This is a genomic window from Senegalia sp. (in: firmicutes) (assembly GCF_052088025.1).
Lineage (GTDB): Bacteria > Bacillota > Clostridia > Tissierellales > SIT17 > Anaeromonas.
The window spans coordinates 1-57671 of record NZ_JBQCYD010000013.1; the positions used below are offsets into that span (position 1 = coordinate 1).

The window sequence follows — 57671 nt, forward strand, 5'->3', positions numbered from 1 at the left end:
TCGTTTCTTTTCTTTTACTTAGAAATTATCTCTTGACATATTACCAGATTGCTTTGATTTTAATTATAAATAAAAACTAAAACTATTCATTTACTCTTTTATTCATAATCAACATACTTAATCCTGTAAATACAGTAATAACAATAAAATAAACAGTAAATCCCCCCATAATGAATCTATGATAGACATCTCTTTCAAATATAATTGTAGATATTGACATAATTATTAATACTATTAGAATTATATATAACATAGGAAGTATGTATTTTTTATTATATTCCTTTATATAATCCTCATCTATTTTATGAAAATTTGCCATATATTTTTTTGCTTTGTGTGAATATAGATGAAGCTTTGTTAAGTTATTTCTCACTTGTTTAATCATAAAAATAATCATTATTTCAATTGATATAAGCACTAGGTTAAATAACATATAAAAATCCCCCTCAAAAACAATTATATATAAATAATATCTGAATTACCAGTAATTTGGAATTAAAATATAAAAAACTAGAACAGCTTTAACCATTCTAGTTTTACTCCTATTTATCTTTAATTTTCAAAAAACTATCTTTATATATTAACAGCATAGATATAAAAAATAATAATACACCTGTTAGGCTGACGAAGAAGAAATCTCTAATTATATTATACGTTACACCATTAGTTCCTAATATAATAATGTGCGATACCATATATGATAAGGATAGAACCATTATTGGTATAGTTATTTTATTTATCTTATGATTTCTTCTATATATTAATGAAAAAATCATAAATATAATAAAAACAATCCCTGCTATGGTGAGATAATAATTCATAGCTAATCTTGGAAGAGTGACTGTATTTTCTTCAAAAGATTTACCGTAAATAAGTTTATCTATATTCCCATCTTGATTTACATAGTATACTGCATCAACATTGTTTTCTTCTATCTTTATTACAGCATTCTTTACTTCTCCTTCATCTAATATATTGCTTAAATAAGTTCTCCAACTAACAATATCATATTGAGTTTCTCCTCCATATTCAAACTTCCTAATTTCATAATTAGATACCTCTTCACTAAATCCTATAAATAATTTCCCATCATCTTCTTCTATAGATTGAATAGCCTTGGGATAAATTATAGGTATGGGTTTTGTTAGCTTTTCAAAAGTTACAAACAAAATTAAAGAAACAATAAGTGCTGCTAAAATCCCTATATAAATATTTCTTTTTTTAAGTTTTCTTTTTATTTTTTTTAAGGGAATTAATTCTATATCCTTTTTAGCTTCATATCCTACACCATTTGCTCTTAATTCTTCATATTCATCCCTACATTTTTTACAATTTTCTATGTGTTCATCTACAAGTTTTACTGTATCTTCACTTGCTAAATCTTCTGCTACTAATGGTAGTAAATCCTCTATTACATCACAAGTTAATTTCATGATTTATCCTCCAATTCTTTTAGAATTTTCTTTCTTGCCCTGTGGAAAGTGACACAAGCCCAATTATCAGTTTTTCCAAATATATTCCCTATTTCCTTAAAACTTAAACCAGAATCAACTCTCAATCTAAAAACTTGTTCATAGGGCTCTTTAAGTGAAGAATTAATTATATTATTTATTTCTATGAATTCTTCTTTTAATACTATCTCTTTTTCAAAGAAATTGCCTCCTTTTTTTTCTATAATATCATCTAAATCTTTAGCATTATCCAGTTTTTTGTTTTTTCTTAAATATGAAAAATATTCATTTTTTGCAATTTGACATAACCATATTCTAAGCTTGGCATCTCCTCTAAATTTATCTATTGCTTTAATTGCTTTTAAGAAAGTTTCAGAAGTTATATCTTCTGCTATATATTTATCTTTAGATAAACTTAATATATAATAATATACATCTTTAAAATAAATTTGGTATATCTTTTCAAATTCTTCACTTGTCACTTTTTCACCTCCTTATATATAAGACGGATAAATCATTAAAATCTTACAATGTTTTTTAAAATGTAATAGTAAAAAACTAGAATAGTTTTACCCATTCTAGTTTCCTACTTCTTCTTATCCTTCACTTTTTTAAGTCTAAAAAAATCTTCTCTTTCTTTTTCTTCTAATGTTTCTTCTATATATTTTATTTGTTTTTTATATTTTGGTATTTGTATTTTATCTAGGGCGTTGGCTCTTTTTTGGGTTCTTTGTATTTCTGTTGCTAGTTTAAATACTGAGTTTTCTATTTCTGCTAATCTATATATTAGATATTTTATATTTTGAAAATCTACTACTGCTGTATCCAGTGCTGGGTTTGATCTGAATATTCCATATTGAGCTTTAAAATCTTTTTTATCGTATTTAACTTGTGGAATCTCTACTCCCATTACACTACGAAGGAGTATTTCAAAATCATCTTCTTTATTTATAGAAAGTGCAATCTCTTCTACACTATTTACACCCATTGTTACATTTGCATCTTGAAGTGCCTGGTATGAATCACTAAATGTAGTTCTGATTTGTCCTTGAACTTCTTTGGCTTCATCTATTAAATTCATCATCTCGCCTATTAATATGGTTCTCTTTTTATCTAATAAATCATAGCCTTTTTTAGCTAAATTCTCTGATTTTTGGGATTTCATTAAATTGCTTTTTGTTGGAACAATTTTTTTAGCCATATTATTCCTTCCTTTTGTAATGCGCGTACTTATCTATTAACTTTGGATCTATTCTATCTAATTCATTTTCAGGTAATATAGCAAGTATCTCCCAAGCTAAATTTAGTGTTTCTTCTATAGATCTATTTTCATCATGTCCTTGTTTTAAAAATCTACCTTCAAATTCTCGTCCAAATTTCATATATTTTTTATCACTATCAGATAGGTCATCTTCTCCTATGATTTGTGCAAGTTCTCTGATCTCTACAACTTGCGAGTATGAAGAAAATAGTTGATTTGAAACATCTGGATGATCTTCTCTAGTATAACCTTCACCTATACCATCTTTCATAAGTCTTGAAAGTGATGATAATATATCTACTGGAGGATATATATCTTTTGTATCTAAATCCCTAGCTAAAACTATTTGTCCTTCAGTGATATATCCTGTTAAGTCAGGGATAGGATGAGTTATATCATCATTTGGCATAGTTAGTATTGGTAAAAATGTAATAGAACCATCTCTATCTTCAAGCATTCCTGCCCTTTCATAAAGGGAAGCTAAATCAGAATAGAGATATCCTGGATATCCTTTTCTACTTGGAACTTCCTCTCTTGCTGATGAAATCTGTCTAAGTCCTTCACTATAGCTTGTTATATCTGTCATTATGACTAGTATTTCCATATTTTCTTCAAATGCTAAATATTCTGCTGCAGTAAGTGCACATCTTGGTGTTGTAGTTCTTTCTGCTATGGGATCATCTGCATAATTTATATACATTACTACATTATCAAGTACTCCTGATTCTTCAAAGCTTCTTATAAAGAAGTTTGCATCATCATGCTTTGAGCCAATGCTTGCAAAAACTATAGCAAATTCCTTGTCACTCTCAGAGCTTATCTTAGCTTGTTTCACTATTTGCGCTGCAAGTTCATTGTGACTTAGTCCATTGCCTGAAAATATAGGTAGTTTTTGTCCTCTTATAAGTGTGGTTAGGCAATCTATGGAAGATATACCTGTTTGTATGAAGTTTCTTGGATACTGTCTTGCTACTGGATTTATTGGTCTACCATTTATATTGTGGCTTTTACCTGTATAAATATCTCCTCCACCATCTATAGGACGCCCTAATCCATTAAACACTCTTCCCATTATATCTTTTGATAGTTTTAGAGTAAAAGGTTTACCTGTAAATTTAATTTTTGTATCTTCTGTACTCATTCCTGATGTTGTTTCAAATACTTGAGCTATAATATTTTCTTCTTCTATCTTTATAACTTTTCCAGTTTTATATTCATTATCTCCAGTTTCTATATTTATAAGTTCACCATATCCTACACCTTCTATGGCTTCTAAGGATATGAGTGGTCCATCTATAGTTTTGAGTCCTATATAAGATTTTTTCATTATTAAATCACATCCTCATTGCCATCATCTTTGTATTTTGAAATTAAATTAGTATAGTAGGATTTAATTTTTTCTTCTAAGTCATCTATTTTTTCTAGTTGATCGTTAGGAATATTGTATTTCATCTTTGTTACTTCACTAAATAAATCATCATTTTTTACTTGCGATATTGCAATACCTTCTTTTATAGCCTTGTTACTCATACTATATAAATACTCTATTACTTCAAGCATCTTGTATTGTTTTTTAAGTGGCACGTAAGTATCTTCTTTATGAAATGCATTTTGTTGCAAGAATCCATTTCTTATAACCTTAGCTATTTCTAAAACTAATCTTTGATCATCAGGTAGCACATCTTCTCCTACTAGTGAAACTATATCCTTTAATTTATCTTCTTCTTGTAATAAACTAAGCATTCTGTTTCTAAGTTTAAATACATCTTCATCTACATTTTCTCTGTACCATTCATCTAATACTTTTATATATCCACTATAACTTTCAAGCCAGTTTACAGCAGGATAATGCCTTGAATATGCAAGATCCTTATCTAATGCTAAAAATACATTGACAAATCTCTTAGTGTTTTCAGTTACAGGCTCAGAAAAATCTCCACCTGCAGGTGAAACAGCGCCTATTATAGTTACAGAACCTTCTTTGTTATTTAATGTATCTACATATCCGCCTCTTTCATAGAATTCTGCAAGTCTTGTTGGAAGATAAGCTGGATATCCTTCTTCTGCTGGCATCTCTTCAAGTCTTCCAGATATTTCACGAAGTGCTTCTGCCCAACGGGATGTAGAATCTGCCATTATTGCAACGTGATATCCCATATCTCTAAAATATTCTGCCATTGTAATACCTGTATAAATACTTGCTTCTCTTGCTGCAACAGGCATATTTGAAGTATTTGCTATAAGTATTGTTCTTTGCATTATAGGTTTTCCACTTTTTGGATCAATTAATTGTGGAAAGTCCTCTAATACTTCAGTCATTTCATTTCCTCTTTCTCCACAACCTACATATACTATGATATCTGCATCAGACCATTTGGCAAGTTGATGTTGAGTCATTGTTTTTCCTGTACCAAATCCACCTGGTATTGCTGCTGTACCACCTTTTGCTATGGGAAAAAATATATCTATTACTCTTTGACCTGTAACAAGTGGCATTTCTATTTGTCTTCTTTTCATTACTGGACGTGAATTCCTAACTGGCCAGTATTGATACATCTTTATATCATGTTCAATTCCTTTTTGATCTTTTAATACAAGTAAAGTTTCTTCTATATTGTATTTTCCACTCTTTTTTACATCTATTACTTGACCATTTATTTTGGGAGGTATCATTACTTTATGAGTTACAAGGGAAGTTTCCTCTACCTCTGCAAATATCTCTCCCGCCTTTAATACCTGTCCCTTTTCTACTAATATTTTAACATCCCACAGCTTTTCTTCATCAATAGATAAAAGACCTATTCCTTCAGGTATGAAGTTTTTTTCAATTTCATTTATTTTTTTAAGAGGCCTTTGAATACCATCAAACATATTTCCAATCATTCCAGGGCCTAGTTTTAGTGACAAGGGTCTCCCTGTAGGATATATCTTTTCATCCAGTGTTAAGCCTTCTGTTTCCTCATATATTTGAACGGTTCCAATATTGCCATCTAAAGATATTACTTCGCCAATTAATTTCTTCTTTCCCACTGTAACCATTTCTCTCATCTTGAAATTGCTCATGAATTTACCTTTTATAACAGGACCATTTATCTGAGTTATTATACCTTCTTTACCTTCCATTTTCTTCACCTACTTTATCAACTGTCTCATAAAACATATTTCCTATATATCCTTTGTTTTCATTCAGCTTTTCTAAAAGGCTAATATCTAAACTTATTTTATTGTTTTTATCTACTAATATTGCTCCACCGATTATAAGCTCCTCTGATTCAATTATACTTATATTTTCTTCTTTAAAGCCATTTTCTTTGACAATATCTTTAATATAATCTTTATTGTTTTTTATATCTGATTTTGAAACTTGAATTTCTAAAGTGTTTTTATTCTTTAATTCACACAAGCCTTTTTCAAGACTTTTTTTAAGATAATCCTTATAATCACTACTATTTGCGAATTCTTCTAATTGATTTTTTATATCTTCAATAATATTAGTAAAAAGTTGATTTTTTTTGAGCATTATATCTCTTCTAACTTGACTTATTTTTTGAGATATTTTTTTTGAGCTTTTTTCTTTTATTATATCTATCTTTTTTTCTGCATATTGTCTGTTTTGTCTTTCTATTTTTTCCCTATGTTTATCCATTTGTTCTTTATTATGCGCTTCTATTTTTTTCATTTTTTCATCTTGTATTTCTTTTATATCTTCAAAAACATGCTTTGAAAAAAGATTTAATTTTTCTTCAATGGTTATCAAACTTTCACCACCCTAAATTTTTATTCCTATAGATTCATTTATATATTTGCTTATGAAATTTTCCTTACTTGAATATCCATATCTATCGGGTATAGTAACTATAAGATGATTGTTTTCTTCTATTCTTATTTCCATCACCTTATCCATTACTTTTTCTTGTATCTTTTCCGTTATTATTATAATTCCTATGTTTTCATTCTTTATTGCTAAATTTAGCTCCTTTAATATTTCATCTTTTTCATTTACTATTACTCCATCAATCCCTGCAAGTCTCATTGCAAGAAATGTATCTCTATTATCACTTATTAAAAATGATTTCATCTTTATCACCTATACAAAGAGTATAAATATAGATACAATCAATCCATATATTGCAACGCCTTCTGCAAGTCCAACAAATATAAGTGTTTTACCAAGTATTGATGGATCTTCAGATACTGCTCCAAGTGCGGATGAACCTACAGCTCCAACTGCATATCCAGCACCAATTGCTGCAAGTCCTGTTGAAAGTGCTGCACCGATATACTGTAATCCTCCATTAGCAGCTTCTGCTCCCTCTGCAGCAGCTCTTACTGCATCTGGCACTAATATTACAAGTGAAGCTAACAAAAGTGGTACAAATGTAAACAAATTAACCTTCAAAGCTTTACTTAATTTGAATTTTGCTTCCTGTCCCTCTTTACCTATAAGATATACACCTGTTCCAATGGTCGCAAGTACTAAAAGCGTTGTCATAGCTAATATTAAAATAATCATCATTACCTCTCCTTTTTATTGGTTCTCTTTTTCTATTTTAAAAGGTCTGTAAATTCTGCCTTCTCCTCTATAAAACTTACTAAATAATTCGTAATATTCAAGCCTAAGTGCTTGTATTCCAACTATCAATCCTTCTAGGGCTATTATCACTATATTTCCAACAGTCAAAACCACTATGCTAAAGAATACATTATCAATTAACTCAGATATGACCTGAAATGCCATGAATAATCCTACATGCGTAAGTGCAAATGCTCCAATTCTTATAAATGAAAGTGTACTACTAATCATACTAAGTAATGTTTCAATTATTTCAAATGAGCTTTCTATGTAGTATGACGATACATCTTCACTATACAAGGGTCTTTTTGAAAATATAAGATTGGTTAATGGCTCTCTTACAATCATTATAGCAATAAATAAAAGTAAAATTAACATGCCTAAAAATAAGGGTATAGCTGGTAGCTTTATGATATTTTGTGCTATAAGATACAATATCAATGCATAAAATAATGCTCCCACTATTCCATTTTTACCAAACAATGCATCCTTATATTCCCTTAATTTGATCCCATTTATTATGTTAAATGTAAAAGAGATATATGTTAAAATTATACCAGCTAATACAGAAGATATTAAAATAGTTTGAATATTTTCAAATGGACTAATCAGTATGGCGGGAAGAATTTCCTCAAATCCAAACACACTACCATAAAGCACACCAAAGATCATTGAGCTTATTCCAACCCTAGAAATAAGTTTAGCAAATTTACTTCCATTCTTACGTGCTAAAAACATTCCTCCTAAAAATATTACAAGTCCCTGACCTACATCTCCAAACATAGCTCCAAAAAACAGCATATATGTTATTGCTAAAAGTGATGTTGGATCTATCTCATTATATGAAGGAGTTGCATACATCTCTATAAGGTATTCAAATGGAGATAATAGCCAATTATTCTTTAGTTTTGTAGGTGGATTTAAGACGGTTGTTAAATCTTCCTGATTTTCATAGTGAATTGTTAGATCTTTAATATCTTTAATCTTATCTTCAAATTCATTTATACAATTTGTAGGAATCCATGCTGATAAATAAAATAAATGCCTTGTTGCAACCATCAATTTCTTAAGTTCATTTACTCTCTCTTGAATTTTAAATATAGTATAGCATTTTTCTATTCTTTCTTTGTTGTCTGCTTTAAGTTTATCTAATTCATTTTTTATCTTTTGTAGTTCTTTATGTCTCTCTTTTTTATCTTCTTCTAACTTTTTGATTATATCTATTGGTTTACCTTTAAAGCCTTTTTTTATTTCTAATTTTTTAAAATTTAAAGACCTCAAAATTCTTTCTGTTTCAATCCCTAAATCAACTGGATATATTACTAAATATACTTCATCTCGATTTACAGTTCCTTCATGTATTACAATTGCTGGTATGTTTTCGTAATTTCTTTTTACTTTTATTCTATTTTCTTTGGTCAATGAACCAAAATAATAATTAAACTTTTCCATATTATCTAGATCTTCTATGTTTATATCTATATTTTCAATCAGTTTAAATCTTTCTATAGATTTCTCTGCTTCATATATTTCTTCTTGTAACTGATTTTGTTTTTTAACTATCGGTGAAAATTCTTTATATAAAGCATTTATGCTTTCTTCCATTTTTTCTAGCTTAATATCTTGCTTTAAATATTCTTTCTTTATCTTGAATTTATGATTATATGCATTTTCTATAATCTTCATTTTCTCTAAAGATTCCCTATAACTTTCGCTTAGTTCTAAAGGGTGAACACTAGCCATCCCAGCTAGACTATCTACATTTCTCTCTGTTACATCTAGATTAAATCTACTTTGTTTTATTTCGTTTAAGGCACTTACAACATCTAAATTTCCTGAAAGAATGATTTTCCTTGCTACATTATCTACATCCTTTATTGAACCTACAAGGTTTAACATAGACATTTTCTCTATAGCCATTTATTTCACCTCCTTGTGAATTTTTCTTATAATATATTTATTTATTTCATCTTTATCCAAATCATATCTCACACCTTCAGTAATAGATATAATATCCCTTATTTCATATTCTAAAAGATGTATGTAACTTATTGAAACCATTAAATCCATATTGCCTTCATGAAAATAATTTAAAAATCTACCATACATATATGATTCAAGTTTTATTTCCATATATAAATCTATATTCTTCTTATCTTTAAATAAAAAATCATATGGGGTTTTTGCAATCAAATCTATGAATTCATCTTCTGTTTTAGCATAGGTAAGTTTTTTGATTAAATCATAGTTAATCCTTTTTCCACCCTTTATTGCATAGTTAACAAGTTCTTCAGAAGAAAGATTAAAAAACTTACTTCCTCTATAAATCCATTCTATATTTAAGAGATCTATATTTATACCTAGTATATCTTCTAATTCTTCTCTATCAGATTTTTTTAAAGCTTGTACTTGTTCATATAGTTTTTTAAAATAAAGCCTATCTAAATTCATTTCAAAATAAAACATCAATCTATCTTTTTCTTCTTCTAAGTAAGGATAGAGAATATCATAATATATTGTTCCCTTTAAATTCCCTACTAGTTCCTTTGTAGTTTTAGATTTCATTAAGCTTTCATGATCTATGGTGCTATAAGGTCCTTTATAAAGAATCAGATCTTTTATAGAATCTAGATCTTCACCTCTTGAAATAGTTCTCAAATAAAGTTTTAGATCTTCTATTTCAAATTTATTAAATAAGGTTTTGATTATTTTTCTGTAATCACCTATAAAAAAATGAATTAATTTTTCATGTTGTTTTATCATATATTTTTTTAAATATAGTTCTAATTCATCCCTATATATGTCTTTTGTATCTATACCTTTAAAAGCTTTCTTATAACCTGTATTAGTTTTTAGATATTCTATGATTTCAGATACACTATTTTTTTCTATTAAATTTATATAGTCATCTAAATTAAGCATCTTGCGTTTTAAGGCTCTAACTTTAGTGTTTATAGCAGCAAATTTTGTGACACTACCCAAATTATATTCACTCCTTATATAAAGGCTATAATTGTAATATTTTACTTATAGATTCTTTAATCATCTCATTCTTTTTATTCATATATATTTTTTCAATGCCTTTAATTGTGCTTTCTTTTTTCAATTCTAATTCTATTATTTTTTGCTTTGTTTCTTTTTTTATTTCTTGTTTTTGTTCTTGTATTCTTTCATCAGCTTTTTCTTGTTCTTTTCTTTCAATATCTTCAAAATATTTCCTAAGATTTCTTTGCTTATCTTCTATAAGTTCTTTGGAGTTTTTTTCTAAATCTATAGCTTCTTTATCAATGTCAATTATTTTCTTTATAATTTCCTCCATTTTTTCACCTCTAATCCTTTTAGATGTCCTAACTATTATTATATTCCTTTAAAATCTTAAGTCAACTATATAGTAGTGAAATAGCTAAACAAAGTTAAAAAGACTCAAAATAACTTAAGCCTTTTTAACTATAATATAAATTGAATCTTCATATTCCATTTCAGTATAATAATCTACATCTACAACCTTAAACTTTTTACTAAATAATTCTAAAAGTTCACCTTTTTCATAATACACAAATTTCAAACCTTCTACTATTTCTTCTGAATTACCTTTCCAAAAACTATGCAGTGCCAGTCCACCCTCATTTAATATATTGTATTGTCTATTTATAGATTCTTTTAATTCCTCTTTATCTAAATGAATGAGTACCTTGTTTGAATAAATCCCATCAAATTTTTTATCTGTCTTTAATGTTTTAGCATCTAATAATAAAAGTTCTATATCTTTATTTTCTTCACTATATAAATCTAAAAAAGCTTTTGATTTATCAGAACCTACTACTTTATAGCATTTTTTTAATTCATCCAAATCTTTTCCAGGACCCATTCCAAGTTCTAAGACAAAAGAATCCTTTTTTAAATGTTTTTTAAATATATTTACAAGATAAGTTCCATCTATTCCTTCTGCCATTTTTATATATTCTTTAGCATTTCTAATACTATCAAAATAATCCATAACATCGCTCCATTCCTTAGCATATCATATAAATCAATTTATTATTAATTTATACCCAAAAAACTCAGGAAACTTCCTGAGTTTTTTAGATTATTTATTTCTTTGATTTTAAAGTATTTTGAGATTTAGCATATGCATTTGATAATTGATTACTTGGTGCATCATAAGGATTTTCCCATCCCTTTTTTACAGCAAGTTCTGTAATAGCAGAATGTCCTGTGACTATTTGATTTAAACTAGCTCCATACATTGGCTCTGAGTTCTGGAGTAGCACAAGTAAGCGTAGCATTAAGATATGCATCTGCAGCACCTTTTCCACCAGCTAACATATTGTTAATTATTACTTCATCATTAATATCTGTACCATTTTTAACCATATTATTTAATATAGAACTCATATTATTTTACCTCCTGAGTGGACGCAATATTATTTTCATTTATAAATTGTTGAATACCTTGTATTCTACCTTCCATGGCAAGTATTGAAGAATCTGCTACTTTTTGTAGATCTTGATCACCAATTAAATTTTTAACTGCCTTAGACATTGCTAAACCATCTTTTTCTAATTTTAATAATCCAGTTAAAGATAATAGTTCTGAATCAGCTAATTTCCTCATGTTTTTACCTCCATTTTTTTTGGATTCCTAATTATTGTGTGTAATAATTAAGAATTATAACCATGAAATTTTAGCCATTTTAATATCTTTATTTTTTTGCTCCATCTATTTCTTCAGCCAAATCATTTAAATATATCCATCTTTCCATCTTATCTTCTAATTTCTTATCCAATATTTTCTTTTCATTTAAAAGTTCTTCAAGTAAGACATAATCTGATTTAGTTTCATTTACTTTTTTCTCAATTTCTTCTATTTGCTTTTCTAGACTTGCTATAATTTCATCTATTTCTTCATATTCTTTCTTTTCATTATAAGAAAATTTTAATTTAGTGTTTTTAGGCTTTTGACTTTCTAGATTAGATTTTTTTTCTTTATTTTCTTTTTCAAATAAAGTGTTTACCTTTTGATCATTTTCTTTTTTAAATGCACTATAATTTCCTGTATGTTCTATTATTTCACAATTACCCCTAAATTCAAATAATTTTTCTGCCATCTTATCCAAGAAATATCTATCATGTGATACTGAAATTACAGCTCCTTTAAAGTTTTCTAAATAATCCTCTAATATTCTTAAGGTTTCTATATCCAAATCATTAGTAGGTTCATCTAAAAGCAGTACATTAGGTGTTTCCATAAGTACCCTTAAAAGGTGCAATCTCCTTTTTTCTCCTCCAGATAGTTTAGATATATAAGACCATTGTAAATCTTTTGGAAATAGGAAGTTCTCCATCATTTGAGACGCAGTTATTTTATCTCCATTAGCAGTTTCTATATATTCTGCACCCTTTTTTATATATTCAATAGCGCGAAGAGATTCATCTATATGATATGTTTCTTGTGAAAACATACCTATTTTCACAGTTTCCCCCACTTCTACATTACCACTATCTGCATTCTTTATACCAGCTATTATATTTAAGAGAGTAGATTTACCTATACCGTTTGGACCTATGATTCCCAATCTATCATCTCTTAAAACTGTATAAGAAAAGTTTTGTATTAATTTGTTATCACCATAAGACTTGGATATATTATCTAATACTATTATCTTTTTACCAAGCCTTCTTGTTCCAACTGATATATCTATATTTTCTTTGTTCAAATCAATTTCACTTTCTTTTAAATTCTCAAATCTTTGAATCCTAGCTTTTTGTTTGGTAGTCCTAGCTTTTGCCCCTGTCCTCATCCATTTTAGTTCATTGTTATATAATCTCTTTCTTTTTCCTTCTTCCTTTTCTAATAGTTCTTCTCTTTCTATTTTCTTTTCTAAAAAATAATTGTAATTTCCCATATATTCATAAATATTAGTATTATCTAGCTCTATTATCTTATTTGTTATTCTATCTAAAAAGTACCTATCATGGGTTATCATGAGTAATGCACCTTTTCTGCTTTTTAAATACTCTTCTAAATAATCTATTGATTCATTATCTAGATGGTTTGTAGGTTCATCTAATATAAGTAAATCACATGGCTTGATTAGAGCACTGGCAAGGGCTATTCTTTTTCTTTGTCCTCCTGATAAATTATCCACCTTTCTAGTAAAATCACTTATACCAAGTTTAGTTAGCATCTCCTTTGCTTCAGCTTCGAGATTCCATGCATTTTGCATATCCATTTTAGCAGATAATTTTATTATTCTTTCATTTTTAGTATTCTTATCTTCTATAGCTTCATTATATTCTCTTATAGTTTTCATGATTTCATTGTTACCATAAAAAACTTGCTCTAATATAGTAGCATTTTCTTTAAAATGTGGATTTTGACTCAAATATTCTATTTTCAGATCATTTCTTTTTATGATCCTTCCACTATCAGGAACAACATTTTCTGTAATTATTTTAAGTAAGGTTGATTTTCCTGTTCCGTTTATGCCAATTAGACCTATTTTGTCTTCTTCATTTATACCAAAAGTTATATTATTAAATAATTCCTTTTCAGAGTACCTTTTAGATATATTTTCTATAGTTAATAAATTCAATTTCTTCACCTCTTAATTGTTTCTATATATATTATATCATCTAAATCCTAAAAACCAAAAAGTCTAAACAAGGTTAAGAATGGAACATAAAATATATTATTTAAAAACACATCTAATATTACAAAAAACACAGGATATGCTAAAAAGGATAAGTCACTTCCTTTGATTTTACCCTCTCTATAAAATACAAAAGTAGCAATAGTAGTAAGGATATTTGTTATGATTGGTCCAATTATTCTATATATATTGCTATAGAAGAATGCTGGATAATATACTTCATTACCTTTTGTGAAATATACAAATCTAAATGCTATAATATTTGTAATAATATAAATTCCTATCATTCCTAAAATTTTAACCTTATCCTTACTATCTCCACTATTAAAATAAGTAAAAAAGAATATAGCCAGAGGAACTACCATAAAGAAAAGTAATATAAGTCCCCTTATAACTGTATACATTATAGAAATAAGTGGTATAACTACTACCTTTGAAAGAACTGACATATAATCTTCTTTTATTACACTTTCTCTATCAATCATATCCTTAGCATCACTAAAAATCCTTAAATCATATTCATTTGATACTATTTCACTAAATACTATATATTTATTATTATTTATTTCAGATACTGCAATTTTACTTGAGTATTTATCAGTAGTTGAGATGAAAGTATTATCAACTATTTCTCCATCTTCATTTAATCTAATATCAAAAATATCGTTTTTTTCAGAAGAAAAATTATTATTACCATTTTCTCCAGAACCTAATATATGGATATTATTATCTTCTACATATGTTTCTATATCTGAATCTAAATTTTCAATATTATACTCTCTTAAATCATAATCATTCTTTTTAATCTTATTGGTTAGCTTATCAATTTGAATGTTTTTTATCTCATTTATTCTAATACCTTTCTGATTGATTCTTAGAATATATGAAATACTTAACTTACCATCTAAATTATCAATATTTATATCTTTTATACTATAACCTGAATATTTATTTACATCTTCTAAAACTATTTTTTCACCATTATTTTTTAAAGGATAAAATGTAATTAATTCGCTTTCAACACCTTGATTTTCTATTGCAATTATATATTCACCTTTTTCATCAGCAGTATAATATGCACTTTTTATATTTTCAGTATTATCTTTTTCATATATGTTTTCTATTTTTTCATTTTCTATTTTTGACACACTTATCTTTTCATCATTGCTTATAGTAATATATATATATCTTCACCTTGTTCTTCTACCGTTAGATAGTTTACATCATCTATTATTTTAATAGGTTCGATAAATTTATTTGAGTCAAATTTAGATAAATATACGTTTTTTTCATAGAGATAAATATAATTATTCTTTACCAAATATGATTGATTTACCTTTTCAAATTCAAAGTTTGAAATCTCATTGCTGCCAGTCTCATCTATACTACCATCTTTGTTTATTATATTGAATTTTAAGATGTTTTTTGATTCTACATTTAAATTAAGTAATTTTTCATCTAAAGATGATAATTTAAAATCTCTATCCTTTGTTTTACCAAGCTTAAAGTCTTGACTCCAATCATCTGTAAAGCTAAGATTTCGAATGTTTAAAAGATTGAAAAAATGGATAGACAGCATTACCACAACTAATACTAATATAATTATAATTGTTCTAAAATATACTTTGTTTTTCATTTTATCCCCCGATTTCTTTGATTTTTAATTATCATTTAATTTTATCACATTTTGATTTTAAAATATATCAGAATATTGTGAAGAAAATAAAATAATTTGCTTTTAAAATTTATATTTATCTTAAATTATTGATATTCTTTAAAAAATATATAAAGTTATCAAATAATGTGATATACTTAAGCTTAATGCAAAACTATATGTAGAGGATGATAATTAAATTGATACAAGTAACTAATGTAAGTTTAAGATATGGGGATCAAAAACTTTTTAATGATGTAAATTTAAAGTTTAACCCTGGAAATTGTTATGGAATTATAGGTGCTAATGGAGCTGGTAAATCTACTTTTTTAAAGATTTTATCAGGTGAAATAGAAGCTAATACTGGAGATGTAGGCATTCCAAAAGATGCTAGAATGAGTGTTTTAAAGCAAGATCATAATATATATGACGATTATTCTGTTCTAGAAACAGTTATAATGGGTAATTCTAGACTTTATGAAATAATGAAAGAAAAAGATGCTATATATATGAAAGAAGATTTTTCAGATGCAGATGGTATAAAAGCATCAGAACTAGAAGGAGAATTTGCTGAATTGAATGGTTGGGAAGCAGAAGCTGAAGCTTCATCACTACTTCAAGGACTAGGAATACCAACTGACATGCATGAGAGGAAAATGAATGAGCTAACAGGTTCAGAAAAAGTAAAGGTCATTTTATCACAAGCATTATTTGGTAAACCAGAAATTTTGATACTAGATGAGCCTACTAACAACTTAGATATTAAATCTATAAATTGGTTAGAAGATTTTTTAATAGATTTTGAAGGTACAGTTTTAGTTGTATCTCATGATAGGCATTTCTTGAATACCGTATGTACTCATATATGCGATATAGATTTTGGTAAAATTAAATTATTTGTAGGTAATTATGATTTTTGGTATGAATCTAGCCAATTAGCCCAAAGCATGATGAAAGATCAAAATAAGAAAAAAGAAGAAAAAGTAAAAGAGTTACAAGCATTTATTACTCGATTTAGTGCCAATGCATCTAAATCTAAACAAGCTACTTCTCGTAAAAAATTACTTGAAAAAATAACTATAGATGATATAGCTCCTTCTAATAGAAAATATCCTTTTGTTGGATTTAAACCTGAAAGAGAAGTTGGAAATGATATCTTGATGGTAGAAGATTTAAATAAAACTATTGATGGTGAAGTTATATTAAAAGATGTGAACTTCACTGTAAATAAAGGAGATAAGATAGCTTTTGTTGGAGATGAAATTTCTATAACCACATTGTTTAAGATATTGATGGAAGAAGATGAAGCTGATAGTGGAAGCTTTAAATGGGGAGTAACTATAACAAAATCATATTTTCCAAATGATAATTCAGAGTTCTTCAATGATGTAGATTTGAACTTAGTTGATTGGATGAGACAATTTTCTGAAGATCAATCAGAAAGCTATTTAAGAGGCTTTTTAGGAAGAATGCTTTTCTCAGGTGAAGAAGCCCTAAAGAAGGCTAAGGTACTTTCAGGTGGAGAAAAAGTGAGATGCATGCTATCTAAGATGATGCTTAGTAGTGCCAATGTATTGATACTTGATCAACCTACCAACCATTTAGACCTTGAATCAATCACAGCAGTAAATAATGGTTTAAGAGATTATAAATCAAATATATTATTCACATCACATGACCACCAATTTATCGATACAGTAGCAAATAGAATAATAAAAGTAACTAAAGAAGGCATTATTGATAAAATGATGACTTATGATGAATTTTTGAAAAAAATAGGATAAACAAAAGGGATATATTCAGCTGAATATATCCCTTTTATTATTACTATAAAAGCTTATGCATTTTTTAATTTCTCTGCTACTTCTTTTGCAAAATATGTTATTATGATGTCTGCTCCTGCTCTTTTTATAGCAAGTAGAGACTCCATTATTACTTTTTCATCCATTAAACCATTTTCTATAGCCATCTTAAGCATTGCATATTCCCCACTTACATTATATGCAGCTATTGGAATATTGTAATTTTCATCTACTCTTCTGATTACATCAAGATATGCTAGAGCAGGTTTAACCATTATTACATCGGCACCCTCTTTGATATCAAGTTCTGCTTCTCTAAGTGATTCATTTGGATTTGCAAAATCCATTTGATAGCTACTTCTATCTCCAAATTTAGGTGCTGAATCTGCAGCATCTCTAAATGGTCCATAGTATGATGAAGCGTATTTTACACTATAGCTCATTATAGGAATTTCTGTATATCCTTCCCTATCAAGTGTATTTCTCATGTTTTCTACCCTTCCATCCATCATATCTGATGGAGCTACCATATCAGCACCTGCTTTTGCATGACTTATTGCTACTTTTGAAAGTTTTTCAAGAGTCTTATCATTTTCTACCTCTCCACAATCACTTAATAAACCACAATGTCCATGATCTGTATACTGGCATAAGCATATATCTGTGATTATATATACATCTTCAACCTCTTTTTTTACCTCTCTTATTGCTCTTTGAACTATACCATTATCATCATAAGCACTAGATCCAACACTATCTTTTGAATTAGGTAATCCAAAAAGTAATATATAATGAATACCTAAATCAGTTAATTCCTTTACTTCCTCAATTAATTTATCTACTGAGAAATGATAGCTATTAGGTAGTGACGGTATTGGTTTTTTTACATTTTCTCCTTCAACTACAAATAATGGATACACTAAATCATTTATATCTAATTTAGTTTCTCTTACCAAATCTCTTACTAATGCACTTTTTCTAAGTCTTCTTGATCTGTTTTTTAAAGTCATTTTTACACTCTCCATTTTTTATCTTATATTTTTTTATTTTATATCTTTAATAATAGTATCTATCATTCCATCTATTGTATATTCACTTGCTTCTTTATAAACATCAAAACCAAATTCATTTATTGTAGATGTTGTAATAGGACCTATTGATATAATTTTTACATCATTTAATAGTTTTTTATTTATATCATCTATAATCTTAAAAAAGTTTTCTACTGTAGAAGAAGAAGTAAATGTAATATAATCTATTTCTTTGTTATTTAATTTCTCAATTAAATTTTCCTTTTCACTATCATCTGCTACCGTAGTATATGTATGAACTTCACACACATTTGATATCTTATTTAATTGTTCTACTATAATTTTTCTTCCCTTTTCTGAGCGAGGTAGAAGTATGTTATCATCTTTTGTCACTTTATTTTTTAATAGTTCATATAATTCTTCAAGCAAATAGGTTTCAGGGGTCAAATCCGCTCTTATTCCATATTCACTTAATTTTCTTGTAGTAGATTTACCTATTGAAACTATTTTAGCTTTACCAATCCACCTAGCATCGTAACCCATATCATACAATTCATCAAAGAATATCTCTACAGCATTATTACTTGTAAATATTATATAGTTATATTTTTCTATATCTTTTATTTCATTTTTTAATTTTTCATTTTTTAGATTTTTTATTTTAATAGTAGGAAATTCTACTGGATTTGCTCCATATTCCTTTAACTTTTTTATCATAGAATCATTTTGTTTTCGTGGTCTGGTTACAACAATATCCTTATCAATAAGTATCTTTTTCTCAAAGAAATTTAGTTTTTCTCTTAAATCAACCACATCTCCTATTACTATAAGACTTGGTGGCTTCATATTTTTTTCTATTGAATACTCATATATTCTATCAAGTCTTTCTGTAATTACCTTTTGACTTGCTGTAGTTGCCCAGTTTATTATGGCAACTGGCGTCGATGGATCCTTTCCTTTTTCCATTAATCCCTTTGTTATTTTTTCTAAATTTTTCATTCCCATCAAAAATACTAAGGTGCCATTTAATTTAGCTATAGATTCAAAATCAAATGCTTTTTCATCATCACTAAAATGTCCTGTAAATACATGGAATGAAGTAGAAATATTTCTAGCAGTTATTGGAATTCCTGCATAAGTAAGGCCTCCTATTGCAGAGGTTATTCCTGGAATTACTTCAAACTCTACTTGATTCTTGTGTAGTTCTTCACCTTCTTCACTACCTCTACCAAATACATAAGGGTCTCCACCTTTTAACCTTACTACTACTTTTCCTTCCTTTGCTTTATCTACAAGGACTTTATTTATTTCATCTTGTTTCATAGTATGTTTATTTGGCTTTTTACCTGCATATATCAGTTCACATGAAGCTTTAACATTTTTTAAAAGATCGTCATTTATGAGCCTATCATATACAACTACATCAGCCTCTTTTAATTTTTCCATTCCCTTTACCGTAATAAGACCTACATCTCCTGGTCCTGCTCCTATAAGATAAACTTTATCTTTAGTCATTTTAAGCTCCTTTAGTACAGATTGTGCAAGTTCTAAACCTAATTTTTCAGCCTCGTCAACTCTTCCTTTTTTCGACTTCCTTACTAATTTTTTCCCATCTTCATCTCCAAATAAGGCATCAAGTCTTATTTGATCACCATCTATACTTGCATATGCTCCTATTGGACTATGGCAGCCTCCATTTACACCCTTTAAAAATGCTCTTTCTGCTTCCACTTGTATGCAGGTTTGTTCACATGCAATAGAGCTTATCATTTCTAATGTTACTTCATCATCTTCCCTTATTTCTATAGCAAGTGCTCCTTGACTGGGAGAAGGTAATACTATGTTTTGCGGTAAATACATTGATATCTTTTCTTGTAAGCCTAATCTATGTATGCCTGCTGCTGCTAGTATTACTCCATGTAAATTTTCACTTTCAATTTTAGCTATTCTAGTTTCTATATTTCCCCTAATAGGAACTATTTCTAAATCATTCCTATATTCTAATAATTGATATTTTCTTCTTTTACTACCTGTCCCAATTTTAGCGCCCTTTGGCAAAGAGTCTAAATCCCTATATCCTTCTTTAAGTATGAGAACATCTCTTGGATCTTCTCTTTCAGGTATAGCTGTAAATTTAAGACCACTTGGTAGTGCTGAAGGCATATCTTTCATACTATGAATTGCAATATCAATTTTTTCATCTAACAATGCATTCTCAAGTTCCTTTACAAATAAACCTTTATCATTTATCTTTTGTAGAGGCATATCTTTAAATTTATCACCTTTAGTTTGAATTATTTGTATTTCAAATTGCACATTAGGATTTTTTTCTTTTAGTCTTTCAACTACCCACTTAGATTGAGTAAGGGCTAGTTTACTACCTCTGGATCCTATCTTTATTTTCATAGAGCTTTTTTCTCTCCTTTAAATCATCAATACTTAAATTTATTATTTGCTTTAATATTTCCTTTTTTTTATTTTCATCATCACATTTTTCTTTCACTAACTCTCTTATATCACCTAATAGATTTAATCTTAAAATATATTCTTCATTATATTTTCCTTCTATTTCAAGGCATATCTTTTTTGCAAGAGATGGACTTTTACCATTTGTTGAAATAGATATTGTAAGATCTCCTCTTTTTATAGATGAAGGAACTATAAAGTCAGAATACATATCACTTATGTTATTAAATAATATATTTTCATCCTTACAATCATTAGATATCTTTTGATTTAAGACCTTATCATCAGTTGCAGCTATTACTAAAAATGAATTTAAAATATATGTCTTTTTATATTTATCTTTAATAATACTTATTTTATCTTTATATTTATAAATCTCTTCATTTATATTAGGTGCTATAAGAGTTATATTTGCATCATAGTCCACTAGTTTTTTTAACTTTCTATATGCAATATTTCCCCCACCTATTATTGCTATTTTTTTATTCTTTATATTTAACATAATAGGATAAAAGTCACTATTCATTTTTACTCAACGCTTTCTGCACGCTCAAGTAATATATCAGCTAAAGCTGGAACAGTTCCAAGTGGGCTAGATACTTTGAAATTAACATCTTCATATTTTTCATCTAATCCTTTTATTATCTCAGGTATATCTTCTTTTATATGAATTCCTTTATATAGGAAATATGGCACTACTATTATATCTTTTATATTTTCATTCACCATTTCTTCAACTACTTGAGGTATGAATGGCTCAGATATCTCCATAAAAGCACCTCTTACTATATATTCATCAGTTCTTTCTCTTACTATATCTACCATCTCCATAAAACCTTTTTTTGCATCTTTTGTTCTACTGCCATGCCCTATAATTAACAATCCCTTTTTCATTAGATCACCTTTTCCTATTTATTTTTGCATAAAAAAATCCCACAACTAAGGTAGGATTAAATATACTAATATATTATACTCGTAATCCCTTCCCACCGAAGTTTAACTTTTCATAAAATCAGGCAGGTCTCCTGGCTTCCATCATCCTACTTTCTCTCCTTCCCATTCTAAAATGAATAGTGGATGTGAGATTTCGTTATGGTTACAGTAGCGGGGGCTGCAGAGGAATCTAACCTCTTTCCCTATTAATCATAAATCATGAACCTAATTTTAATATTCGATTTTTATTGTTAAGTTTATAATATCACTTGTTGGAGGGGATGTAAATATTAATTTAAATTAAAGAATCTAACTTAAAATAATTCATGAATCAAGTAATTAAACAATCACTAACATTTTAAAAGAAACAGGACCTTAATTTACAATTAAAAGTAAGTTATTTTCATAGTTAATCGAATTTACTCATCTCTTCAATTATAGGAATTTTCTTCCTTAGAGCTTCAAAACTACATCTACTATACTCGACTCTTTTAATTACTTTTATTTTATTTACGCATCTTCTACTAAACCGTTACTATAATCATATATAATTGAGTCTTTAAATCCTTCAACCTCCCTACAAATTTCATTAATAAACCTATTGATACCTAAAATGTTAAATAATTTTTCTCCTTAAATCCACTTATCTAATTTATCTAGCTTTTTATTAAATAAAATTTATTTAATGTATTTAATCAAGTCATATATCTTAGAAATGTCTACTTTAGAAGTATTATATCTTCAAGATATCTTTTTTAATTTTTAAAATAATTCTTGTCTACAATAATTTTACTCTAAGAATATAAACTACTAATAAATATAGTCAAATAGACAAATATATTGTAGAGTTAAATTTAAATTATCAAATATAATACTTTTGTCAGGTTAAGTTTTTGTGATAATTATATTAACATTAGAAAAAGTATCTCCTTTTAAATATTGATAATATTTTTTGCTAAAAACAATATATAATAAAATGAAATTTAAAGCTTGACTTAATAATATACCATAGATTCCAAAATTCATTTTTATTGAAAATATATACATAGATAGAACAGCAATAAATCCTGATATAAAACTCACATATAATACATATTTTGATTTTCCAATTGTTTGTAAACTATATCTATAAATTGTACTAAATGATTTAAGGAAATTAACTGCTAAGAAAGCAATAATAAGCTCACTGACCATATTTATTAAATTTTTATTTTCTGTATATAAAATTCCAATTTTATTTTTGAATAATATAACTATAATTGATAAAATAAAATATATTGCACAAGATAAAGATATTCCACAACGAGGTATTATTTTGAGATCTTCTAAATTTTTCTTTCCTGTTGCTTCTCCTAAAACTGTAATTATAGCATTTCCATACATATACATTGGTAATGTAATTATTCCTAGAATTTGATATAAGATTGTATATGATCCTAGTTGTAATTCTCCTATTTTTACTAAAATCATATTAAGTAGTATGCCTAAAATGCTTCCTTCTAATATTTCTTGACCCATGAATGGAATCATATTAATAAAATTTATTTTAATTCCCTGTAAAAGATTTCTTATATTTGAAAAATCATATTTAATATATTTTTTTGAAAGATAGATATAAATAATTAAATTTATTAAAACTGCAATAATTGAACCTATTGCATTTCCTAAAGTTTCTAATCTCGGAAATCCAAAGTTTCCAAATATAAGAATATAATCTAATGTAATATTAATCAAAGAAGAAATCATAGAAGAAAACATAATATATTTTGTCTTTTTCTCTATCTTAAAAATAGTACCATATGTGAATAATAACATTTGAATAGGTAAATTAAAAATCATTACCTTAATAAAAATCAAAGATTGCTTCAAAGTATCACCATATATTCCATAAATAGCTTTTAATATAAGGTCTCCAGCCAAGATGAAAATTAACATAATTGGTAATGATATAATCAAACTTAATAATATTGCTTGATTAAATTGTATATTATATTCTTTTTTGTTTTTTTCGCCTTTAGCTTTAGAACCCTTCATATTAAAAATAACAGCTACGTATCCTAATATACCTACAATTAAAGAAAGTAGTTGTGAAGTTAGATTTATACCATTAAATGCTTCTAAAGAAATTCTTCCTATCATAGCTTGATCAACTATTTGAATTAACATAGATGATATATATTGTAATATTAATGGAAAGGCAATAATATTTAATTCTTTAATTCTACCCTTAAATACATTATCAATCATGAGATATACTCGAAGTTTAGTAGATTTTTATTTATAATATTTTTAAATGGAATACTTTCTATAAAGTTATCTATAGTTAATTTAGCCTGTGCTATAGAAACTTGATATTTATCACAAAAATAAGTTATTAAATCTTCATATTTTTTTTCATTAGCTAAAAAATACAATATTTCTGCTCCGGTATCATTCATAGTATAGAATTCTAATGCAATTGGATCAAAAATAAGAAAATATTTTTTTTCACGTCTAATTATCAATACTTTTTCTCCATATATTTTAAAATTATTAATTTCTTTCAATTTGTTCACACTCCTCAAAAAAACAGCTGTTATCAGAACCGTACAAGTCATTTGTTAAGTTATAAGCGGATGATCGACAACCTCCTCCACACCAATTCAAATCACATTCGGCACATTTCCCGTTTAAGTTTTTCACTTCTATTTCTCTTAACTTATTGAAAATTTTGGAGTGTTTCCATATATTGACTATACTTTCATTCTTTATATTACCTGCTTTAAACTCATTAATACCAATCATTAAGTCACATCCATAAATGTCTCCATTATAATTTACTGAACAGGATTTTATACCAGCTTGGCAAGATATTTCACGTTTATTACTAGAATTTTGTTCTAAAGATTGATTCCATAAATATAAAAGATTTAATTTATTATAATATTTTAATGGAAAATAAAACATCCAAAATATATTACTTTCATTAGGTGGAATAATTTTGAAATTCAAATTAATTTCGTTTTTAAGCTTCATATCTGTTAATTTCATAAATACAGGATACCATTTATCTTTACTTAAGATAAATTGACCATTGGAAGCTCTGCCAGTTGAACAAACTACCATTACACTAAGATATTCTATGCCTATAGATTCATTAAATTTGATTGTATTAATTAAGTCATCTATATTATTTTCTGATAATGTAAATAAAGTAGAAACTGGCAAGTTATATTCTTTTAAAATTTTTATAGCATTAACTACTCGTTTAAAGTCCCCATCACCTCTAAATCTATCATGATTCTTACTTGAACTTCCATCTAGGGTAATACATACTCTATCAAATCTATATTTCTTAAGTTTTTTTGCAAAATAATCAGTTATAAAACTTCCATTTGTATTTATTACTATTGCAAAATCATATTTTTGAGCCTCAAATAATATATCAAAGAAATCTTCTCTTATGAAAGGTTCTCCTCCACTTAATGAAATTCTGTGTACATTCATTTTATCAAGCTCAAAAAAAAGTTTTTTAAAATCACTAAGCGTTAGCTCATCATTAATCTCAACATCAGGACTGGCGCTAGCATAACAATATTCGCAACTTAAATTACATCTATTCGTGATACTTATATCTACTAATGCTGGTGCTTCATAACTATCTCTCATATATTGCTCCTTTCATCATAAGGTAGAAGGATGGTCTAATTAGACCATCCTTCTACTTTATAATTTATATTATAGTCATAAATTATAAGGTGAATAATTGAATATTTAAAATTACATTAATATTAATGTTTACCCCAAATTGCCATTCTTTCAATTGAAGCTTGAATAGTTTTTACATTAGGTTTAGAATATTCTTTCTTTTCAACTTGCTTTTTTTCTATTTTATTCATAAAATTATCCTCCTTTCTTTTGATTAATATACTTACGATTAAAATCTATAATACTTAGATGATTTAAATCGATTAGTACCTCAAGGCAATCATTTTCAAAATCTGTATAATCAATGTTGTAATTAGAACCATTATAAATATTTTTAATAGTTTCTTTTACTAAAACTTTTTCATCTAAACTTTCATATAATTTTTTAGTAATATCATCAATAACTGTAAAAGTTCTATTCTTAAAATTTAAGAACTTTAATTGACTTTGATCATATTTATTTATATATAATCTTTTTATTATAGGTTTTGATAATAATATTATGTTTTTATATTTCATTATCCTTTCCTTAGCTATTTGACACTCTAGTGAATCAGTTTCATCGCTAAAAGGACAAGGTTTACATGTATTTTTAAATTCACAACTTATACAGGTTTTGTTATTATGATAATTTTTACTATTTCTTGTAAAATTATAAAAACCAATGAATTCTTGATTAAATTCTAGATCATTTTCATAATTCAAAAAATTTATTTTTTCTTTAAACTTAAATTTATTCATGTGATTAAGGATTACTCTACAAGGATAAATAAACCCTTCTGAATTTATATAATATTCTTCATCACCACCATTACATCTAACATCAGTTTCTACCCAATTATTGACATCATAATTATATTTAATTTTTAAATATTTTTTTAATTGTTTCTTACATACAACTTCAATATATAAATTTGGAATATTTTTTGTTATATCAATTAATTTCTCTAATGAATCAATTGCCTTTATTTTATTAATTCCTAACTCATTCCAATTTTTTTCAGCATTACCTTCTATATCTAAGAAAGATAGTAAAATAGAATTTATTTTTGTATGATATATTATATCTATAATGTTATCAACATTTTTGTAATTAATTCCATTAATTGTAAATGATATTGAGATTTTAGTATTTGTTTTTAAAACATTGTTTATTTCAATTAGTTGTTTTATATTTTCTATTACTTTTTCAAAAGTTCCCATACCTCTTATTTTATCATTATCAGTTTTAGTAAAACCATCTAAGCTAATAATAATAGAAGATATTCCTGAATTTAATAGTGCTTTTGATAGGATTTTATTTAATAACAATGCATTTGTTGTTATGCCTACAGATATTCCTTCACTATTCAATCTAGAAATTATTTCTGAAAGGTTATTTATAATTAAAGGTTCCCCTCCCAGTAAATGTAAATCTGTAAAATTATTAATTTTAAGGTTATTTATAAAGTTTTGTAATTCAATTTCATCAATATGATATTTATTAAATTTATTACTTTTATCAACAATATTATAACAGTGTTTACATCTTAAATTGCAAGCATCTGTAATATCCCATTTAGCTAATCTATTCACTCCTATATACCCTCTTTCAAATAATTACACTTATTAATAGTATTACAATCTATCTTAAGTATATATTATGATAATATATGTAATTTTACTCTAAGTCGATAATAAAAAATGATTATTTAAAATTAATGCATAAATTATATTAACAAACGTCGTTTTTCAAATATAATCTACTATTATAATTATAATTCCACAAGTGTATCCTATACATTTTATTCTAAGATACATTAACATTAAACATATAATTCTAATTCTTAATATTCTTACTTTTCAAACTCAAATCTAATAAACAACTTTCTAATTAATTTATCTTAAATAATTATTTATTTAATAATATCAAAAAACAATAATATTGTCAATAATTTTTAGTTTTTTTTTCACTTTTTTCATTTAATAAGTTTTTAATATATAAATATAACAAAAATACTACACAAATAGCTAATTTATATCTTTATTTTTTCACATGTATATTATATAATAATATTGAATTCATAATTATGAATTCAATATTATTATAAACAAAGGAGTAAGATATGCTAGACCAGAATAAAATTTTATCATCAGGAGAGAAAATCCGCTCTCTAAGAAAATTATTAAAGGCAAATCAGAATGATATAACAAAAGGCAATTTTAATAGAAGTCTTCTTAGTTATATTGAAAATGACAAAGCTCCCTTATCACAAAAAGTTTCGGAAGTTATATCTAAAAATATAAATAAAATAGCTAAAGAAAAAAATATACCTCTAAATATAACAGCAGATTACTTATTAGAAGATGATATTACACAGGTTAGAAAAATAACTAGTAGATTATTAGATGAATTAAGTTATATAGATAACATTAATAGTGATATATTTATTCAAAAAATAGATGAGTTAAAAAAATTCTTTAAAAATTATGATGTGAAAGATTTAGAGTTGAAGTTTTACAATTTATTAGCTGGTTTATATTATCAAAATAAAGAATATAATAATAGTTATTTATCCTATTTACAAGCTTTAGAAGCATGTGTATTAAATAAGAATAATATTAATTGTAAAATAGAAATATTATTAAATATGTCAAAATGTACTATTTCGACAAAAAATTATGAAGAAACAATTTTAATAGATAAATATGCTCTAGCAATTTTAAAGATAAATAATATTATAAATAACACTTTTTATAAAAGAGCCTATTTTAATTTAGCTTTAAGCTATAAAAATTTGGGACAATATGAAGAAAGTTTAAAAATGTTAGAAATAATAGAAAATGAGAATTTTTCACTTACTTCTAAACAAAAGAGTAATATATATGTTTTAAAAGGTAATTGTTACTTAAGAATGAATCAGTTTAAAGCTTCAGAAGAAAACTATAAGAATGCCCTCAAGATATCTATAGATAATAATGTTAAAGATGAATTATGGATAACTTATTACAATTTATCTAATATTTATTTTAAAACAAATAAACTAGATAAATCAATTTTCTATGGAGAAAAAGCTCTAAACCTAAAAGAAAATGACAGAGATGGGGATTTAACCTCTACATTAATACTTTTAAGTGAAATTTATATGAAAAATAAAAACTTAACCAAAGCTGAAGAATATATATTGGAGTCTATAGCCATTTTAGAAAAAAATAATATGAATATGGAGCTAATTATAAAAGCATATACTTTACTTTTACAAATTTATTCAATAGAAGATAATTATAAGAAAATAGAAAAATTAGCCAAAGAAATAGAGAAATTGTTTCAATATAATATGACAGAATTAGAAACAAGTAAAACAAAAGAACTACTGATAAAAACAGGGTATTATTTTATGGAGAGAGATTTTTATAAAGCTAAGCTTTTTATAAATAAAGGTTTAAATATGTAAAAAGGGGGATAATTCACATGAAAAAATTAATTACTATATTATTAATTGGATTATTATTTTTATCTATTGGCAGTGCAACACATGCTGATGAAAAAGATCCAGGTCCATGGAGTATAGAATACACTAATTAAAATAAGGAAAAAGCACATTATGTGCTTTTTCCTTATTTTACGTTCTCTTACTTATGCTTAAAATCTATTTTAAGTATATATTCTCAACTAATTCTCTCACACTATCATACTTATTAGGATAATCTATATGTGGTCTATCTATCAATAGTACCTTTATATCCCTATCTATTGCTGCTTGTATTTTTTCATTTGTACCACCTATGTCTCCACTATCTTTTGTTACTATATATTTTATATTGTAAAATTCATAGATAGCTTTGTTAAAATCAGTGGAAAATGGGCCTTGAAGTGCTATTATTCTTTTGGGTAAAAATCCTAAATCAGTGCATTTTTTAACTACATTTGCTGTAGGTAGAACTCTTATATATAAGTTATCTTTGAAATTTACATTTTCAAATTTATCTAGATTATTACTTCCTGTTGTTAGAAGTGTATTTCCTTTTGCTTTTTCTAAATATTTTATTACTTCTTCATATGACGAAAATCTATCTATTTTTTCATAAGATATTTCTTCTCTTTCAAATCTAAAATATTTAATATTTGATTCTTCTGCTGCTTTTATAGCATTTTTTGAAACTTCTGCTGCATATGGATGCGTGGCATCTACTATAGTTTTTATATTATATTTTTTTATTAAAGCTATCATATCATCTATATCTAACCGCTCTGATATGACTTTTAATTTTGGATGAATCTTAAATAATTTACCACCATATTCTGTAGCTGTTGTTGCAAGTACAGTTTGGTTGTTTTTTAGTAATTTTTCTACTATTTCCCTACCATCTTCTGTACCGGATAAGACTAATATCATATTTTATAGCCTCTTGGTGTCACCATTTTACCACAATCTACGTATGATTTAGAATTTCCTATTATAACTGTTGTAAACATATCTATATTATAATCTAACATATTTTCTAAATCTGTTATTGTAGTTTCTTCACCTTCTCTTTTTGCATTTCTTACTATTGCTACAGGTGTGGATTTATCCTTGTGTTTTAAAAATATATCTCTTGCTATTACGATTTGCTCTGTTCTCTTTTTGCTTCTAGGATTATATATCGCTATTACAAAATCTCCTTCTGCTACTAGTTCTAGTCTCCTTTTTATAAGATCCCAATCTGTAAGCAAATCACTTAAACTTATTGTAACAAAATCATGCATAAGAGGTGCACCTACAGAGGATGCTGCTGCGCTTGAAGCTGAAACTCCTGGTACTATCTCTACTTCCACATCACTTTTATGTTTCATTACAATCTCAAGCATTATACCAGCCATGCCATATATTCCTGGATCTCCACTGCTTACAAGTGCTACAGTTTTACCTTCTTCAGCATATTCTAATGTCTTTTCACATCTTTCTACTTCCTTTTTCATTTGAGATGATACTATTTTTTTATCATCTATTAAATCACTTACAAGTTCTATATATGTTTTATATCCTATTATAATATCTGATTGCTCTATAGCGTGTGCTGCCCTAAAGGTCATATGTTCCTTATCTCCTGGTCCTATACCTACTACATAAATTTTTCCTTTACTCATTGTTTTCCTCCCAAATAGATATTGTGATGCCATCCATCTTAGTTTTTTTTCTTATACATTTACCCTTCTTACTTTCTATATATCCTACAGGTTCAGAAACGGCAGAAACACCTATGGTCTTTTTCACAAATTCAGAACCGTGAAAGAGGTCTTCTACTCTTTTTATATCTTTCCTATCAATTATTTTAAGTGGAACATTCAATTCTTTTGCTGCATCTATTAGCCCAGCTTCATCTTTTTTGACATCTACCGTTGCTATACTTTTTATACTTTTAATATATAGTTTGTCTTCATCCATAGCTTTATATATTGCATCTAATATTCTTGATTTTTCCATTCCTTTTCTGCAACCTATGCCTAATATTATATTTCTTGGTATAAGTACTGATTTATTTATATCATAATCTTTTATTTTATTTGTTATATCTATTAGGCTTGTCACATTTTTAAATTCTTCATCATCTTGAAAGACAAGATTTTTGACTAGCCTTTCATCTATAAGAACATCAGATTTTATTCCTACTTTTTTTCCATTTACTATGTGAGCCGTGACTATTTTGGCATCTTCCATATTTTCTATAGAAAAATCATATTTTTTTCCTATCATATCTACAGATAATACATCATTTACATCAGATGATGTGGTTATAACTGGTGTAGCACCTATTAATCCCGATATATATATTGCCTTTTCATTTGCACCGCCAATATGTCCTGAAAGTAGGCTTATAATATGGGCTCCACCTTCATCCATTACAAGTATAGCAGGGTCTTTCCTCTTATCTTTTATATGTTTTGCTATAAGCCTTACTACAATACCACTTGCCATTATAAAAAGTAAGCTATCATAATTTTTAAAAAAATACTCTATATTATCAGATAATTTTCCATTTAAGCTCTTAAATTTTCCATCATTATATTTACCCAAGGTATAAATAGGTGTATCTTTTAAATGCCTTTTTATTTCTAAAGCTTTTTCTAGCCCACCTTTTGTAAGGGTTATTACTGCTAATTTCACTTTTTAGCATCCCTATATTCATGTGAAAAATTCTTATCATATAGTTTTGACAAGCTATATTTATCTCCTAGGAAGTTTCCTACAAGTATTTGAGCAGTTTTTCTTATATCAGCTTCTTCTACTTTTTTTGATATATCCTTTAATGTTCCTTCTACTATTTTTTCATCTGGCCAAGTGGCTTTTTGTACTACTGCAACGGGAGTGTTTTCATCATAATGTGTAAGTAGCTTTTCTACTACTTTATCCATCATTTGTATAGACAAAAATATTGCCATAGATGATTTGTGACTTGCTAATTTTTCTAAACTTTCAAGTTCAGGTACTGGAGTTCTGCCTTCAAGTCTTGTACAAATTACACTTTGAGATACATCTGGAAGTGTGAATTCTTTGTTTAATGCTGCAGCTGATGCTACAAATGAACTTACTCCTGGTATTACTTTTGACTTTATATTTAATTCATCTAATCTATCAATTTGTTCTCTTATTGCTCCATATATACTAGGGTCCCCTGTATGAACTCTAGCTACTAGTTTATTTTCTTTTACTCCTTTTTCTATTGTCTCTATTACTTCTTCAAGTGTCATAGATGCACTATTATGAAGTTCACTTGAATCTTTTCTGCAATTTAAAATATCTTTATTTACAAGAGAACCTGCATATATTATTACATCTGCTTTTTCTACTATATTTTTACCTTTAACGGTAATTAAATCAGGATCTCCTGGTCCTGCTCCTATGAAATATACTGCAATCATTTAAATACCTCCTTTTTTTATTATGAGTGTGGAAAGATATGGGACTTCTTTATTTTTTAAATCCTCTATATCATAAGATATATTTTCTTCATCTGTACCACATTTTGATACAAGTACAAATTTATCTTCTAAATTTCTTTCTTCTAAAATTTCAGCTAATCTCTTATGTTCTGTAGAAGGTTTCATAACTACTAAATTGTCGTGGGTCTCTATTAGGTCTTCAAATCCACTTATATTTTTCCTAAGGGGTATTATAGCTAATGTCTCTTCCTGAGATGCTAGAGGTATATTTACTCTGTTAGCTGATGCACAAAATGATGTGATGCCTGGTATAGTTTCAATACTTATATTTTTTTCCTTTAAGAAAGGTAATAGATACATATATGTACTATATACCATCGGATCTCCTATGGTTAAAAAAGCTATGTCTTTTCCTTTTTTTATTAAATCTATTATTATTTCAGAATTATTTTCCCAAGTTTCATTTAATTTTTCTTGATCATAGGTCATTGGAAATTCTAATTTTAATATTTCTGCTTGCCTCTTTAAATATTCTTCTGCAATAGAAAGTGCCACACTTTTACTATCCTTTTTACTTTTAGGGCATATTATAATGTCTATTTTTTCTAAAACTCTTGCTGCTTTTATAGTAAGTAGCTCTGGATCTCCTGGACCTACTCCAATACCATAAAATTTTCCGATCATTTTCTTCACCTCTTAGCTGATATTATATATATTGGATTTGTTCCTATCATCATGGTTAAATCTCCTACAGATTTACCCTTAGATATATTTACATGGACTATATCTATATCTTTAAATTCATTTTGTTTTAGAGAATTTATTGCCTTATATGCATTTTCTATGGTTATAGTGTTTATTACTATTTTCCCTCTATCACTTAATTTTTCATGCGCCCATTTTATTATTTCTTCCATATTCCCAGATGAACCACCAATAAATACCCTGTCAATTTTATCAATATTATTTAAATCCTCTGGTGCTAGTCCTTTTATTATCTCTAAATTTCTTATATCAAAATGTGATCTATTTCTTTTTATAAGTTCTACTGCTTCTTCCTTTTTTTCTATTGCATACACTTTACCTTTTTTTATAATAGATGCTATCTCTATAGATATTGCTCCAGTGCCTGCACCTATATCTATCACTTTAGAATCTTCTTCTAATTCTAATTTTCCTATGCTTATAGCTCTAATTTCAGATTTGGTCATTGGTACTTTTCCTCTTATAAATTCATCATCATTTATAGAAAATACTTTATTCATTATCTACTATCACCACCACATTTAAATTGCTGTTTTTTATTCCTATTATATCCTTTGGGCTTCCTTTATAAATTTTTTCATCATCATATGATAGGTTTTCACCTACATAAATTATTTTGTTTTTTATATTATTATCCACAAGCTCCTTAGCTATCTTTTGAGGATTCCATATTTTATCTGTAAGGATTGCTATTTTTTTGTTTGATTTTACTATTTCTAAAATATCTTCATTTCTTCCATGAAGAGATAAAAAATAAGCATCTTCCCAAGACTCATTTATCCTAGAAAATATATATTGAACTGAGCTGATTCCAGGTATTATATTCATTTCTACATCTTTTAAATTCTTTTTTATAAAAGATTTGAGACTGAAAAATCCTGTATCTCCTGATACTACTACTGCTATAGTTTTATTTTCTATGTTTTCATTTATATAATCTATCATCTTTGAAAGTCCCTTTGAAATATCAAAGGTCTCTTTGTCAGATGTATCAATATTTTCTAAATTTCTTTTAGCTCCTATTATAATATCTGATTCATTTATTTTCTTTCTAGCAATAGGTAGCATATAATCTTCATGCCCTGGTCCCAGACCTATTATGTGAATTTTATTCATCTTTATACCCCGCTAACATTTCTTTTCCTAGATTACATATTCCTAATAATCCATATTTTTTTGAGAAAATTACTGTCCCTATTTTTATTTCGCCATATATTCTAGCCATACATTTTTTGCTTATATTTTCTACAATTACATTAAATAATTCATCTCTATCTTCTGGTTTTATATATTCTATAGCCTTATCTGTAGTTATACTATTTAATATATTTTTTATATCTTCCCTATTTCCACCTATGGCTGCATATTGACTTGCAAGTATCTCCATACGGGCATCTGCTACTTTACTATGCGTATGGAATATTCCGCCCGACACCTTTATCATCTTTCCAATATGTCCTATGAAAAGTATTTCTTCTATATCATATTCTATAGCCTTATCCAGCATAAAGCCTATGAAATTGCTTGTTTTTATAAGAGAGTAATTTTTTAAATTTAATTCGCACGCAAAGTCTCTACCATAGTTCCCTGGTGAAAATATCACCTTTTTTATTCCTTTGTTTTTAAGTGATTTAAGTTCAAGTGCTATAGAGTCCTTAAATGCTTCTTCACTCATAGGTTCAACTATTCCACTAGTTCCAAGTACTGATATTCCGCCCACTATACCTAGTCTTGGATTAAAGGTTTTTTTAGCAATATCTACTCCTTGGGGGATTGCTATGGTGATTTTAACTCCCTTTCCTTGTGGAAGTTCTTCTTTTACTGCAGCAAGAATAGTTTTTCTAGGTACAGGATTTATAGCATATTCTCCTACGCTTGTAGCTAGTCCTTCTTCCGTTACCTTTCCTACACCTATGCCACCTGTTAAGATGATATCTTCACCTTCTATTTTTTCAACTTCTGCAAATACTTTTATTCCATGTGTAGAATCAGGATCATCTCCAGAGTCCTTTGTAATGGAGCATTTCACTTTATTTTCCTTAATTAATATATCTTCCACATCTAAAAATAAATCCCAACCTTTAGGAGTTTTTATTTTTACATTTTCTTGTTTCTCTCCTGTGATAAGCATTCTAGTTGCTGCTTTAGCTGCTGCTGTAGCACATGATCCTGTAGTGTATCCATATTTTAATTTTTTTCCATCTTTAACTACATATCTCTCCATATAATCACCTATATCATATATAAAAGTGCATTTACTATTGCAGCTGCAACAGTGCTTCCACCTTTTCTGCCATTTGTTACTATATATGGTACACCCAAATCCTTTATAGCTTCTTTGGATTCAGCAGCTCCTACAAAGCCCACAGGTACTCCTATTATTAAATCAGGTTTTGGCATTCCATTTTCTATTTTTTCTTTTAAAGTAAAAAGTGCAGTAGGGGCATTTCCTATTGCAAATATTTTTATGCTTTTATTCTTCATTGCCTTTTCTATTGCTACCATAGAGCGAGTGATTTCTCTTTTTTTAGCTTCAATTACTACATCTTCATCATGTACAAAATTAGATACTTCTCCTCCAAGTCCTGCAAGTACTCTTTTGTTTATTCCAGATAGCACCATCTGAGTATCTGCATAAATGTCACAGCCATTTTTAAGTGCATTTATTCCACTTTCTATAGCATCCTCGTGTATTTCTAATATATCGGCATATTCAAAATCAGCAGTAGTATGTATTACTCTTTTCACTACCTTACCAGTTTTCTCATCAAATGTTTTATCTCCTAATTCTTCTGTAATTATTTCAAAGCTGTTTTTCTCTATAGTTTTAGGTTCTTTTACATAAGTCATTCTAACTCACTCCTCTAATAATCTTGGTCCACCATTTATTATCTTGTATTCTTTACTTCTTTTATATTCATTAAAGCTTGCTATATTTTTAAATTCATATAGGAATTTTTCTTTGTCAAATATTTTTTCATCATATAATATACCTGTAACTGTACCACTATGGGCAGTATTTATTCCATAAGCCTTACACTTGATAGATAAAGTATATATTTTATCTAAATCATCTTTAAATAGAAGTTTTTGATTTATAAAGGCAGATAAGCTAGACCCTTTAGCTAATATCTTCATATCATTTTCTTTAAGCCCTTTTTCTACAAAAGCAAAAGCTTTTTTATATTTTGCTTCATTTTTCCTTTTACTAGTATTAGAACTTAATTTGTTGAAATTTATAGTATCAATAATACCTCTTCCTTCTAAGCAAAGTACCTTTAAATTTAATTTAGCATTATACTTTTTTATTAAATTACCATTTAAATAATCAAATAAAGTAATATCTTTAAAAATACTACTGTCAGTTGGTTCTACTTTTACAGCTATTTTTCCTATTTCTTCTTCACTGATATTTTTTCCCATATATTTACTTGTAGCTAATATTGTGGCTGCTAAATCTGCTGTACTACTTGCCATTCCCTTTGCTATTGGAATATCTGAATTTATATTTAAATTTATATCCTTATAAAGACTACTATTATATCCAAAATATTCTAATGTCTTTTTCACACCTTCATAGGCTTTAGGGTATGTTTTTTCTTTTGGAATACCTTCTTTTAATGTCACAGTTGAAAATATATCTATAGGATAAGAAATAAGTGAACTTTTACCATCCATATATCCTTGAAATAATTCTCCACAAGAAGCAGGGCATTTAGTTTTTATCATGAAAATATCCAACTTTAAATACAGGTTTATCTATATCATTTTGTAACTTTTCATAATTTTCATTATCTATACTCACTATAAGACAGGTTGAAGTTCCTGCTGATTTTTTTAAATCTATTTCTTTGTTTTCATATATAGAATATCTTGAGTTATTAGAATAAGCTAATTCCTCTATTTCCTTTAGTATGCCACGAGATCCCACAGGCAGTATTTCATATATATAATCTTTTTCTTTTAATTTAATTATAGTATCTATTGATATTATTTCTCCTTCATCTTCTAATATTTCATTTCCTACTTTTGGTATGCCTACAACAGCTAAAACTGAATTTCTGGGTGTATAAGGCAATTTGAAATTCTTATTATTTAATAGTCCTATTACCGTTATTCCCATACCTGTTTGAACGGTTGGAAAATTTTCTTCTGTGCTTCCTGTAACAACTATATCTTCATCTAAATTTAGTTCATTTAAAAGTTTTTTTATTCCATTTAATATTCCTTGACCAGTAGGATTCATTTCTACTGATAAGGTGTTTATTATTGATATGGGTTCCCCTCCTATTGCAAAAATCTCTGACAAGGCTACATGTAGAGTAAGGTATCCTAAGTTTTCTGGAGATGTCTTTATAAGATCTTTTTCCTTATTTCCTATAGCACCTGCTGAATCACATGAAATTACTAATTTATCATTTTCATTTATATCTATAAAGGTTAAATCTCTAAATTGTTTTGACTGCATGGATTATCTCTCTTTCTTTTTTATAGTTTCAAAAAGTACTGAAGCTACTACTATATTTAATATAGATGCAAGCGTTAAAGGAATCACTATAGCAATAAATAATGGCATGCCTGCAAAAGGAAGTGCTAAAAGACTTGCAAATACTCCTGCTATAAAGGCTGAAACAGGACCATTTAGTATTATAGCAACTATATTTGCAAATACTTTAAATCCTTTTGTGTAAATCTTACCAAATATAAAGGCTGTAAATCCCATAAGAATCATAACTTCTAAATGCATAGGTAGTGATAGTGGAAATCCACTTGTTAGTGCACTTAAGAAATGTCCTAAGCTAGCAACTACTGCTCCATATATTGGTCCTAAAAAGATAGAAGCAAAAAAACCTGGCATGCTATCAAGTGCTATAGTTGTCCCTGGATATTTAATCATAGCACCTACAAAGGATAAGGCTATTAATAGTCCTGAATAAGTTAATTTACTTGTAGTGATTTTAGATTGAGTATTAGAATTTGTCATTTTCTTCCCCCTGTATTTTAATTTTTTTTGCAAAATCCAATAAATAATATAAAAAATCTAAATTACTATAAAAATGAATATGAGGATATGCTGCAATAGTATTCTTTTTCCTTATTCCACATTTCCATCTTTTAAATATTTTTTCATTTCGCCTCTTAGAAATATCATACATGTATTCTAAACTACTATTTTCATCAATCATAGAACGATGAAATTCATGTGCTCTTATATTCATACCTTTAAAATCTATTTCTATATATCCAAATCTTTGAAGTCTCTTTGTCATATGACTATCTGTATTAATGAAGCCTACCATTTCGCTTTTATTATTTTCTAGATCACTAATTGAATTTGTAAGATACATTAAGCCCCCGCATTCAGCGTAAGCAGGAAGCCCATTTTCTAGTTTTTCTTTTAAATCTATTCTAAATGATTGATTCTTTTCTAAATCATCTTTAAAAACTTCAGGAAAGCCACCACCTATGTATAGTCCATCTACATGAGGGACCTTTTCATCTTTTAATGGACTTATGGGCACTAAATTAACTCCTAGTTTTTCTAGTAAATCTAAATTATCCCTATAATAAAAATTAAAGGCTTTATCTTTCATTATTCCTATATTTAAATCATATTTCTTTTCTATATTCATTGGACTTTCTACCTTGATATCATCTATTTTTGATATTTCTAATATTTTATCTATATCTATAGTTTTTTCAATGATTTCAGATAGTTTTATAGTCATTTCTTCTAATTCTTCAACTTCTTCTGCTGGAATAAGTCCTAAATGTCTGCTTTTTAATGATACACTTAAATCTTTTGGTAAATAGCCAATACATGGAATCTTGTTTTCTTTTTCAACTATAGTTTTAAGTAATCCAAAATGCATTTCACTTGATACATTGTTTATTATGACTCCTGCTATATTGATTTCTTCATCAAAATTTTTAAATCCAGATATCAAAGCTGCTAAACTAAGTGACATTCCCCTGCCATCAACTACAAGTATTATAGGTATATTTAATATCTTTGCTATATGACTAGAACTTGCCTTGTCTTTTTCTATTCCAAATCCATCATATAGCCCCATTACACCTTCTATTACAGAAATATCCTTAGATTTGCTATTTTTATCAAATAAATATTTTACCTTTTCCTCATCTAATAAGTAACTATCTAAATTATATGAAGAATTTCCTGTTACAAATTCATGAAATTTAGGATCAATATAATCAGGACCTACTTTAAAGGGTGCTACATTTATAGCCCTATTAGTCAACGCTTTCATTATACCCAGGCTTATAGTAGTTTTTCCTACTCCACTATTTGTGCCAGCTATCATTATACCTTTCAAATCATCACCTCTTTTTTTTCACAAAATAAAAATCCCACTTCAAAGTGGGATTGATTTTACAGCTATAAATATATATTTATATTATTTACAATTGAGTGTCCTTCCCACCGAAGGTTTGCTTTTTAAAAATCAGGCAGGTCTCCTGGCTTCCATCGTCCTACTTTCTCTCCTTCCCATTCTATAAGAATAGTGGATATGAGATTTCGTTATGGTTACAGTAGCGGGGGCTGCAGAGGACTTTCATCTCTTTCCCTATTAATCATAAATCATGAACCTAATTTTAATATTCAGTTTTTATTGTTAAACTTATAATATCACTTGTTGAAGGGTATGTAAATAGAAGATGTGTGAATTTTTCATTTGAACTTAACTCCTATCTTACTTTTTTCTTTAATAATAAATATCTTAAGCTTCTTATGCTTTTCAAATTTCGTATATTATCTTATTATAAATTTTGCTTATATATAATATTCTATAAAAGTTTTTAAATACCTTCTTTTATAATAATTAATTTAAATACTAACATATAAATAAAAGATAAAGGAAAAGTAATTACTTTTCCTTTATCTTTTATTCTATATGATTTTTAATCCAATTTAATATACCATTTTCTTTAATATTACCTCTTGCTATTTCCAATCCTAAATTAATCAATTCTTCTTGAGTATATTTAATATCTATTTGATTTATTTTGAGTAAAATAATCATAGTTGATATTCCAATCCTCTTATTTCCATCTATAAATCCATGGTTATTGATTAAACTATAGGTGATGACTGATACCTTTTGAATAAGCTCAGGATATAAATCCTTACCTCCATAAGTAGCAAAAGCTCTGTTTATACTACTTTCAATTAATTTTTTATCTCTTATACCTTTACTTCCACCTGTTTGATTAATAATTTTTTCATGAAATAATATTATATCCTCTATACTTAAAGATTTCATCATTTTGCTAACTCATCAAGAGCTGTTTTATTTTCTTTAATAATATTATCCATAAGATTTTCTAAATCCTCTTGTTCCTTTACTTTTAAAAATTCAACAAAATCAAGAACTTGTTTCTTTCTTGATTCAGGTAATTGTTCAAACTCCTCGATTAATTTATCTGCTAATGTCATATATCTCACCTCATTAATAGATTTTAATTATTATATAATAATTATACCATATAAATATTATATTTAATCTTTATATCCCTATGTTCCACACAAAAAATACCCTTTTAAAAAAAGAGTATTCATACTAATAATTTATTAAATTATTTATTATCCCATAATCATCTACATAACTTATCTCAATCAATGCTCCTTCTGAGATTTTAAAGTGCCATCTATCATCTATATGAAAATCAAGTAGTAGTGTTATTAGTGTTTGAATAACTCCACCATGAGTTATTAGAAGGAAGGTTCCATCTTCTTTTTTCTTTAATTCATTTAAAAATTCTTCTACTCTTTCATATAAGTCACGAAGTGATTCACCTTCAGGTATAGTATAGTTTATATAATCTACTATCCATTTATTCCATGCTTTTTGGTATAGTTTTTGAACTTCCTTATAATTTTTGCTATCAAATATACCAAAATTCATCTCATTTAAACTTTCAATTAGTTCAAAGTCTACATCTAATTTTTTACCAAGTTCTTTGGCTAGTATTTTACATCTATTTAAAGGACTTGTATAAATATGATCTATATCATATTTGAAGTCCTCTAATATCTCATTAAATTGTTTAATCCCTTTCTCAGTGTAGTCTGATTCAGTTTGTCCTATATACAATTTTTCTTTATTTGCAATAGTTTCAGGATGTCTTAAAATTATTAGCTCCATTTAAACCCAACTCCTTAAAATATAAATAAAAAATAAAAATATTGTTTGGCTAATCTCAATGATAAAACCTATAGTATCTCCTGTCATTCCACCTATTTTTTTACATATATATTTTGTTAAATATAGCGATAGTGATATAGTTATAGCTATAGGCAATATTATTTGAAATCCAAAAAATACTGTACTTATAATTGCTAAAAAGATAAGAGCAAAATTAGTTTCCTTCATATTTATGTTATCCATAAATACCTTACCCATCCCATTTTCTCTTGGATAATCACTAATTGATGCTGAAAATATAGCCATAGTTCTACCTATTATAGGTAATAAAAATATATATTTTAAATCTATATAAGAAGTTAAAAGGATGTTTATCATTAATAAAAATACTATTCCTATTACTCCAAATGCTCCTATTCTACTATCTTTCATTATTTCAAGCATTTTGTCCCTATCTCTATTTGAAAAAATACCATCTATTGTATCAGAAAATCCATCTATATGCAGTGCTCCTGTTATCCAAATATAGATAATCCATATCATCAAAGATAATACTGGTCTATGAATAAATCCATCTGAAAATGTAATAAAAAAGAGAATAAATCCAATAATGAGTCCTATTAATGGAAAATATTTTAATCCTTTTTTAAATTTTTCTTCGCTATATTCTATATATGGGACAGGTAATCTTGTAAAGAATGATAATAAAAGTATGAATCCTTTCATTAATCTTCTCCCTTAATCTTCATAGGGAGTCCTGATACTATAAAATATACTTTATCTGCCTTCTCAGCTATATATTGATTTACTCTTCCTGCAATATCACGAAATACACTACCTAATTTATATGAAGGAACAAGTCCCATGCCTACTTCATTGGTCACTAATATAACCTTCTTTTCATCTAATACTTTTAAAAGTTCTTTGATTTCTAAAAATATTTCATTTTCTAAACTATCTATTTCATCCATACTAGTATTGTCAAAATCTATATTTTTTTCTAATATTAAGTTTGTTACCATTATTGTAATACAATCTAATATAATAGTATCAGCTTCTTTAAATTTATTGTTTTCTTTTAAAGAATAAAAATCTTTGTATCTTTCTATAGTATGCCAGGAACTAGGTCGCTCTTTTCTATGCTTTTTTATCCTAGACTTCATTCCTTCATCAAAGGCAATCGCAGTCGCAATATATATTATGTTTTTACCATTTTCTTTTACTATTTTTTCAGCAAAATTACTTTTTCCACTCCTAGCTCCACCAGTTACAAGGGTTAAATCCATCTATTCACCAACTTCATCTAATGATTTTAATGATTCTATTAAAAATATGTTTTCTTCTTGCTTTTTTATAGCTATTCTAAAGTATCTATCATCTAGACCTATAAAGTCCTCACAAGTTCTAATGTATATTCCCTTTTCTAATAAGAAAGATTTTAGATTGTAAGCTTTTATTTGATTTAATTTACATAAAAAAAAGTTTATTTCTGTTTTATACACATGTAGATAAGGTATTTTTTTGAGTTCCTTATATAAAAAATCCCTCTCTACATATAACCAATTTAAAGTTCTATAAAAATATAAATCATCATTTATAACACTACTTACTGAATCAAGTGCCAAACTATTAACAGACCATGGTTCTATATTAGACTTTAGATTATCTATTATTTCTTTCTTAGCTAGTCCATATCCTAGCCTAAGTCCTGGTAGGGCATAGAACTTTGTAAGTGATCTAAGTATAAATATATGATATTTATTTATAAACTCTATAGCAGATTTTTCTTCTAAAAAGTCTATGAATGATTCATCTATAAATAAAAATATGTTTTCTTCTTTTAATATATCTAATAATTCTTTTATAAAATCACTAGAATAAAATATTCCTGTAGGATTGTTTGGATTACAAAGCACAAGGCAATCTATATTCTTTTGATTTAAATGTTCTTTAAGCCTTTTTAAATCTATCATAAAATTATCATCATCTGTTTTGAAGTATTCTATATTAGAATTACTAAGTTTAAAGGCTCTTTCATATTCATTAAAAGTAGGTTGAATTATAGATATGTTTTCAAACTTCATAGTTCTAGAAAATGTATATATGAGTTGTATTGCTCCATTAGCAAGTATTATATTTTCATCATCTATTTTTACTTTTCTAGAAATAATTTTTCTTGCAGTTTCACCATCTATTTCAGGATATTTATCAATATTTTTTAATGAATACTTTAATCTTTCCATTACTCTTTCAGATGGTCCTAAAGGGTTAATATTTATACTAAAATCTATTACAGCTTTATTCCCATAATACCCTCCATGTTTATTCATATACTTCACCTCTAGTTAATATTTTCTAAAACTATATTTCTATTCTCCAGTTTTTAGGTGCAAGTAATGCTATTATAGTAAAAAGTTCTAATCTTCCAAGAAGCATGAAAAATGACAATAATAATTTAGTTATATCACTATAAGCACCAAAGTTTTGTGTTGGACCTACAAAATCAAGTCCTGGTCCTATATTGCTTAATGTTGCAATCACTGAAGTGGATGCACTTATAAGTGATACTCCTTCAAGTGATACTAAAAGGGTTCCAATGATAAATATTATAAAGTATAGTGCAGTAAATGCTGTGATACTGTTTATAGTTGCATCAGAGATTATTTGATTGGAACTTTTAATAGAAAGTACTGCCCTAGGATGAAATATCTTTCCAATTTCTCTTTTTACAAGTTTTATAGATACCAATATTCTTATTACTTTTATGCCTCCAGCTGTAGATCCTGCACTACCTCCCATGAGCATTAGAAATACAAGTATCCCTTTGCTAAATTCAGGCCATAAGTCAAAGTCTGCTGTAGAATAACCTGTAGTAGTTATAAGCGAACTTACCTGGAAAAATGAATCTTTAAATGATGTGAAAGTATCTGCATAGTCAGTAAAATATAAATTGAGTCCTATAGCTAGTACACTAAAAAATATAATTCCTAAATATACTCTTAGTTCTTCATTCTTATAAAATTCACTATACTTACCCTTATAAATAAAATAATAAAGCGAAAAACTTACTCCTGATAAAATCATAAAAACACCTATAACTATGTGTATATAAGTACTTTCATAAAATCCTATACTTAAATTTTTGTTTGAAAATCCACCTGTTCCTACCGTTCCAAATGTGTGTATGAATGAATCATAAAGATTCATTCCTCCAATTTTAAGCATTATTACTTCAAGTACTGTTATAGTAAAGTAAGTTATATAAAGTATTTTAGCAGTATCTTTAATCCTAGGAGCAATTTTACCTGCAACAGGTCCTGGGCTTTCTGCCTTAAATATTTGAAATCCTCCAACTCCAAGTACTGGTAAAAGTGCTACAGTAAATACTAATATACCCATACCACCAATCCAATGGGTAAGAGACCTCCAAAATAATATCCCTTTTGGGAGGGACTCTACTTCTGAAAGTATAGAAGCACCTGTTGTTGTAAATCCTGATATAGTTTCAAATAATGCATCAATATATGAAATATCACTTGAAATATATAGGGGAAGTGCACCAAATATAGATGCTACAATCCAACCAAATGTTACTATAATAAGTCCATCTTTAGCTCCTAATTTACTATTATCAAATTCTCTCATAAAGAGGAAAAACCCTACAATAAGGGTTAATATAATAGTAAGTGAAAAGCCAAATGTATCATTTTCTCCATAATATAAAGACATTATTAGGGAGGGCAGCATCAATATACTTTCAATTATTAGAATACTGCCTAACACTTTTTTTACGACGCCATAATTCACTAAGCTTACCCCCCTTTTCAGGTTTAAAGAACATCTTTAAAGTGGATAAGTCTTTAGAAAGTGAAAATACCACAATTCTATCATATTGTTTCAATACAGATTCACCATTTGGAATAATAACTTCTCCATTCCTTACTATTGCCCCTATTATTACTCCATCGGGTAAATCCATTTGTGACATTGGAATGTTTGTAAATGCAGAATTTTTATCTATTTTTATCTCTGTAACTTCACCATCACCACCAAGTAAGAGGGATACAGAAACTACTTTTCCTCCACGAACTAATTTTAATATATTGCTTGCAGTAATATATATTGGATTTAAGGCTACATCAATACCTAATCTATCCATTATAGTTTCATAATTTGGCTTACTTACCTTTGCTATACATTGATTAACATCTGCTTGTTTTGCCATTAAAGCCATCAAAAGATTTTGCTCATCAAATCCAGTAGCACCTATAAAACAATCCATAGAATCAAGCTTTTCTTCTTCTAATAAATTTATATCTGTACCATCACCTTGTATTACCAAGGTTTTATCTAGTTTTGATGATAACATCTTAGCTTTTTCAGAGTCTTGCTCAATTAAAGTAGTCTTTATATTATATTCAGAAAGATTTTGTGCCAAATAATATCCTATATTTCCTCCACCTAATATCATAACTTTTTTAATTTCATGTAATGATTTATTAAACTTAAAATCTTCACTTAATTTTTGTATATCATTTCTTTCACCAATAACATGAATAATATCATTGTCTTCTAAAGTAGTAGCTCCATTAGGGATTATTAGCTTACCATTTCTAGAAATAGCAGTGATAAGTAATTTTTCAAAGCCTTCAATATCCATTATTCTTTTATTTATTAAATTTTTAGTTTTAGATATGTTAAAATCTAGCATCTGTACCCTACCACTTGCAAAATCATCAGAATAAAACCCATAGCTTCTTAGTAGATATTTTTCAATAGCTAAGGCAGTTTCAAGATCTGGATTTATGATATGATCTATTCCCATCTTACTCTTTATAAAATGAAGTTGTTTGAAGTATTCTGGATTTCTTATTCTTGCTATAGTTTGAGTGCATCCTAATTGTTTAGCTAATGAACAAATAACTGTATTCGTTTCATCACTACTGGTTGCAGCAACCATAAGGTCATAATTTTTTATATTAATTTCTTTTAAAATTTGCATATTAATTCCATTGCCATGTATTGTAAGAACATCTATGTGTTCATTTATCTTGTTTAATACTTCTTCATTTTTATCTATCATAGTAACATTTAAATTTTCTTGAATCATAAATTTAGCTAGCCTGTAACCTAGCTTACCTGCTCCAATTATCAGTACATTCATATTAACACCTCTACATCTTTAAAATATTATAACCTCATTCTAACACATATACATACTAAAACAAGGTAAATATTAAAGTTTGGTGTTTAAATAATATATAACAATATAAAGATAATAAATACTACAAATAAAATCTCCGATATATACATTATATTTATTGTTCTTTTTATATCTTCTATGATAATTTTTCTGTTTTTATCACCTATTGTAGGTTTATATATCTTCTCACCAAAATAAATGTTTTCCCCACCAATTTGTATGTTTAATAAGCCTGCTACAGCTGATTCAGGATAAGCTGCATTTGGACTTTTATGATTTAATCTATCTCTTATAAGGATTTTAAATCCATTTTTCATATCATATTTAAAGCCCCCTAAGATCATAAATACTGCACCTATTCTTGCAGGAATAAAATTTACTAAATCATCTACCTTAGCTGAAAAATATCCTATATCTTTATATTTTTCATTAATATAACCTACCATTGAATCAAGGGTATTTATAGCCTTATATAAAAATACAAATTGAACTGGCATGCCTAGTAAAAATCCTATAAATATATAAAATATTGGTGCCAATACTCCATCAATAGTATTTTCTGCTATTGTCTCTATTGTAGCTCGTGTTATTTCATCTTCTTCTAATTTTTCTGTATCACGTCCAACTAAATATGATATTAAAAGCCTAGCTTTTTTCATATCTTTTTCTTTTAATACCTTATAAATCTTAATACCTTCATCTTTTAAACATTTTGCTGCAAGAGATGTATAAAGTAAATAAATAGTGATTAAGGTTTTAAATATTGGGTGAATTACATTAGCTAAAAAAAGTATCAAGCTAATACTTATAAAAACGGTAGATAATACTAATATCAAAAGTAAGGCCCCACCTTTTTTAAGGTCAGTATTTGATTTTCTAATTCTCTCTTCCACATATGAAATAAGTTTACCTATATAGATAATAGGATGAGGTATATTATAAGGATCACCAAATAAAAAATCTAATATAATAGCTGATAATAGTATAAATACTTCTGTCATTTTAAATTCCTATTATATCTTTTATTTTTTTCATATCTAAGTTTTCTCTTGTCATATCAGCTAACTTATTATACTCATTTTCTTTTATGTCTTTAAAGTTAATATTTTGATCGTTCTTTTTAAGTCCCTTTTTTTCTATAAGCTCATCTATTAAATTTCTTCTAAAATTATCATTTTCAAATATACCATGCAGATAAGTTCCATATACTGTGCCTTTTTCATTTATAGCACCATCAAGCTTGCCATTTTCTAGCTCTATAAAAGGCTTACAATCAAATCTTTCAGTTTTTCCCATGTGAATTTCATATCCACTTACCCTTTCACCACTCAGAATTCCTTCTACTCTTAAAGTATCTTTTACTTCATTTATAATAGTCTTCGTTTTAAGAAGTCCTAGGCCATTTATTCTATCCATATTAGATTCAATATGCTTAGGATCAGCAATTTCTTCTCCTAACATTTGGTATCCACCACATATGCCCATTATAGGAATATCTTCCTTGTGCTTTTTATAAATTAACTTATCTAGGTCACTTTGTATGATATATTCCATATCCTTTATGGTGTTCTTACTTCCTGGAATAATTAGAAAATCTATATTGTCAAAGTCTTCTTTTTTTGTTATATATCTTACACTTACTCGACTTTCCATCTCTAAGGGCGTAAAGTCACTGAAATTTGATACAAATGGGAGCTTGATGACCCCTATATTTATATCATTTTCTTTTTTGTTTGAAAATCTAGTAGATATACTATCTTCATCATCAATATTTAATTGTGTATAAGGTAATACTCCAAGACAAGGAATATTTATTTTTTTTTCTAACATTTTTATCCCGGGATTTAATATTTCGATATCGCCTCTAAACTTATTTATTATAAATCCTTTTATTCGAGCTTTCTCTTCAGGCTCCATTAGCATTATAGTTCCATAAATACTTGCAAAAACTCCGCCTCTTTCAATATCACCTACAATTATCACAGGGCTATCTACCATCTCAGCTAATCCCATATTTACAATATCATTTTCACGTAAATTTATTTCAGCAGGGCTTCCTGCTCCTTCTATAGTGATTATATCAAATTTATCATCTAATTCATTATATGCATTTTTAACTGTTTCCTTTATATGGGGTACTTCTTTTCTATATTCAGCTGCTGTTAAAGTTTTGTGAACCCTACCCATAACTATAACTTGGCTACCTATATCAGATGTAGGTTTAAGTAGTATGGGATTCATAGAAACTTCTGGCTCTATTCCTGCTGCTTCAGCTTGTACCACTTGAGCTCTACCCATTTCTTCGCCCTTTTTGGTTACATATGAATTTAAAGCCATGTTTTGAGATTTAAATGGACATACACTATATCCATCTTCTTTAAATATTCTGCAAAGTGCAGCTGTAATTATACTCTTACCTACAGAAGATCCTGTGCCTTGTATCATTATATTTTTCGCCAAAAATATCACCCTCTTCTAACTTATTTTTTAAATTCATAAAATTCTTTTTCATTTTTAAATAAAGGGGTCTCTAAATTTTTATAAATCTTAACAAGCCAAGGCTCCTTTAAATTAGCTCTTTTTAATGTATCATCATTTAAGAATATTTCACTTGGAATACCTTCATCTATAATCTCACCTTTATTTAATACATATACATAATCACAATATTCATATATAAAATCCATATCATGACTGGAAACTACTGTTTTTTTGCCCTTTTCTACGATGTCATTCATAGTATTTAACATGTTTTCTGACATCTTAGGATCAAGCCCTGCAAGGGGTTCATCAAAAAAAATCATCTTACAATCTAGTGCTAAAACTCCTGCTATTGCAACTCTCTTTTTTTCTCCATGACTTAGAAAATGAACTGGTTTATCTTTAAATTCTTCTATATTAAGTAATTTAATTACATCATCAACTTTTCTTTTAATAATATCTTCATCATATTTTAAATTTCTAAGTGCAAATGCTATATCATCATAAGTATTAGAATAAAATATCTGTTTATCTGCTTCTTGAAAAACTATACCAACTTCTTTTCTTAAACTTCTAAGAAATTTTTTGTTATACTTTATTTTTTGATCATTAAAGAGCACTTGACCTTTTCTGGGTTTTAAATACCCTATTAAATTTAAAAAAAGGGTAGTTTTTCCTGCTCCATTGCTACCAACTATCCCTATCTTATCTCCATTATTTAAATCTATATTTATATTTTTTAATGCTACTTTTCCATCTTCATAATTATAATTTAAATCCATTGTCTTTAACATATATTCACCTACATATAAAATTGACTGTCATAATTCTTGCTTTCAAGGGAAATTATCATTTCTTCATACCTTTTAATCATTCTCACAATAAGCACCCTTAAAAGCAATCCCAAAGAATTAAAACTATTTTTAATATTGCTATATCCAAATTTTAAATCTTGAGCTCTATAAATTAAAGATATTTCTTCTAAGAGTATAAATATAAATCTATAAGTTAGCATTGTAAGTTCAATTAATAACATGGGTACCTTATATTTTAATAATAGTTTGATTAAGTTATTAAAAGGAGTAGTTAATATCAAAAAATAACTACAAGATATAGCAGATAAGGCTCTAGTAGTAAGAGTGATAGCTTTAAGTAAGCTATCTTCTCTTATCACTATAAAAAAATTAGAAATTTTAATGCTAAATAAACTATTTATATCAGTGTCTGAGATAATAAATATAAAGGCTAGCAAGCTTAAAAGTATGAAACTAATTGGTAGTAGATATATTTTAAGATAAGCTTTTAAGGGTACTTTAGCAAAGCCTACTATAATAAAGCCCATAATAAAAAATATAGTTACATGTATATAGGTATTAGACATAAATAGTGCTATGGATATCATGATCATAAAAAACCACAGTTTTATATGATCATTAAAGTATCTTAGTTTATTTATATAAGCATATTTATCAATTGCTAGCATTTTTGGTCTTACCCTTCATGTAACCTAAGAAGTAAGCTATTATACCTGTCCCTACAGCACCTTGTAATGTGAATATGAGTGTTTCAGTTTCGCCCCCTGGTGGCTCCCAAAGAGGGCTAAACCATGGAGTATAACTTTCAGGAATGGCTTCTTCAGCTAAAGAGTCACTTCCTGCAAATTCAGAGTCTTTTATCACAAGTACGGGTAGTGCTACAATTATTAAAACTATGAGTAAAAGTAATAGATTTTTATATTTGGTTTTCATGTGCTAAAACTCCTTCCTTCCTATACTCAGATATTAAATTGTATAAAATAACACTAAGTATTCCTTCAGCTATTGCAAGGGGTATTTGTGTTATTGCAAATATAGATAAAAACTTAACTAATAACTGCATAAAACTTTCACTTGCTCCTGCATGTGCTATTGAAAGCTGAAGGGCTGTAACCATATAAGTAATCAAATTTCCAAGTGCAGCTGCTAAAAATATAGAAAAACCTTTGCTAGCACCTGACTTCTGAGTTAATTTATAAATCCCAAATGCTACAAATGGTCCTGCTATGGCCATAGAAAAAGTGTTTGCTCCAAGTGTAGTTATTCCCCCATGGGCAAGTAACAAGGCTTGGAAAAGTAATACTATTACCCCTATAACGCTCATTGGTGTTGGTCCTAAAAGCACTGCTCCAAGTCCTATGCCTGTAGGGTGAGATGAACTTCCTGTTACTGATGGCAATTTTAAGGCTGATAGAACAAAAACAAATGCTGCCATAAGTCCTATTATTATCTTCTTGTTTGGATCTTTTTTTACCATTTTAGAAATCTTTCTAAAACCTATGATTACAAATGGTAAACTTACAATTGTCCAAAATACCGACCAAAAAGGACTTAAATATCCTTCCATAATATGCATAGCATTCGCATATCTTGGCAGAAACATTAAAACTAAAGCTGCTGCTAAAACTAAATACTTCTTTTTCAAATGTATCCCCTCCGAATATTTTATAAAATAAAAATCCTACCACGGAGGTAGGATTAAATTTATAGCTATAAAATATTCTTATTAGCTAGTTTCTCCTTCCCTCCGAAGTTTAACTTAGTAAAATCAGGCAGGTCTCCTGGCTTCCATCATCCTACTTTCTCTCCTTCCCATTCTAATGAACAGTGGATATGAGATTTCGTTATGGTTACAGTAGCGGGGGCTGCAGAGGATTCTAACCTCTTTCCCTATTAATCATAAATCATGAACCTAATTTTAATATTCAATTTTTATTCTTATATTTATAATATCATTCTATCTCTTCTAATTCAACTGGTTTCTTTAATAATTTTAATAATATTGCTGTAGCTATAGATCCTGCTAGTATTGCTACTATATATAATAGCCAATTTGTAACTACAGGGAATACAAATACTCCCCCATGTGGTGCGGGTGAAGATGCTCCAAATATTGCTGATAATCCTCCTGCTATTGCTGAACCTACTATTACTGAAGGAATTACAGATTTTGGATCTGCCGCTGCAAAAGGTATTGCACCTTCTGTTATGAAAGATAATCCCATTACATAATTAGTTTTACCAGCATCTCTTTCTTTTAAAGTAAATCTATCTTTAAATAATGTAGTAGCAAGTGCTATTCCAAGTGGAGGCACCATTCCACCAGCCATAACTGATGCCATTATTTCTCCATTTCCTGATGCAACTGAAGCTACACCAAAAACATATGCTGCCTTGTTTACTGGTCCACCCATGTCTACTGCCATCATTCCACCAAGTACTAATCCTAATAATAAACTATTTGTTCCTCCAAGACTAGACAACCAATCGTTTAATCCAGTGTTGAGCCATTCTACTGGTGGTACTATAAGAAAGGTCATAATAGCTCCTACTATCAGTATTCCAAATAAAGGGAATAATAATACAGGCTTTATTCCTTCAAGTGATTTTGGTAAATAAGAAAATAATTTTCTAAGTGCCCTTATTACATATCCTGCTAAAAACCCTGCTACAAGTGCGCCTAAAAATCCTGCATTTCCATCTGCTGCAAGTGCTCCACCTACAAAACCTGGTGCTAGAGCTGGCCTATCCCCAATTGAACTTGCAATGTAACCTGCAAGTATTGGTAATATAAATCCAAAAGCTGTTCCACCTAATGTGTTAAAAAATGCAGCAATTTCATTGCCAGAACCATAATCTCCTGCTCCTGCATTGTTAAAATCAAATAAAAATGCTAGGGCTATAAGTATTCCTCCACCTACTACAAAGGGTAGCATGTTTGATACACCATTCATCAGATTTCTATATATTCCTTTTCCTACTCCACCGCCTTCAGTAGTTGATGATTGTGATTTACCTTTTGTCTTATACACTTTTCCATCCTCAACTAATCCTCTTTCTATAAGAGCACCAGGTTGCTTTATTGCATCTGATACTGGTGTTTGAATAACTATTTTTCCATCAAATCTATCCATCTCTACTTTTGTATCTGCTGATACTATTATAGCTTTTGCATTCCTTATGTCTTCATCTGTTAATCTGTTTTCTACTCCAGTTGATCCATTTGTTTCTACCTTTATATCTACATTCATTTTTTCAGCCTTAGCTTTTAGTGCATCTGCTGCCATATAAGTATGAGCTATGCCTGTAGGACAAGCTGTAACTGCAAGTAATCTTTCTCTTTTTTGTTCTACTTTAGGATTTTCTTCTTCTAATCCTTCTTTTTCTATTTGTTTTTTATCTATTATATCTAATATTTCTTCTTTACTTTCAGCAAGTAATAACTCTTTTCTAAAGTTTTCATCCATCAAAAATGTAGATAGTTTTTGTAGTGTTTTTAAATGATCAGTATGTGCACCTTCACTTGCTGCTATCATAAAGAATAAAAATGTAGGTTCTCCATCTAATGAATCAAAATCAATACCATCTTTACTTCTTGCAAATGCTATTGAAGGAGTATTTACTGCTTTTGTTTTAGCATGTGGTATTGCAATACCTTCACCTATTCCTGTAGTTCCTTCTGATTCTCTTTTTAATATTTCTTTTTTAAATTCTGCCTTGTCATTAAGTCTACCTGCTTCATCTAATTTATCTATTAGTTCATTTATTACGTCTTCCTTTTTTGTATTTTCTAAATCTAATATAATAGTATCTTTTTTAATTAATTCAGTAATTTTCATATTTTCACATCCTTCACTTTAATCTTTCAATATTCACTCTTTCAAGTAGTTCTTGAACCTCTTCTTTTTTTGCTAGGTCTGTGGAAAAGGCTGTTGCACTAGCTGCTGCTACTGCCCATCTAAATGAATTTAGAACATCTTTAGTCTTTGTATAACTGGATAAAAACCCTGCTATCATTGAATCTCCTGCTCCTACTGAATTTTTAAGACTCCCTTTTATTGGCTTTGCAAAATAAATCTCTGAATCTGTAAGAAGTATGGCACCATCACCTCCCATTGAAACTATTACATTTTGCGCTCCTCTTTCTAGCAATTTTTTTCCATATTTTATGATTTCATCATTACCCTTTATCTCCACATTAAATATTTCTTCTAATTCAGCTATATTTGGTTTTATCAAAAATGGCTTATTAGACAATGTCTTTTTAAGTGCTTCACCCGTTGTATCTACTATTATATGGATATCTTTTTCCTTTAATCTTTCTTGCAAATCAAAATACATATCACGTCTAAGTGATGATTGAATATTTCCTGCTAGTATTAAAAAATCTCCATCTTCTAAATCATCAATCTTTTCATAAAACTCATCTAGTTTTTCTTTGGATATCTCAGGACCAGATGCATTTATCTCAGTTTCAATATCACTCTTTAATTTAACATTTATTCTAGTAAATTCATCTAAGTGTATGAAATCTGTTTTTATTTCATCTTTAGATAGATAATCTTCTAAATATTTACCAGTAAATCCACCTACAAAACCTAATGCTGTACTTTTTACTTCCAAATTATTGAGTACTCTTGATATATTTATACCCTTACCACCAGGATAAATATAAGTATTTTTTGATCTGTTCGTCTCACCAAAGTTTATTTGATCTATTTCTATTGCATAATCTATTGCTGGATTAAAAGTTACTGTATAAATCATTATTTAACCTCTCCTATCTCTGTATATTTACTATATTATTTTCCAAAAAAGCATTGCTTTAGACATCTACTTTAATCAATATTCTTATATAAATGATACCACTATTTACATAAAGAAAACATTTATATGATTTTTATATGCAAAGCGTGATATTTATAGCTTTTTTGTGGTATTATTATATTATAGCTTTTATTTTTTACCACATAATGTGATGGAGGTTTTTTTATGAATGATTTTTATAATAATTTTTTAACTTATCTAGAAATGGAAAATAGGGAAAAGGCTTTGAATTATGTTTTAGAAAAGATTAAAAATAAGGAAATTGATATCGTTTCCTTATATACAAAGATTTTATCTCCTACATTATATGAAGTTAATTTTTGGGAAGATGAATCTTATCATGTATGGAAGGAACATGTTAGAAGTTCTATCATAAGAACTATTATAGAAAATTGCTATCCTTATGTTATAAAGGAAAGGGATAATAAGTATAATATAAAACATAATAAAAGAGTAGCTGTAATTTGTCCTAAAGAAGAACAACATGAATTAGGTGCAAGGATGGTTACAGATTTTTTCATATTAGCTGGATACGATTCCATATTTGTAGGGGCTAATACTCCAACTAGTGAATTTATATCAGCTCTAAAAAAAATAGAATTAGATTATATTGCCATATCTGTTTCTAATTATTATAATTTAGTAGATACACATAGGGCAATTCAAAAAATAAAAAGTATAGATGAAAATATAAAAATCCTGGTAGGGGGAAATGCTTTTAAAAACAAAAAAGATTCATATAAAGATATGGGTGCAGATATGTATTTAAATAATTTTTCTGACATCTTAAGTTTAGGAGAGGAAGATTCACATGAAATTAGCATTTAAAATAGCAGTAAGATTTTTAAAATCAAATAAAGGTCAAACTGTACTTATAGCTCTTGGCATTGCGGTTGGAGTATCAGTACAAATATTTATAGGTTCACTTATACAAGGACTTCAAAGAGATCTTGTAGATACTACAATAGGTAATTCATCACAAATTACAATAAAATCAGAATCAAATGACACGCAGATAACAGATTATAAGGAAAAATTAAAAACCATAAAAAATACTGATGATAGAATAAATAACATATCTGTATCAGCAGATGGTCCTGCTTTAACTACTGATGATGATGAAAATTATTCACTTCTTATAAGAGGATTAAATATTGATAATGCTGATAATATATATGATATTAAGGATAGAATATATGAAGGCAAAAAGCCTCAAAGTGAAGGTGAGGCTTTAATAGGTAAGTCTTTAAAAGAAGACTTGAATTTAAGTTTAGGAGATAATATCAATATAGTTACTAATTCTGGAAAAACTAAAGATATGAAAATAAGTGGTTTTTTTGATTTAGGTGTGGCATCTATTAATGATTCATGGATGATAACCACAGTTGAAACTTCTCAAAATTTATTTGATTATGATAATAGCGTTACTAGCATAGAAATGCAAGTAGATGAAGTATTTGAAGCAGATGTTATTGCTAGTAAAATAGAAGATAATTTAAAAGGTGTAAATATAACAAATTGGAAGGCTCAAAATGAACAGCTTTTAAGTGGATTAAATGGTCAATCTGTTTCAAGCATTATGATACAAGTTTTTGTTATGATATCAGTGGTACTTGGTATAGCCTCTGTTCTTGCTATAACTGTACTTCAAAAATCTAAACAACTTGGTATACTTAAAGCTATGGGTATAAAAGATAAAACAGCATCTTTAATATTTTTATTTGAAGGATTAATTCTTGGTGTAATGGGGGCAATCCTTGGTGTTGCTTTAGGACTTTTAATAAGTTTTGCATTTACAAAATTTGCTCTTAATCCAGATGGAAGTCCTGTTATTGCCTTATATATTGATCCAGTCTTTATAACAGTTTCAACTTTTATAGCAATAGCAGCAGCTCTTCTAGCATCATTTATACCAGCTAGGCGTTCTTCAAAACTAAGTCCAATAGAGGTGATTAGAAATGGGTGATAGTATTTTAAGACTCGAAAATATAGATAAGATTTATGGTGAAAAAATCAAGACAAAGGTATTACATGATATAAACTTAGAATTTAATAAAGGTACATTTAATTCAATAATAGGAGCTTCAGGTAGTGGAAAGTCTACCCTTTTAAATATATTAGGTACTCTTGATAAACCAACAAATGGAAAGATATTCATTGATGGAAAGAGAACTGATAATATGAAGAAAAATGAAATAGCAAAGTTAAGAAATGAAACATTAGGATTTATATTTCAATTTCATTATCTTTTACCTGAATTTACAGCTATTGAAAATGTACTAATGCCCTATAGAATAAGTGGTAAAAAAGTTACAAAGGAAGTTAGAAAAAGAGCAGAAGATTTGATTGAGTTTGTGGGATTAACTAAGGTTAAAGATAACCTAGCTACTGATATGTCTGGAGGACAACAACAAAGAACAGCCGTTGCAAGGTCCCTTATAAATAAGCCTAAAATACTCCTTGCAGATGAGCCTACAGGGAATTTAGATTCTGAATCAACAGAAAAAGTATATTCGCTTTTAAGAGATATTAGTAAAGAGATGAATACAACTTTTATAGTTATAACACATGATAAAAAAATTGCAGAAAGAACAGATAGAATCATAGAATTAAAAGATGGAAAAATAAATATGGATGAAAGTAAATAAAAGACGCATATGCGTCTTTTATTTCTTTTAATTAACCTAATGCAACATCTAAGGACATCATGACAGCAAAACCAAGCATAACTCCTATTGTTGCTACATCAGTATGTGATTCTTGTTGGGCTTCTGGAATAAGCTCTTCTACTACAACATATATCATAGCACCTGCTGCAAAGGCTAATGCATAAGGTAGTATTGGTCTCATAACAAGTACTAGCGCTGCTCCTAAAACTCCTGCTATAGGCTCAACTACTCCTGATGCTTGACCATACATGAAACTTTTACCTCTTGATAAACCTTCTCTCCTTAAAGGAACTGATACTGCTGCACCTTCTGGAAAGTTTTGTATACC

62 protein-coding genes, 1 pseudogene and 3 riboswitches (1 of these 66 running past the window's edge) are annotated in these 57671 nt (G+C 27.9%); of the genes and pseudogenes, 5 read left to right on the plus strand and 58 right to left on the minus strand.

The genetic code is table 11. The features are described 5' to 3' along the window. Positions 1 to 82 precede the first annotated feature (82 nt). The 19 genes from ACTHUW_RS04900 to ACTHUW_RS04990 all read right to left on the minus strand — a co-directional run bounded on the left by ACTHUW_RS04900 (position 83) and on the right by ACTHUW_RS04990 (position 15574). A complete protein-coding gene (locus ACTHUW_RS04900) occupies positions 83 to 433 on the minus strand; it encodes a hypothetical protein (RefSeq protein WP_442198737.1) in 351 nt (116 codons plus the stop codon). Positions 434 to 542: 109 nt separating this feature from the next. Beyond that, the gene (locus tag ACTHUW_RS04905; protein ID WP_442199177.1) at positions 543 to 1433 is read right to left on the minus strand and encodes a zf-HC2 domain-containing protein; all 891 of its coding nucleotides are present in this window, start codon (positions 1431 to 1433) and stop codon (positions 543 to 545) included. Then, positions 1430 to 1933, minus strand: a complete 504-nt coding sequence (locus ACTHUW_RS04910) for an RNA polymerase sigma factor (protein ID WP_442199176.1) — start codon at positions 1931 to 1933, stop codon at positions 1430 to 1432. The genes ACTHUW_RS04905 and ACTHUW_RS04910 overlap by 4 nt, the downstream gene beginning before the upstream one ends. A 104-nt stretch (positions 1934 to 2037) precedes the next feature. After that, positions 2038 to 2652 (minus strand): V-type ATP synthase subunit D, encoded by a 615-nt coding sequence (locus tag ACTHUW_RS04915; RefSeq protein ID WP_442197543.1) that lies wholly within the window; start codon positions 2650 to 2652, stop codon positions 2038 to 2040. Position 2653: 1 nt separating this feature from the next. Next, positions 2654 to 4039 (minus strand): V-type ATP synthase subunit B, encoded by a 1386-nt coding sequence (locus ACTHUW_RS04920; RefSeq protein WP_442210299.1) that lies wholly within the window; start codon positions 4037 to 4039, stop codon positions 2654 to 2656. 2 nt (positions 4040 to 4041) lie between these two features. Then, the gene (locus tag ACTHUW_RS04925) at positions 4042 to 5835 is read right to left on the minus strand and encodes a V-type ATP synthase subunit A (RefSeq protein ID WP_442212735.1); all 1794 of its coding nucleotides are present in this window, start codon (positions 5833 to 5835) and stop codon (positions 4042 to 4044) included. After that, positions 5825 to 6469 carry a V-type ATP synthase subunit E gene (locus ACTHUW_RS04930; protein ID WP_442210296.1) on the minus strand — a complete coding sequence of 215 codons (645 nt, stop codon included), beginning with the start codon at positions 6467 to 6469 and terminating at the stop codon, positions 5825 to 5827. The genes ACTHUW_RS04925 and ACTHUW_RS04930 overlap by 11 nt, the downstream gene beginning before the upstream one ends. Before the next feature lie 12 nt (positions 6470 to 6481). After that, positions 6482 to 6790, minus strand: coding sequence for a V-type ATP synthase subunit F (locus ACTHUW_RS04935; RefSeq protein ID WP_442197547.1), 309 nt, complete (start codon positions 6788 to 6790; stop codon positions 6482 to 6484). A 9-nt stretch (positions 6791 to 6799) separates the two neighbouring features. After that, complete coding sequence (locus tag ACTHUW_RS04940) at positions 6800 to 7225, minus strand: ATP synthase subunit C (protein WP_442197548.1); 426 nt, start codon at positions 7223 to 7225, stop codon at positions 6800 to 6802. Between the two features lie 15 nt (positions 7226 to 7240). Beyond that, entirely contained in the window at positions 7241 to 9205 is a 1965-nt protein-coding gene (locus ACTHUW_RS04945) for a V-type ATP synthase subunit I (RefSeq protein ID WP_442212737.1), read from the minus strand. Further along, positions 9206 to 10267, minus strand: a complete 1062-nt coding sequence (locus tag ACTHUW_RS04950) for a V-type ATPase subunit (protein WP_442212739.1) — start codon at positions 10265 to 10267, stop codon at positions 9206 to 9208. It lies immediately after the preceding gene. Positions 10268 to 10292: 25 nt separating this feature from the next. Beyond that, positions 10293 to 10604: a hypothetical protein gene (locus tag ACTHUW_RS04955; RefSeq protein ID WP_442212742.1), complete on the minus strand. Its 312-nt coding sequence runs from the start codon at positions 10602 to 10604 to the stop codon at positions 10293 to 10295. A gap of 114 nt (positions 10605 to 10718) precedes the next feature. Beyond that, positions 10719 to 11282: a class I SAM-dependent methyltransferase gene (locus ACTHUW_RS04960; protein WP_442212744.1), complete on the minus strand. Its 564-nt coding sequence runs from the start codon at positions 11280 to 11282 to the stop codon at positions 10719 to 10721. A 94-nt stretch (positions 11283 to 11376) separates the two neighbouring features. Beyond that, positions 11377 to 11532 (minus strand): hypothetical protein, encoded by a 156-nt coding sequence (locus ACTHUW_RS04965; RefSeq protein ID WP_442212746.1) that lies wholly within the window; start codon positions 11530 to 11532, stop codon positions 11377 to 11379. After that, entirely contained in the window at positions 11519 to 11680 is a 162-nt protein-coding gene (locus ACTHUW_RS04970; protein WP_442210285.1) for a spore coat protein, read from the minus strand. The genes ACTHUW_RS04965 and ACTHUW_RS04970 overlap by 14 nt, the downstream gene beginning before the upstream one ends. Position 11681: 1 nt before the next feature. After that, the gene (locus ACTHUW_RS04975) at positions 11682 to 11900 is read right to left on the minus strand and encodes a hypothetical protein (protein WP_442197554.1); all 219 of its coding nucleotides are present in this window, start codon (positions 11898 to 11900) and stop codon (positions 11682 to 11684) included. Positions 11901 to 11988: 88 nt separating this feature from the next. Then, a complete protein-coding gene (locus tag ACTHUW_RS04980; RefSeq protein WP_442212748.1) occupies positions 11989 to 13881 on the minus strand; it encodes an ABC-F family ATP-binding cassette domain-containing protein in 1893 nt (630 codons plus the stop codon). A gap of 47 nt (positions 13882 to 13928) precedes the next feature. Further along, positions 13929 to 15086 (minus strand): hypothetical protein, encoded by a 1158-nt coding sequence (locus tag ACTHUW_RS04985; RefSeq protein ID WP_442199167.1) that lies wholly within the window; start codon positions 15084 to 15086, stop codon positions 13929 to 13931. 20 nt (positions 15087 to 15106) lie between these two features. Continuing rightward, positions 15107 to 15574 (minus strand): hypothetical protein, encoded by a 468-nt coding sequence (locus ACTHUW_RS04990; protein ID WP_442212750.1) that lies wholly within the window; start codon positions 15572 to 15574, stop codon positions 15107 to 15109. 218 nt (positions 15575 to 15792) lie between these two features. Between ACTHUW_RS04990 and ACTHUW_RS04995 the strand changes: the two genes are divergently transcribed. Beyond that, a complete protein-coding gene (locus tag ACTHUW_RS04995; protein ID WP_442197558.1) occupies positions 15793 to 17376 on the plus strand; it encodes an ABC-F family ATP-binding cassette domain-containing protein in 1584 nt (527 codons plus the stop codon). A 53-nt stretch (positions 17377 to 17429) separates the two neighbouring features. Here ACTHUW_RS04995 and hemB read toward each other — a convergent pair whose 3' ends face one another. The 9 genes and pseudogenes from hemB to ACTHUW_RS05040 form a co-directional block, all read right to left on the minus strand. Next, positions 17430 to 18404 carry a porphobilinogen synthase gene (hemB, locus tag ACTHUW_RS05000; protein ID WP_442197559.1) on the minus strand — a complete coding sequence of 325 codons (975 nt, stop codon included), beginning with the start codon at positions 18402 to 18404 and terminating at the stop codon, positions 17430 to 17432. A 33-nt stretch (positions 18405 to 18437) separates the two neighbouring features. Next, positions 18438 to 20831: a hydroxymethylbilane synthase gene (gene hemC, locus ACTHUW_RS05005; protein ID WP_442197560.1), complete on the minus strand. Its 2394-nt coding sequence runs from the start codon at positions 20829 to 20831 to the stop codon at positions 18438 to 18440. Further along, entirely contained in the window at positions 20803 to 21417 is a 615-nt protein-coding gene (locus tag ACTHUW_RS05010; RefSeq protein ID WP_442210281.1) for a precorrin-2 dehydrogenase/sirohydrochlorin ferrochelatase family protein, read from the minus strand. Before ACTHUW_RS05010 ends, hemC begins: the two co-directional genes overlap by 29 nt. Before the next feature lie 2 nt (positions 21418 to 21419). Then, positions 21420 to 21785: a sirohydrochlorin chelatase gene (locus ACTHUW_RS05015; protein ID WP_442197562.1), complete on the minus strand. Its 366-nt coding sequence runs from the start codon at positions 21783 to 21785 to the stop codon at positions 21420 to 21422. A 104-nt stretch (positions 21786 to 21889) separates the two neighbouring features. Then, a riboswitch (cobalamin riboswitch) is annotated at positions 21890 to 22068 on the minus strand. A gap of 165 nt (positions 22069 to 22233) precedes the next feature. Further along, positions 22234 to 22376: pseudogene (locus tag ACTHUW_RS05020) on the minus strand (ISL3 family transposase); the annotation flags it as partial. Positions 22377 to 22709: 333 nt separating this feature from the next. Next, entirely contained in the window at positions 22710 to 24071 is a 1362-nt protein-coding gene (locus ACTHUW_RS05025; protein WP_442197563.1) for an MATE family efflux transporter, read from the minus strand. Continuing rightward, positions 24068 to 24370, minus strand: coding sequence for a PqqD family protein (locus tag ACTHUW_RS05030; protein ID WP_442197564.1), 303 nt, complete (start codon positions 24368 to 24370; stop codon positions 24068 to 24070). Before ACTHUW_RS05030 ends, ACTHUW_RS05025 begins: the two co-directional genes overlap by 4 nt. Next, entirely contained in the window at positions 24357 to 25472 is a 1116-nt protein-coding gene (locus ACTHUW_RS05035) for a radical SAM protein (protein WP_442197565.1), read from the minus strand. Before ACTHUW_RS05035 ends, ACTHUW_RS05030 begins: the two co-directional genes overlap by 14 nt. 234 nt (positions 25473 to 25706) lie before the next feature. After that, positions 25707 to 27086: a radical SAM protein gene (locus ACTHUW_RS05040; RefSeq protein WP_442197566.1), complete on the minus strand. Its 1380-nt coding sequence runs from the start codon at positions 27084 to 27086 to the stop codon at positions 25707 to 25709. Positions 27087 to 27616: 530 nt separating this feature from the next. Here ACTHUW_RS05040 and ACTHUW_RS05045 point away from each other — a divergent pair. Beyond that, on the plus strand, positions 27617 to 28945 hold the full coding sequence (locus ACTHUW_RS05045; RefSeq protein ID WP_442197567.1) for a tetratricopeptide repeat protein: 1329 nt from the start codon (positions 27617 to 27619) through the stop codon (positions 28943 to 28945). Positions 28946 to 29140: 195 nt separating this feature from the next. Here ACTHUW_RS05045 and ACTHUW_RS05050 read toward each other — a convergent pair whose 3' ends face one another. The 29 genes from ACTHUW_RS05050 to pfkB all read right to left on the minus strand — a co-directional run bounded on the left by ACTHUW_RS05050 (position 29141) and on the right by pfkB (position 54614). Beyond that, entirely contained in the window at positions 29141 to 29887 is a 747-nt protein-coding gene (locus ACTHUW_RS05050; RefSeq protein ID WP_442197568.1) for a cobalt-precorrin-6A reductase, read from the minus strand. Then, the gene (gene cobJ / locus ACTHUW_RS05055) at positions 29884 to 30621 is read right to left on the minus strand and encodes a precorrin-3B C(17)-methyltransferase (RefSeq protein WP_442197569.1); all 738 of its coding nucleotides are present in this window, start codon (positions 30619 to 30621) and stop codon (positions 29884 to 29886) included. Before cobJ ends, ACTHUW_RS05050 begins: the two co-directional genes overlap by 4 nt. Next, positions 30614 to 31639: a cobalt-precorrin 5A hydrolase gene (cbiG, locus tag ACTHUW_RS05060; protein WP_442197570.1), complete on the minus strand. Its 1026-nt coding sequence runs from the start codon at positions 31637 to 31639 to the stop codon at positions 30614 to 30616. Before cbiG ends, cobJ begins: the two co-directional genes overlap by 8 nt. Next, on the minus strand, positions 31636 to 32394 hold the full coding sequence (cobM, locus tag ACTHUW_RS05065) for a precorrin-4 C(11)-methyltransferase (RefSeq protein ID WP_442199111.1): 759 nt from the start codon (positions 32392 to 32394) through the stop codon (positions 31636 to 31638). Before cobM ends, cbiG begins: the two co-directional genes overlap by 4 nt. Then, positions 32395 to 33099 (minus strand): precorrin-2 C(20)-methyltransferase, encoded by a 705-nt coding sequence (gene cobI / locus ACTHUW_RS05070; RefSeq protein WP_442197680.1) that lies wholly within the window; start codon positions 33097 to 33099, stop codon positions 32395 to 32397. 5 nt (positions 33100 to 33104) lie between these two features. After that, positions 33105 to 33680, minus strand: coding sequence for a precorrin-6Y C5,15-methyltransferase (decarboxylating) subunit CbiT (gene cbiT / locus ACTHUW_RS05075; protein ID WP_442197681.1), 576 nt, complete (start codon positions 33678 to 33680; stop codon positions 33105 to 33107). Further along, entirely contained in the window at positions 33673 to 34296 is a 624-nt protein-coding gene (cbiE, locus tag ACTHUW_RS05080; protein ID WP_442197682.1) for a precorrin-6y C5,15-methyltransferase (decarboxylating) subunit CbiE, read from the minus strand. The genes cbiT and cbiE overlap by 8 nt, the downstream gene beginning before the upstream one ends. Next, the gene (gene cbiD, locus ACTHUW_RS05085) at positions 34289 to 35404 is read right to left on the minus strand and encodes a cobalt-precorrin-5B (C(1))-methyltransferase CbiD (RefSeq protein WP_442197683.1); all 1116 of its coding nucleotides are present in this window, start codon (positions 35402 to 35404) and stop codon (positions 34289 to 34291) included. Before cbiD ends, cbiE begins: the two co-directional genes overlap by 8 nt. Positions 35405 to 35412: 8 nt before the next feature. Continuing rightward, the gene (locus ACTHUW_RS05090) at positions 35413 to 36030 is read right to left on the minus strand and encodes a precorrin-8X methylmutase (RefSeq protein WP_442197684.1); all 618 of its coding nucleotides are present in this window, start codon (positions 36028 to 36030) and stop codon (positions 35413 to 35415) included. A 6-nt stretch (positions 36031 to 36036) separates the two neighbouring features. After that, positions 36037 to 36909: a GHMP family kinase ATP-binding protein gene (locus ACTHUW_RS05095; RefSeq protein WP_442197685.1), complete on the minus strand. Its 873-nt coding sequence runs from the start codon at positions 36907 to 36909 to the stop codon at positions 36037 to 36039. Further along, a complete protein-coding gene (locus ACTHUW_RS05100; RefSeq protein WP_442197686.1) occupies positions 36896 to 37648 on the minus strand; it encodes an AIR synthase related protein in 753 nt (250 codons plus the stop codon). Before ACTHUW_RS05100 ends, ACTHUW_RS05095 begins: the two co-directional genes overlap by 14 nt. A 3-nt stretch (positions 37649 to 37651) precedes the next feature. Further along, the gene (locus tag ACTHUW_RS05105) at positions 37652 to 38164 is read right to left on the minus strand and encodes an ECF transporter S component (protein WP_442197687.1); all 513 of its coding nucleotides are present in this window, start codon (positions 38162 to 38164) and stop codon (positions 37652 to 37654) included. Then, positions 38151 to 39518: a cobyrinate a,c-diamide synthase gene (locus ACTHUW_RS05110; RefSeq protein ID WP_442197688.1), complete on the minus strand. Its 1368-nt coding sequence runs from the start codon at positions 39516 to 39518 to the stop codon at positions 38151 to 38153. The genes ACTHUW_RS05105 and ACTHUW_RS05110 overlap by 14 nt, the downstream gene beginning before the upstream one ends. Positions 39519 to 39633: 115 nt before the next feature. Further along, positions 39634 to 39811, minus strand: a riboswitch (cobalamin riboswitch). 277 nt (positions 39812 to 40088) lie between these two features. Next, positions 40089 to 40469, minus strand: coding sequence for a type II toxin-antitoxin system death-on-curing family toxin (locus ACTHUW_RS05115; protein ID WP_442199105.1), 381 nt, complete (start codon positions 40467 to 40469; stop codon positions 40089 to 40091). Then, on the minus strand, positions 40466 to 40639 hold the full coding sequence (locus tag ACTHUW_RS05120) for a DUF2281 domain-containing protein (RefSeq protein ID WP_442197690.1): 174 nt from the start codon (positions 40637 to 40639) through the stop codon (positions 40466 to 40468). Before ACTHUW_RS05120 ends, ACTHUW_RS05115 begins: the two co-directional genes overlap by 4 nt. Before the next feature lie 124 nt (positions 40640 to 40763). Further along, a complete protein-coding gene (gene cobC, locus ACTHUW_RS05125) occupies positions 40764 to 41348 on the minus strand; it encodes an alpha-ribazole phosphatase (protein ID WP_442197691.1) in 585 nt (194 codons plus the stop codon). Further along, positions 41349 to 42074, minus strand: a complete 726-nt coding sequence (gene cobS / locus ACTHUW_RS05130) for an adenosylcobinamide-GDP ribazoletransferase (RefSeq protein WP_442197692.1) — start codon at positions 42072 to 42074, stop codon at positions 41349 to 41351. Continuing rightward, positions 42074 to 42634 (minus strand): bifunctional adenosylcobinamide kinase/adenosylcobinamide-phosphate guanylyltransferase, encoded by a 561-nt coding sequence (gene cobU / locus ACTHUW_RS05135; protein ID WP_442197693.1) that lies wholly within the window; start codon positions 42632 to 42634, stop codon positions 42074 to 42076. The genes cobS and cobU overlap by 1 nt, the downstream gene beginning before the upstream one ends. Further along, a complete protein-coding gene (locus ACTHUW_RS05140) occupies positions 42635 to 43678 on the minus strand; it encodes a pyridoxal phosphate-dependent aminotransferase (RefSeq protein WP_442197694.1) in 1044 nt (347 codons plus the stop codon). A gap of 31 nt (positions 43679 to 43709) precedes the next feature. Continuing rightward, a complete protein-coding gene (locus ACTHUW_RS05145; RefSeq protein ID WP_442197695.1) occupies positions 43710 to 45155 on the minus strand; it encodes a TrkH family potassium uptake protein in 1446 nt (481 codons plus the stop codon). Next, positions 45106 to 46512, minus strand: a complete 1407-nt coding sequence (trkA, locus tag ACTHUW_RS05150; protein WP_442197696.1) for a Trk system potassium transporter TrkA — start codon at positions 46510 to 46512, stop codon at positions 45106 to 45108. The genes ACTHUW_RS05145 and trkA overlap by 50 nt, the downstream gene beginning before the upstream one ends. An 86-nt stretch (positions 46513 to 46598) precedes the next feature. Beyond that, a complete protein-coding gene (gene cbiB / locus ACTHUW_RS05155) occupies positions 46599 to 47552 on the minus strand; it encodes an adenosylcobinamide-phosphate synthase CbiB (protein ID WP_442197697.1) in 954 nt (317 codons plus the stop codon). A 1-nt stretch (position 47553) separates the two neighbouring features. Then, positions 47554 to 48996 (minus strand): cobyric acid synthase, encoded by a 1443-nt coding sequence (locus ACTHUW_RS05160; protein WP_442197708.1) that lies wholly within the window; start codon positions 48994 to 48996, stop codon positions 47554 to 47556. Positions 48997 to 49031: 35 nt separating this feature from the next. Next, positions 49032 to 49826 carry an energy-coupling factor ABC transporter ATP-binding protein gene (locus ACTHUW_RS05165; protein ID WP_442197698.1) on the minus strand — a complete coding sequence of 265 codons (795 nt, stop codon included), beginning with the start codon at positions 49824 to 49826 and terminating at the stop codon, positions 49032 to 49034. Between the two features lie 8 nt (positions 49827 to 49834). Next, positions 49835 to 50515, minus strand: a complete 681-nt coding sequence (gene cbiQ / locus ACTHUW_RS05170; RefSeq protein WP_442197699.1) for a cobalt ECF transporter T component CbiQ — start codon at positions 50513 to 50515, stop codon at positions 49835 to 49837. Then, entirely contained in the window at positions 50502 to 50780 is a 279-nt protein-coding gene (locus ACTHUW_RS05175; protein WP_442197700.1) for an energy-coupling factor ABC transporter substrate-binding protein, read from the minus strand. Before ACTHUW_RS05175 ends, cbiQ begins: the two co-directional genes overlap by 14 nt. After that, positions 50764 to 51492, minus strand: coding sequence for an energy-coupling factor ABC transporter permease (locus ACTHUW_RS05180; protein ID WP_442197701.1), 729 nt, complete (start codon positions 51490 to 51492; stop codon positions 50764 to 50766). The genes ACTHUW_RS05175 and ACTHUW_RS05180 overlap by 17 nt, the downstream gene beginning before the upstream one ends. 109 nt (positions 51493 to 51601) lie before the next feature. Beyond that, positions 51602 to 51778: riboswitch (cobalamin riboswitch) on the minus strand. Between the two features lie 21 nt (positions 51779 to 51799). Beyond that, positions 51800 to 53686: a PTS fructose transporter subunit IIABC gene (locus tag ACTHUW_RS05185; protein ID WP_442197702.1), complete on the minus strand. Its 1887-nt coding sequence runs from the start codon at positions 53684 to 53686 to the stop codon at positions 51800 to 51802. Positions 53687 to 53699: 13 nt separating this feature from the next. After that, complete coding sequence (gene pfkB / locus ACTHUW_RS05190; protein ID WP_442197703.1) at positions 53700 to 54614, minus strand: 1-phosphofructokinase; 915 nt, start codon at positions 54612 to 54614, stop codon at positions 53700 to 53702. 225 nt (positions 54615 to 54839) lie between these two features. Here pfkB and ACTHUW_RS05195 point away from each other — a divergent pair, with 225 nt between their 5' ends. Genes ACTHUW_RS05195 through ACTHUW_RS05205 form a run of 3 tightly spaced genes read left to right on the plus strand, consistent with a single transcriptional unit; the run spans position 54840 to position 57322 of the window. Continuing rightward, positions 54840 to 55502, plus strand: coding sequence for a cobalamin B12-binding domain-containing protein (locus ACTHUW_RS05195; RefSeq protein WP_442212752.1), 663 nt, complete (start codon positions 54840 to 54842; stop codon positions 55500 to 55502). Then, the gene (locus ACTHUW_RS05200; RefSeq protein ID WP_442197705.1) at positions 55486 to 56640 is read left to right on the plus strand and encodes an ABC transporter permease; all 1155 of its coding nucleotides are present in this window, start codon (positions 55486 to 55488) and stop codon (positions 56638 to 56640) included. The genes ACTHUW_RS05195 and ACTHUW_RS05200 overlap by 17 nt, the downstream gene beginning before the upstream one ends. Beyond that, positions 56633 to 57322, plus strand: coding sequence for an ABC transporter ATP-binding protein (locus ACTHUW_RS05205; protein ID WP_442197706.1), 690 nt, complete (start codon positions 56633 to 56635; stop codon positions 57320 to 57322). The genes ACTHUW_RS05200 and ACTHUW_RS05205 overlap by 8 nt, the downstream gene beginning before the upstream one ends. Before the next feature lie 31 nt (positions 57323 to 57353). On the opposite strand, the gene ACTHUW_RS05210 is transcribed toward ACTHUW_RS05205, so the two are convergent. After that, positions 57354 to 57671, minus strand: partial view of a ZIP family metal transporter gene (locus ACTHUW_RS05210; protein WP_442197707.1) — the 3' portion only. It continues 480 nt past the right edge of the window; 318 of the gene's 798 nt are visible here — the last part of the coding sequence; the start codon falls outside the window, past its right edge; the stop codon is at positions 57354 to 57356.

Bases quoted from the DNA above. Each gene is read 5' to 3' on its own strand.
- ACTHUW_RS05095 (WP_442197685.1), bottom strand. From the start codon at position 36,909: ATGATAAAAACTAAATGCCCTGCTTCTTGTGGAGAATTATTTCAAGGA.
- cbiE (WP_442197682.1), bottom strand. From the start codon at position 34,296: ATGAATAAAATTCACATAATAGGTCTGGGACCAGGGCATGAAGATTAT.
- ACTHUW_RS05160 (WP_442197708.1), bottom strand. From the start codon at position 48,996: ATGATACAAGGCACAGGATCTTCTGTAGGTAAGAGTATAATTACAGCT.
- ACTHUW_RS04925 (WP_442212735.1), bottom strand. From the start codon at position 5,835: ATGGAAGGTAAAGAAGGTATAATAACTCAGATAAATGGTCCTGTTATA.
- ACTHUW_RS05035 (WP_442197565.1), bottom strand. From the start codon at position 25,472: ATGAGAGATAGTTATGAAGCACCAGCATTAGTAGATATAAGTATCACG.
- cbiT (WP_442197681.1), bottom strand. From the start codon at position 33,680: ATGAATAAAGTATTTTCTATAAATGATGATGAATTTATAAGAGGAAAA.
- cobC (WP_442197691.1), bottom strand. From the start codon at position 41,348: ATGGAGCTAATAATTTTAAGACATCCTGAAACTATTGCAAATAAAGAA.
- cbiQ (WP_442197699.1), bottom strand. From the start codon at position 50,515: ATGCTAGCAATTGATAAATATGCTTATATAAATAAACTAAGATACTTT.
- ACTHUW_RS04920 (WP_442210299.1), bottom strand. From the start codon at position 4,039: ATGAAAAAATCTTATATAGGACTCAAAACTATAGATGGACCACTCATA.
- ACTHUW_RS05185 (WP_442197702.1), bottom strand. From the start codon at position 53,686: ATGAAAATTACTGAATTAATTAAAAAAGATACTATTATATTAGATTTA.
- ACTHUW_RS05015 (WP_442197562.1), bottom strand. From the start codon at position 21,785: ATGAAAAAGGGATTGTTAATTATAGGGCATGGCAGTAGAACAAAAGAT.
- ACTHUW_RS05045 (WP_442197567.1), top strand. From the start codon at position 27,617: ATGCTAGACCAGAATAAAATTTTATCATCAGGAGAGAAAATCCGCTCT.
- ACTHUW_RS05105 (WP_442197687.1), bottom strand. From the start codon at position 38,164: ATGACAAATTCTAATACTCAATCTAAAATCACTACAAGTAAATTAACT.
- ACTHUW_RS05165 (WP_442197698.1), bottom strand. From the start codon at position 49,826: ATGTTAAAGACAATGGATTTAAATTATAATTATGAAGATGGAAAAGTA.
- ACTHUW_RS04955 (WP_442212742.1), bottom strand. From the start codon at position 10,604: ATGGAGGAAATTATAAAGAAAATAATTGACATTGATAAAGAAGCTATA.
- ACTHUW_RS05010 (WP_442210281.1), bottom strand. From the start codon at position 21,417: ATGAATAGTGACTTTTATCCTATTATGTTAAATATAAAGAATAAAAAA.
- ACTHUW_RS04945 (WP_442212737.1), bottom strand. From the start codon at position 9,205: ATGGCTATAGAGAAAATGTCTATGTTAAACCTTGTAGGTTCAATAAAG.
- cobS (WP_442197692.1), bottom strand. From the start codon at position 42,074: ATGAAAGGATTCATACTTTTATTATCATTCTTTACAAGATTACCTGTC.
- ACTHUW_RS05025 (WP_442197563.1), bottom strand. From the start codon at position 24,071: ATGATTGATAATGTATTTAAGGGTAGAATTAAAGAATTAAATATTATT.
- cbiB (WP_442197697.1), bottom strand. From the start codon at position 47,552: ATGACAGAAGTATTTATACTATTATCAGCTATTATATTAGATTTTTTA.
- trkA (WP_442197696.1), bottom strand. From the start codon at position 46,512: ATGAATGTACTGATAATTGGAGCAGGTAAGCTAGGTTACAGGCTAGCT.
- ACTHUW_RS04935 (WP_442197547.1), bottom strand. From the start codon at position 6,790: ATGAAATCATTTTTAATAAGTGATAATAGAGATACATTTCTTGCAATG.
- ACTHUW_RS05175 (WP_442197700.1), bottom strand. From the start codon at position 50,780: ATGAAAACCAAATATAAAAATCTATTACTTTTACTCATAGTTTTAATA.
- cobU (WP_442197693.1), bottom strand. From the start codon at position 42,634: ATGGATTTAACCCTTGTAACTGGTGGAGCTAGGAGTGGAAAAAGTAAT.
- ACTHUW_RS05205 (WP_442197706.1), top strand. From the start codon at position 56,633: ATGGGTGATAGTATTTTAAGACTCGAAAATATAGATAAGATTTATGGT.
- ACTHUW_RS05195 (WP_442212752.1), top strand. From the start codon at position 54,840: ATGAATGATTTTTATAATAATTTTTTAACTTATCTAGAAATGGAAAAT.
- pfkB (WP_442197703.1), bottom strand. From the start codon at position 54,614: ATGATTTATACAGTAACTTTTAATCCAGCAATAGATTATGCAATAGAA.
- cbiD (WP_442197683.1), bottom strand. From the start codon at position 35,404: ATGGAGAGATATGTAGTTAAAGATGGAAAAAAATTAAAATATGGATAC.
- ACTHUW_RS04915 (WP_442197543.1), bottom strand. From the start codon at position 2,652: ATGGCTAAAAAAATTGTTCCAACAAAAAGCAATTTAATGAAATCCCAA.
- ACTHUW_RS04975 (WP_442197554.1), bottom strand. From the start codon at position 11,900: ATGAGGAAATTAGCTGATTCAGAACTATTATCTTTAACTGGATTATTA.
- ACTHUW_RS04965 (WP_442212746.1), bottom strand. From the start codon at position 11,532: ATGTATGGAGCTAGTTTAAATCAAATAGTCACAGGACATTCTGCTATT.
- ACTHUW_RS04990 (WP_442212750.1), bottom strand. From the start codon at position 15,574: ATGAAAAACAAAGTATATTTTAGAACAATTATAATTATATTAGTATTA.
- ACTHUW_RS05115 (WP_442199105.1), bottom strand. From the start codon at position 40,469: ATGATGAAATCTTTAAGTATAGAGGATATAATATTATTTCATGAAAAA.
- ACTHUW_RS05050 (WP_442197568.1), bottom strand. From the start codon at position 29,887: ATGATATTAGTCTTATCCGGTACAGAAGATGGTAGGGAAATAGTAGAA.
- hemB (WP_442197559.1), bottom strand. From the start codon at position 18,404: ATGACTTTAAAAAACAGATCAAGAAGACTTAGAAAAAGTGCATTAGTA.
- ACTHUW_RS05120 (WP_442197690.1), bottom strand. From the start codon at position 40,639: ATGACATTAGCAGATAAATTAATCGAGGAGTTTGAACAATTACCTGAA.
- ACTHUW_RS04905 (WP_442199177.1), bottom strand. From the start codon at position 1,433: ATGAAATTAACTTGTGATGTAATAGAGGATTTACTACCATTAGTAGCA.
- ACTHUW_RS04940 (WP_442197548.1), bottom strand. From the start codon at position 7,225: ATGATTATTTTAATATTAGCTATGACAACGCTTTTAGTACTTGCGACC.
- cobM (WP_442199111.1), bottom strand. From the start codon at position 32,394: ATGATTGCAGTATATTTCATAGGAGCAGGACCAGGAGATCCTGATTTA.
- ACTHUW_RS05100 (WP_442197686.1), bottom strand. From the start codon at position 37,648: ATGCAGTCAAAACAATTTAGAGATTTAACCTTTATAGATATAAATGAA.
- ACTHUW_RS04970 (WP_442210285.1), bottom strand. From the start codon at position 11,680: ATGAGTTCTATATTAAATAATATGGTTAAAAATGGTACAGATATTAAT.
- ACTHUW_RS04900 (WP_442198737.1), bottom strand. From the start codon at position 433: ATGTTATTTAACCTAGTGCTTATATCAATTGAAATAATGATTATTTTT.
- ACTHUW_RS05140 (WP_442197694.1), bottom strand. From the start codon at position 43,678: ATGAATAAACATGGAGGGTATTATGGGAATAAAGCTGTAATAGATTTT.
- cobJ (WP_442197569.1), bottom strand. From the start codon at position 30,621: ATGAGTAAAGGAAAAATTTATGTAGTAGGTATAGGACCAGGAGATAAG.
- cobI (WP_442197680.1), bottom strand. From the start codon at position 33,099: ATGATCGGAAAATTTTATGGTATTGGAGTAGGTCCAGGAGATCCAGAG.
- ACTHUW_RS05200 (WP_442197705.1), top strand. From the start codon at position 55,486: ATGAAATTAGCATTTAAAATAGCAGTAAGATTTTTAAAATCAAATAAA.
- ACTHUW_RS04960 (WP_442212744.1), bottom strand. From the start codon at position 11,282: ATGGATTATTTTGATAGTATTAGAAATGCTAAAGAATATATAAAAATG.
- ACTHUW_RS05090 (WP_442197684.1), bottom strand. From the start codon at position 36,030: ATGACTTATGTAAAAGAACCTAAAACTATAGAGAAAAACAGCTTTGAA.
- hemC (WP_442197560.1), bottom strand. From the start codon at position 20,831: ATGAAAATAAAGATAGGATCCAGAGGTAGTAAACTAGCCCTTACTCAA.